50 protein-coding genes and 2 tRNA genes (1 of these 52 running past the window's edge) are annotated in these 57671 nt (G+C 63.4%); 27 read left to right on the forward strand and 25 right to left on the reverse strand.

Translation table 11 applies throughout. The features are described from left to right. The 3 genes from ACTIEZ_RS06175 to ACTIEZ_RS06185 all read left to right on the forward strand — a co-directional run. Window positions 1-449 (forward strand): IS66 family transposase (locus ACTIEZ_RS06175; protein ID WP_439545789.1); only part of this gene is annotated, 449 nt, incomplete at its 5' end. Window positions 450-522: 73 nt separating this feature from the next. After that, on the forward strand, window positions 523-2157 hold the full coding sequence (locus ACTIEZ_RS06180; protein WP_439545790.1) for a hypothetical protein: 1635 nt from the start codon (window positions 523-525) through the stop codon (window positions 2155-2157). Between the two features lie 212 nt (window positions 2158-2369). Continuing rightward, entirely contained in the window at window positions 2370-3788 is a 1419-nt protein-coding gene (locus ACTIEZ_RS06185) for a hypothetical protein (RefSeq protein ID WP_439545791.1), read from the forward strand. Between the two features lie 244 nt (window positions 3789-4032). On the opposite strand, the gene ACTIEZ_RS06190 is transcribed toward ACTIEZ_RS06185, so the two are convergent. The 12 genes from ACTIEZ_RS06190 to nth all read right to left on the reverse strand — a co-directional run bounded on the left by ACTIEZ_RS06190 (window position 4033) and on the right by nth (window position 14688). Further along, window positions 4033-4824, reverse strand: a complete 792-nt coding sequence (locus ACTIEZ_RS06190; protein ID WP_439545792.1) for a PP2C family protein-serine/threonine phosphatase — start codon at window positions 4822-4824, stop codon at window positions 4033-4035. A 70-nt stretch (window positions 4825-4894) separates the two neighbouring features. Continuing rightward, the gene (locus ACTIEZ_RS06195) at window positions 4895-5248 is read right to left on the reverse strand and encodes a DUF2958 domain-containing protein (protein ID WP_439545793.1); all 354 of its coding nucleotides are present in this window, start codon (window positions 5246-5248) and stop codon (window positions 4895-4897) included. Window position 5249: 1 nt separating this feature from the next. Next, entirely contained in the window at window positions 5250-6317 is a 1068-nt protein-coding gene (locus tag ACTIEZ_RS06200; RefSeq protein WP_439545794.1) for a PGN_0703 family putative restriction endonuclease, read from the reverse strand. 267 nt (window positions 6318-6584) lie between these two features. Then, window positions 6585-8525: an efflux RND transporter periplasmic adaptor subunit gene (locus ACTIEZ_RS06205; RefSeq protein WP_439545795.1), complete on the reverse strand. Its 1941-nt coding sequence runs from the start codon at window positions 8523-8525 to the stop codon at window positions 6585-6587. Beyond that, entirely contained in the window at window positions 8522-9697 is a 1176-nt protein-coding gene (locus ACTIEZ_RS06210; protein WP_439545796.1) for an ATP-dependent DNA helicase, read from the reverse strand. Before ACTIEZ_RS06210 ends, ACTIEZ_RS06205 begins: the two co-directional genes overlap by 4 nt. Then, window positions 9694-10740 carry a replication initiator protein A gene (locus tag ACTIEZ_RS06215; protein WP_439545797.1) on the reverse strand — a complete coding sequence of 349 codons (1047 nt, stop codon included), beginning with the start codon at window positions 10738-10740 and terminating at the stop codon, window positions 9694-9696. Before ACTIEZ_RS06215 ends, ACTIEZ_RS06210 begins: the two co-directional genes overlap by 4 nt. Before the next feature lie 85 nt (window positions 10741-10825). Beyond that, a complete protein-coding gene (locus ACTIEZ_RS06220; protein WP_439545798.1) occupies window positions 10826-12043 on the reverse strand; it encodes a bifunctional DNA primase/polymerase in 1218 nt (405 codons plus the stop codon). After that, entirely contained in the window at window positions 12043-12288 is a 246-nt protein-coding gene (locus ACTIEZ_RS06225) for a helix-turn-helix domain-containing protein (RefSeq protein ID WP_439545799.1), read from the reverse strand. Before ACTIEZ_RS06225 ends, ACTIEZ_RS06220 begins: the two co-directional genes overlap by 1 nt. Before the next feature lie 147 nt (window positions 12289-12435). Next, complete coding sequence (locus ACTIEZ_RS06230; RefSeq protein WP_439545800.1) at window positions 12436-13227, reverse strand: hypothetical protein; 792 nt, start codon at window positions 13225-13227, stop codon at window positions 12436-12438. Between the two features lie 288 nt (window positions 13228-13515). Next, a tRNA-Arg gene (locus ACTIEZ_RS06235) sits at window positions 13516-13592 on the reverse strand. 46 nt (window positions 13593-13638) lie between these two features. Further along, window positions 13639-14004: a hypothetical protein gene (locus ACTIEZ_RS06240; RefSeq protein ID WP_439545801.1), complete on the reverse strand. Its 366-nt coding sequence runs from the start codon at window positions 14002-14004 to the stop codon at window positions 13639-13641. A 36-nt stretch (window positions 14005-14040) separates the two neighbouring features. Next, the gene (gene nth, locus ACTIEZ_RS06245; RefSeq protein ID WP_439545961.1) at window positions 14041-14688 is read right to left on the reverse strand and encodes an endonuclease III; all 648 of its coding nucleotides are present in this window, start codon (window positions 14686-14688) and stop codon (window positions 14041-14043) included. 85 nt (window positions 14689-14773) lie between these two features. Here nth and ACTIEZ_RS06250 point away from each other — a divergent pair, with 85 nt between their 5' ends. Further along, a complete protein-coding gene (locus ACTIEZ_RS06250) occupies window positions 14774-15256 on the forward strand; it encodes a DUF2244 domain-containing protein (protein ID WP_439545802.1) in 483 nt (160 codons plus the stop codon). On the opposite strand, the gene dapB is transcribed toward ACTIEZ_RS06250, so the two are convergent. Then, complete coding sequence (gene dapB, locus ACTIEZ_RS06255) at window positions 15214-16047, reverse strand: 4-hydroxy-tetrahydrodipicolinate reductase (protein WP_439545803.1); 834 nt, start codon at window positions 16045-16047, stop codon at window positions 15214-15216. The genes ACTIEZ_RS06250 and dapB overlap by 43 nt on opposite strands. Before the next feature lie 93 nt (window positions 16048-16140). Here dapB and ACTIEZ_RS06260 point away from each other — a divergent pair, with 93 nt between their 5' ends. Continuing rightward, window positions 16141-16863 (forward strand): NAD-dependent deacylase, encoded by a 723-nt coding sequence (locus tag ACTIEZ_RS06260; protein WP_439545804.1) that lies wholly within the window; start codon window positions 16141-16143, stop codon window positions 16861-16863. A gap of 330 nt (window positions 16864-17193) precedes the next feature. Here the strand turns inward: ACTIEZ_RS06260 and ACTIEZ_RS06265 are convergent, their stop codons facing one another. From ACTIEZ_RS06265 to ACTIEZ_RS06275, 3 genes are all read right to left on the reverse strand, one after another. After that, window positions 17194-18894: a DNA methyltransferase gene (locus ACTIEZ_RS06265; RefSeq protein ID WP_439545805.1), complete on the reverse strand. Its 1701-nt coding sequence runs from the start codon at window positions 18892-18894 to the stop codon at window positions 17194-17196. Between the two features lie 165 nt (window positions 18895-19059). Next, window positions 19060-20292 carry an MFS transporter gene (locus ACTIEZ_RS06270; protein ID WP_439545806.1) on the reverse strand — a complete coding sequence of 411 codons (1233 nt, stop codon included), beginning with the start codon at window positions 20290-20292 and terminating at the stop codon, window positions 19060-19062. 2 nt (window positions 20293-20294) lie between these two features. After that, on the reverse strand, window positions 20295-20960 hold the full coding sequence (locus tag ACTIEZ_RS06275; RefSeq protein ID WP_439545807.1) for a glutathione S-transferase family protein: 666 nt from the start codon (window positions 20958-20960) through the stop codon (window positions 20295-20297). 97 nt (window positions 20961-21057) lie between these two features. Here ACTIEZ_RS06275 and ACTIEZ_RS06280 point away from each other — a divergent pair, with 97 nt between their 5' ends. Further along, the gene (locus tag ACTIEZ_RS06280; RefSeq protein ID WP_439545808.1) at window positions 21058-21645 is read left to right on the forward strand and encodes a hypothetical protein; all 588 of its coding nucleotides are present in this window, start codon (window positions 21058-21060) and stop codon (window positions 21643-21645) included. Further along, window positions 21645-21938, forward strand: coding sequence for a PepSY domain-containing protein (locus ACTIEZ_RS06285; protein ID WP_439545809.1), 294 nt, complete (start codon window positions 21645-21647; stop codon window positions 21936-21938). The genes ACTIEZ_RS06280 and ACTIEZ_RS06285 overlap by 1 nt, the downstream gene beginning before the upstream one ends. Here ACTIEZ_RS06285 and ACTIEZ_RS06290 read toward each other — a convergent pair whose 3' ends face one another. From ACTIEZ_RS06290 to ACTIEZ_RS06315, 6 genes are all read right to left on the reverse strand, one after another. Further along, complete coding sequence (locus ACTIEZ_RS06290) at window positions 21939-22247, reverse strand: hypothetical protein (protein WP_439545810.1); 309 nt, start codon at window positions 22245-22247, stop codon at window positions 21939-21941. 64 nt (window positions 22248-22311) lie between these two features. Next, entirely contained in the window at window positions 22312-26868 is a 4557-nt protein-coding gene (gene gltB / locus ACTIEZ_RS06295; RefSeq protein WP_439545811.1) for a glutamate synthase large subunit, read from the reverse strand. 19 nt (window positions 26869-26887) lie between these two features. Further along, entirely contained in the window at window positions 26888-27493 is a 606-nt protein-coding gene (locus ACTIEZ_RS06300; RefSeq protein ID WP_439545812.1) for a DUF2059 domain-containing protein, read from the reverse strand. 49 nt (window positions 27494-27542) lie between these two features. Then, the gene (locus tag ACTIEZ_RS06305) at window positions 27543-28982 is read right to left on the reverse strand and encodes an NAD(P)-dependent oxidoreductase (RefSeq protein ID WP_439545813.1); all 1440 of its coding nucleotides are present in this window, start codon (window positions 28980-28982) and stop codon (window positions 27543-27545) included. A gap of 150 nt (window positions 28983-29132) precedes the next feature. Continuing rightward, window positions 29133-29924 carry an undecaprenyl-diphosphate phosphatase gene (locus tag ACTIEZ_RS06310; protein ID WP_439545814.1) on the reverse strand — a complete coding sequence of 264 codons (792 nt, stop codon included), beginning with the start codon at window positions 29922-29924 and terminating at the stop codon, window positions 29133-29135. A gap of 11 nt (window positions 29925-29935) precedes the next feature. Continuing rightward, complete coding sequence (locus ACTIEZ_RS06315) at window positions 29936-30919, reverse strand: complex I NDUFA9 subunit family protein (RefSeq protein ID WP_439545815.1); 984 nt, start codon at window positions 30917-30919, stop codon at window positions 29936-29938. A 143-nt stretch (window positions 30920-31062) separates the two neighbouring features. On the opposite strand from ACTIEZ_RS06315, the gene ACTIEZ_RS06320 reads away from it, so the two are divergent. The 4 genes from ACTIEZ_RS06320 to ACTIEZ_RS06335 all read left to right on the forward strand — a co-directional run bounded on the left by ACTIEZ_RS06320 (window position 31063) and on the right by ACTIEZ_RS06335 (window position 34324). After that, window positions 31063-31149: transfer RNA gene (locus tag ACTIEZ_RS06320), tRNA-Leu, on the forward strand. Window positions 31150-31450: 301 nt separating this feature from the next. Next, entirely contained in the window at window positions 31451-32674 is a 1224-nt protein-coding gene (locus tag ACTIEZ_RS06325; protein ID WP_439545816.1) for an acyl-CoA dehydrogenase, read from the forward strand. A 13-nt stretch (window positions 32675-32687) separates the two neighbouring features. Further along, window positions 32688-33776, forward strand: coding sequence for a 4-hydroxyphenylpyruvate dioxygenase (gene hppD, locus ACTIEZ_RS06330; RefSeq protein ID WP_439545817.1), 1089 nt, complete (start codon window positions 32688-32690; stop codon window positions 33774-33776). Further along, window positions 33773-34324 carry a VOC family protein gene (locus ACTIEZ_RS06335; RefSeq protein WP_439545818.1) on the forward strand — a complete coding sequence of 184 codons (552 nt, stop codon included), beginning with the start codon at window positions 33773-33775 and terminating at the stop codon, window positions 34322-34324. The genes hppD and ACTIEZ_RS06335 overlap by 4 nt, the downstream gene beginning before the upstream one ends. A gap of 80 nt (window positions 34325-34404) precedes the next feature. On the opposite strand, the gene ACTIEZ_RS06340 is transcribed toward ACTIEZ_RS06335, so the two are convergent. Both ACTIEZ_RS06340 and ACTIEZ_RS06345 read right to left on the reverse strand, forming a co-directional pair. Continuing rightward, window positions 34405-37383: a TonB-dependent receptor gene (locus ACTIEZ_RS06340; RefSeq protein WP_439545819.1), complete on the reverse strand. Its 2979-nt coding sequence runs from the start codon at window positions 37381-37383 to the stop codon at window positions 34405-34407. A 109-nt stretch (window positions 37384-37492) separates the two neighbouring features. Then, complete coding sequence (locus tag ACTIEZ_RS06345) at window positions 37493-38923, reverse strand: metallophosphoesterase (RefSeq protein WP_439545820.1); 1431 nt, start codon at window positions 38921-38923, stop codon at window positions 37493-37495. A 101-nt stretch (window positions 38924-39024) separates the two neighbouring features. Here ACTIEZ_RS06345 and ACTIEZ_RS06350 point away from each other — a divergent pair, with 101 nt between their 5' ends. Continuing rightward, on the forward strand, window positions 39025-39402 hold the full coding sequence (locus ACTIEZ_RS06350) for a hypothetical protein (RefSeq protein ID WP_439545821.1): 378 nt from the start codon (window positions 39025-39027) through the stop codon (window positions 39400-39402). Window positions 39403-39475: 73 nt separating this feature from the next. Further along, window positions 39476-40102 (forward strand): response regulator, encoded by a 627-nt coding sequence (locus tag ACTIEZ_RS06355; protein WP_439545822.1) that lies wholly within the window; start codon window positions 39476-39478, stop codon window positions 40100-40102. 23 nt (window positions 40103-40125) lie between these two features. Here the strand turns inward: ACTIEZ_RS06355 and ACTIEZ_RS06360 are convergent, their stop codons facing one another. Continuing rightward, window positions 40126-41679, reverse strand: coding sequence for an amidase (locus tag ACTIEZ_RS06360; RefSeq protein ID WP_439545823.1), 1554 nt, complete (start codon window positions 41677-41679; stop codon window positions 40126-40128). Between the two features lie 106 nt (window positions 41680-41785). Here ACTIEZ_RS06360 and ACTIEZ_RS06365 point away from each other — a divergent pair, with 106 nt between their 5' ends. The 14 genes from ACTIEZ_RS06365 to ACTIEZ_RS06430 all read left to right on the forward strand — a co-directional run. Beyond that, window positions 41786-43309 carry an ATP-binding response regulator gene (locus ACTIEZ_RS06365; protein ID WP_439545824.1) on the forward strand — a complete coding sequence of 508 codons (1524 nt, stop codon included), beginning with the start codon at window positions 41786-41788 and terminating at the stop codon, window positions 43307-43309. Next, complete coding sequence (locus ACTIEZ_RS06370; RefSeq protein WP_439545825.1) at window positions 43306-44199, forward strand: response regulator; 894 nt, start codon at window positions 43306-43308, stop codon at window positions 44197-44199. The genes ACTIEZ_RS06365 and ACTIEZ_RS06370 overlap by 4 nt, the downstream gene beginning before the upstream one ends. A gap of 664 nt (window positions 44200-44863) precedes the next feature. Then, window positions 44864-45214 (forward strand): Flp family type IVb pilin, encoded by a 351-nt coding sequence (locus ACTIEZ_RS06375; RefSeq protein WP_439545826.1) that lies wholly within the window; start codon window positions 44864-44866, stop codon window positions 45212-45214. A gap of 304 nt (window positions 45215-45518) precedes the next feature. Next, window positions 45519-46385 carry a Flp pilus assembly protein CpaB gene (gene cpaB / locus ACTIEZ_RS06380; protein WP_439545827.1) on the forward strand — a complete coding sequence of 289 codons (867 nt, stop codon included), beginning with the start codon at window positions 45519-45521 and terminating at the stop codon, window positions 46383-46385. After that, window positions 46382-47791 (forward strand): type II and III secretion system protein family protein, encoded by a 1410-nt coding sequence (locus ACTIEZ_RS06385; protein ID WP_439545828.1) that lies wholly within the window; start codon window positions 46382-46384, stop codon window positions 47789-47791. The genes cpaB and ACTIEZ_RS06385 overlap by 4 nt, the downstream gene beginning before the upstream one ends. Further along, window positions 47791-48135: a hypothetical protein gene (locus tag ACTIEZ_RS06390; protein WP_439545829.1), complete on the forward strand. Its 345-nt coding sequence runs from the start codon at window positions 47791-47793 to the stop codon at window positions 48133-48135. The genes ACTIEZ_RS06385 and ACTIEZ_RS06390 overlap by 1 nt, the downstream gene beginning before the upstream one ends. Next, a complete protein-coding gene (locus tag ACTIEZ_RS06395; protein ID WP_439545830.1) occupies window positions 48135-49364 on the forward strand; it encodes an AAA family ATPase in 1230 nt (409 codons plus the stop codon). Before ACTIEZ_RS06390 ends, ACTIEZ_RS06395 begins: the two co-directional genes overlap by 1 nt. After that, complete coding sequence (locus ACTIEZ_RS06400) at window positions 49361-50764, forward strand: CpaF family protein (RefSeq protein ID WP_439545831.1); 1404 nt, start codon at window positions 49361-49363, stop codon at window positions 50762-50764. The genes ACTIEZ_RS06395 and ACTIEZ_RS06400 overlap by 4 nt, the downstream gene beginning before the upstream one ends. A gap of 4 nt (window positions 50765-50768) precedes the next feature. Then, a complete protein-coding gene (locus ACTIEZ_RS06405) occupies window positions 50769-51767 on the forward strand; it encodes a type II secretion system F family protein (protein WP_439545832.1) in 999 nt (332 codons plus the stop codon). A 5-nt stretch (window positions 51768-51772) separates the two neighbouring features. Beyond that, window positions 51773-52750: a type II secretion system F family protein gene (locus ACTIEZ_RS06410; protein WP_439545833.1), complete on the forward strand. Its 978-nt coding sequence runs from the start codon at window positions 51773-51775 to the stop codon at window positions 52748-52750. Beyond that, window positions 52747-53955: a tetratricopeptide repeat protein gene (locus tag ACTIEZ_RS06415; protein ID WP_439545834.1), complete on the forward strand. Its 1209-nt coding sequence runs from the start codon at window positions 52747-52749 to the stop codon at window positions 53953-53955. Before ACTIEZ_RS06410 ends, ACTIEZ_RS06415 begins: the two co-directional genes overlap by 4 nt. Continuing rightward, window positions 53948-54937 (forward strand): tetratricopeptide repeat protein, encoded by a 990-nt coding sequence (locus ACTIEZ_RS06420; RefSeq protein WP_439545835.1) that lies wholly within the window; start codon window positions 53948-53950, stop codon window positions 54935-54937. The genes ACTIEZ_RS06415 and ACTIEZ_RS06420 overlap by 8 nt, the downstream gene beginning before the upstream one ends. Further along, complete coding sequence (locus tag ACTIEZ_RS06425; RefSeq protein WP_439545836.1) at window positions 54934-55419, forward strand: prepilin peptidase; 486 nt, start codon at window positions 54934-54936, stop codon at window positions 55417-55419. The genes ACTIEZ_RS06420 and ACTIEZ_RS06425 overlap by 4 nt, the downstream gene beginning before the upstream one ends. Before the next feature lie 142 nt (window positions 55420-55561). Further along, window positions 55562-57671 carry the 5' portion of a TonB-dependent receptor gene (locus tag ACTIEZ_RS06430; protein ID WP_439545837.1) on the forward strand. It continues 692 nt past the right edge of the window, so the window shows 2110 of its 2802 coding nt (coding positions 1-2110); it begins with the start codon at window positions 55562-55564; its stop codon lies off the right edge, out of view.

The raw sequence follows: 57671 nt of genomic DNA on the forward strand, positions 1-57671 counted from the left end.
CCATCGAGGACGGGATCCGCGGGCAGGACGCTGACCTCCGTCGCACTGTACGACAGGAGAAGAGCAAGCCGATCGTCGATGCGCTGTTCCGGCTGCTCAGTGCCCGGCTCCCGCTGCTCAGTACCAAGAGCAAGCTGGCCGAGGCCATCCGCTACGCCACCTCGCGTTGGACCGGCCTGACGCTGTTCCTCGAAGACGGCCGCGCCGAGCTTGACAGCAATACAGTGGAGCGGAGCATCAGGCCCATTGCCCTCAATCGCAAAAATGCGCTGTTCGCCGGATCCGACGACGGCGGCGACAACTGGGCCATCATCGCCAGCCTCATCGAAACCGCCAAGCTGAACCAGGTCGACCCGCTCGCCTGGATGACCAACACCCTCGAGCGCCTCGCAAGCGGACACTCCAGCCAGGAGCTCGCTCAACTCATGCCGTGGAACTTCAAGCCCTGAAGGGCCCCGGCACACCGCTTACGAAGAAGGCGCACTTGCAGCAGAGGTTGCGACTGACCGGCTAGGCCTACTGATGCGGATTGCTATCAACGAGCTCGACCTCGATTTTGAGGGAGTTCATCTTCAAGCTGCGCCTAACGAGGCGGATCGCGAACGAGCCTATATTATGCGCATCGGGGTAATGCGCATCATCAAGTTAGCCATGGAGGCACACCCCCAGTTTGACGTGCCTGCAATCACAATCCGGCGGGATCTCAGATATTCGAGTCCCGTCCTGTCCTTAATCGCCAGAGCGGGGACCATCGAGCATGGTCGGCGCGTAGCGCAGAGGCTCTCAGCCATTGGCGGTTGCATCGAAAGGTTGGAGAACAGGTTTCGAATCTGTCTTCCCTCAACGCTGCCCGATCTCGAGATACACGAGCGTCATCTAGAGCGTTTCTATGTGGAAAATTATCTCGCTTTCATATCGGATAGATATGAGGTCATAGTCCAAGAGAATGTTGGAGATAATATTGGAAGACTTCTTAATGATCTCGTCTACCCGTTCGCAACACACTTCATCGGCTATGATGCCGACCCCACGCTCGATGAGTACTTTTTCGGTCACGCACTTACCGAAATTATGCTCGCAAAGGGCTACGACACGTTCCACTTCTCGACGACCTTTGGCGGAGTGACGTTTTCGACCTTCAAACTTGCAGCGGCCTTCATTGTATCGATTGGGATGAAGCATCGGGCCTTCGTGCGTGCGCTGATGCAAAAGGTGCCTTCGATCCGGATTGAGGATGTACTCACTGTATCGGTCGAGACCTCTAGATTTCTGGAGGGGCTGCGCGACTTCCTCAATGAGTACGGTCAACAGTTCGAAGGCCACGTACCGGTCACGGACGCAAATGTCCGAAGCATATTCGACGTACTTTCGGTCAGCCGACGCAATTTGGCCCTGCTCGACCGACCAGGCGCTCCAATACCTCCGCTGATCCAGTGTTCTGATAGCCATGTCATCCGACCGCTGGTCGGCTCAACAAGCGACGGGGTGATGCTCTTCTTGTTGACCTCACTGCAGCAACGCTTCTCGAAGGAATATGACCGAGCGCAGCGGGCGCGGGAAGGCGTCATGCAGCGAGCCGTGGAAAAGGCGATTTGTGAAGCGCTGCCCTCACTGGAGTTCCGCGGAAACATAAAGCTACGGCAGGGTCGCAAAATGTTGACGGACCTCGATCTAGTGATTGTTGAGCCGTTGTCAGAGCGTGTCGTGTTAGTGCAGCTCAAGCATCAGGACCCCTACGGCGCTGACCTCGCCACAATGCTTTCGCGAACTGGTCGGCTCAATCAACAGGTCGCCGAATGGCTTCGCAAGGTGCGATCGTGGCTCGCCACTTCGAGCCCCTCCGAGGTTCGAGCGACCCTCCGCCTCCCTTCCGGAACAGCGAGGCCCAAGGTCAGTCTGCTAGTTTTGGCCCGACATTACGCGCACTCGCTGCGCAACGTGGTTGACCAAAATGATGCAACGTTCGCGAACTGGAACCAGCTTGTAACTGCAACCGCACGACTGCAGGAGCGCGGAACTAGCGCACAGGGATTGGATGATCTCCTAAATGAGCTGAAGGAGCTGAGTGTTCCGGAGCAGATTGAGTATCTGCCGGAGCCGGCCAGTGACTGGGGAGTTGGAAACCTTAGCTTCACCATCGAGCAGGAGGGGAATTGAATCCAAGATCGGTTAGATGATTGCGCGGGATAGCTCGCGTCGATCAGGCATGGGACCCGGTGGACGTTATGAAGGTTGCATAGTTATGCTTCCGTTAAGCGCCTCGGCTACAAGATGCAGATTTCAAGAGCAGCATAACCTTGCGTTTGAAAAGGAGAAGGGTTTTGGGGGAGGCAAAGGCGAAGCAGAAAGCTAGGCGCGAACGTGAAGAATTGAGCAAGCCGATCTCGCAGGCGCGTTTCAACCTTTTGGCCATCGGGACTCGCATGTCGCCGGCCCCTTATCTTTATGAGGAGATTGCATACTGGGCCGATCTCGATGAACGAGTAATTGGTGTCATCGCTCGTGACAACACTGATGGCGACTACTACTGGTCTCTTCTGGCGCGCGACCGGAATGGACGTTTTCGATCGGTTGACGTAGAGGCAAGTCTTCGCTCCATTCCTTATGCGACGGTCGGCCTTCGAGAGCGCATTGCCAAAGCGGTGACCGATGACGACCTTGCACTGTTGGGCACGCACGGAGACGAAACTAACCATGCGACCGACCTGCTCGCGGTCCTTCCCGGCGTCAAGGACGAGGACCTGCACCCAAACTTCAAGTTCCTGTTAGAAACACCTGGTCGCGCGCCGGCTCGCGTGGTGTTCAAGGAACTTGGTCCCTGGCTTGCGCCGAGTGACCCGCACTTCGTGAAGGAATTCCAAACCAAGCACTTCGATCAGAGGCTGTGGGAAATCTACCTTTGGGCTACATTACGTGAATTGGGTTATGATGTGACCCAGCCGGAGGCACCAGATTTCCATGTTTCCTCGCCGCGGGGCGAGTTTACTGTCGAGGCGACCACCTGCGCACCCTCTGAAGGCGGCGTTCTAGCAGACCATCCCGATCCGCGGACGCCTGACGAGATGAGGGCCTTTCTGGCCGATTACATGCCGATGAAGTTTGGCGGCGCGTTGACAGGCAAACTGAAAAAGAAGAACGCGCAAGGCGAGAGTTACTGGGAGCGCCGGCCTGGCGCCGGTAAGCCGTTCGTGATCGCAATCGCGGATTTCCACAAGCCTGGCGGAGACGGCAACATAGGCTCAATGACATACACTCAAGAAGCCCTATGGCACTACCTCTACGGACACCGGATCGAATGGGAGTTCGTTGACGGCAAGCTCTCTATCCGGACTACAAAGCTCGACAAGCACATTTACAAGGAGAAGGCTATCGAGACCGGCTTCTTCGATCTCGAGGGCGCCGAGAACATCTCAGCCGTCGTCTTCTCAAACGCAGGCACGCTAGCGAAGTTCGACCGCATGGGGGTCGACGCCGGGTTCGCACCTGCTGATCATCGCTATTACCGCGTCGGCTTCCGGCTGGACCCAGATCCCAACGCAGTGATCGGGCAAATATTCAGTGAGGAGGTGACCGCCGAAAATGGGGAGCGCTGGTCGGACGAACTTCAGATCTTCCACAACCCACGGGCTAGGTTTCCGCTCGCGCTCGACGCCTTCGCTGGAGCTACCCAGCACCGGTTCGAGGACAAGCAGCACGTATCCTATTCCTCAGGACAGCCCGTTCTCAGCTCATACACAATGATTTTCAGACTAGTTGGCGGTGAGGAGTTGGATCGGGCTATAGTCTGACAGTGCTCCGGTACAATTGCGAGCTTTCCGCTACTTTTACCGAACTAGGTAATTACCCAGCCGAGGCTTGCACGGCGCAGGCCTTGAGTGTCGATAAGAAAATGGGTGAAGCCTTGCATCGTACAAGAGGGCGTCGGCTCCGAAGCCATAGCAACGCCGCATCAGTTGGTCTGAGCAGTGAAGCGACCCTTCACGAGCCGAATATCTTGCGCTCATCGTCACAGCAGGACCTTTTCTGCAGCTATCACCGGCCAGTAACTTCTAACAGCGCGAGGGTGACATCATCGAGGCCGCCTCCATCGAGTGCTGCCTGCAACAACAATGAGGCGCGGTCTGGTTCATCCGAACCAATAATCGCAGCAATCTCCTCGTCCGCGACCATATCAGTGAGGCCGTCGCTGCACAGCAACAACTTTGCACCGTCTGGCAGCCGCACCGTTCGAACATGGGGATTGATCTGCCTTGCCCCATAAAGGCCTCCCAAACACTGGGTCAGCGTATGGCCATCAACCGCTTGGTCTTCGCTGAGCTGCTCAAGCCGTCCATCCTCGAACAGGTAAACACGGCAATCTCCGACATTAAACACCAAAGCCCGGTCGCGCTGCAGGACGGCGCCGGCGATGGTGGTCCCCATACCCCTCAGCTCTGAGTAGCGATCCATTGTGTCGAAGAGGCCGTTGCTGGCCGCCGTGAGCGCCTGCGCAACTGCGTCCCGGTCAGTCAGCATCGACATGACTGGTCTCAGGAGTTCAACCACAAGCCGGCTGGCAACCTCGCCACCCGCATGCCCGCCGATGCCATCGGCCACGAGCGCCCAGCCGCCGCTTAAAAGCAGAGAGCCGGTCCAGCCGGTCGGAGGAATGTCGGTGACGGCAGAAACCGCAATGGCATCCTCGTTGTTCTCCCGCACCAATCCGCGATGCGTGATGGTGGAGCAGCGCGCATATCCTGGCTGCATGGGGCTTCTCCAATGAAGGCTATCGCAACTGCTCAGTTCGCCCATGCCCATGCTGTCCGAGCAGACAAACGGTGGCATTCACCTAGACATGAACAGGTGGCACGGCCTGATGCATCACGACAGCAGGGCATCCGCCCCACCGTTCAGACTAGGCAATCACCCGCCCCTGCGCCCGTGCCGCTGCGGCATAGGCTGACAGAGGCTGATTGGCCGTGAAATAAAGGTCCCGCTCGACCGGCAACCCGAACGGGCCGCGCAGCTGGCCCAGTTCGCTCAGCCGAACGGAACCCAACTCGGGCATGCCGAGGCCCAGGTCGCACAGGCCGAACGCGAGGTCTTCGTCGTCCGGGTCGATCTCGGTCAGGAGCCAGGTGGCGTTGGCGTCGGGGGTGAACAACTTGACGACCGGCGGCGGGTCGATGGTGTCCCCGCCAGCGGTGCTGTGACCGTTGGCGAGGAGCTGGTCGAAGGCGGCGGCGTCGATGAAGTGAGGCCGGTCCATGTCAGGCAGCCTTCGGCTTGGCGGCGTTATCATTGGCGGCTTTGGGCGTCGGCTTGGGCCAGGTCGGCCCCTTGGCCCGGATCGCCGCCTGCACAACCTCGTGCACCTTGCCCCAGTCCAAGTAGCGCTCATGAAGGGCGGCAGCGTGGTCGTGGGCACCGGCCCAGCCGTAGGCCTCCACCAACTGCTCGAGGTGGACGTTGACGAACGGCACCTGGCCCTTGATCAGCGGGTTGAGGAAGCTGGCATAAAGCGTGGCGCTGTTCTGAACGAGATGGTTGAGGCGCGGCGCCAGCAAGACGAAGTAGGCCTCGGTATAGTCGCCGCGGATGACGGCGGCTTGCGCCAGCAGGTGCTCGCGGAACAGCTGCTGCATCGGGTTAACCCTCAGGGCGGCGTGGTCGGGTTCCCGGTACAGGCCCGAGGCGTGGGCGAGGTCGGTGTAACGGGGGTTGAGTTCGGGCGGCGCGGGCTCGGTGCCGGTCTCCGAATACTTGACCTCGAAGCCCACGAAGCCGGTCTGGCCATTGCTGGTCTCATAGACGAAGGCGACGTCGAAGGCGCTGCGGTCCCCGGTCAGGGTCGGGTCCTGGCGCCCGGGGGAATGTTCGAACAGCACCTCACGAACGGCCTTCAGATCGATGCCCGGAATGATGGCCCGCAGCACCTGGGCGGCGAGGTCGAGGTCCTGCCGCAGTGGCCCGAAGGCATTGAACGCGAGCGGCATGGAAGACAGCAGATTGCAGAACAGCCGGTTCTGGTCGATCAGCGCGTTGCGTTCCTGGTAGGCGATTTCGAAGCGTGCCAGCTCGGCGATGGCCGGGGTAAGGAAGTTGCGGCCTTCCGCACCGGCGGCGGTCGAGAGCAGCGAACCGATGGTGCGCTTGCGCCCCGACCTCGGGATGTAGGAACCGATGGGCAGGTTCTGGCGCTGGCGCCACAGGCTCTGCAGCAGGCGGGCGCAGGAACGGAAGCGGTTGTCGAACTGCTCGGCGGCGCGGTGCTTGGCCAGAACGGCGGCCGGGATGATCGGCAGGGTGGTGATGGGATGGTCGTCGAACGGGATCATCGATATTCCTCTTTGGCCGCCCGCGAATGGGCGGGGCACAGAGGAATTCATTCAGGCGCAGCAATTGCTTACATGAATTTCAAAGAATGCAGCGGGGTGTTCGTTTGCTCTCTTGGTGCTGCAAGGGAGAGAGTGGAGGAAGGGGTAAGGGCAGTGGGGGGATTGAGAGTGAAGGGATAGGGTAGAGAAGAAAGGGTTGATCTATATGGCGCCACAGCACAGCGGTTCACCGGCGCGATAAGCGCCAACTCCTCCAGCGATGGGCTGTCATTCATCCAGCCCGGACTCCCAGTACAGCGGCTCAGGCCGCCAGAGGCCAAGCAGGATCGCGCTCAACCGCTTGGACTGCAGTGCCAGCACATTGAGGTTGCGAACCACCCGGTGACCCTCAGACAAGCCACGGAGGATCTCAATCCGCCCATCATGATGCCTTCCGACCTGCACCGTCTGTGGTGTGACTTTGAAGCCTTCATCGATGAGCACTTCACGCGTGCGACAGAGGGTTGTGACGCAATCTTCAGGCACGGTGATGACAGATCGACGCTTCGCTGGAGCGGTCATGAAAATCCGGACCGTCTTGCTCCCCAGCAGGCCGGGAGGCGTGACGGGGAACTCGATGCGGCACTGAACGCGGCCTTGCTTGCGGGAAACGTCGATCAGCGAAAGCTCGCGGATCGCCGACATGCTCGAGTGACCGGTGTCGGAATCGGGCAGATAGACGTCCACCACATTGCCAAACTCGGCGCGCGTGTCCTCGTCTAGTTCGAGGCACAGTGCCGTCCAGTGAAGCGGGCGCGCTTGCGCCAATGCCGCGTCCTTGGCCACCACTTGACCCGTCGCGACGTCCATCTCCGCAATCCTGCAGGGAGCAAGGGCCCGCAGAGAGAGCACACCCCTTGGACAGTCGCCCTTTTCAAGGTGGGAGATGTCTTCGCTTGTCATGCCCAGCCGCACCAGCGCCCTGCGTGCACGCTGGGCCTCTGCTGTGCGCTGGCTGGCGATCGCGCGGAGGAAACGATCGTGAACCGCCCGCACCTGTTCGCCCTCAATCCTGCAATAGGGCTCACCGGTGGCAAGCGCTCGATCGGTGACATTGGATAGCCAAGTGACCTTGCCGCCGATCGGGGCCGCCAACGTGATGGGGGCGGCATTCGAGCCAAGCACCTTCACATGCGCTGTAAAATAGGCTTGCGGCGTAAACTGCGTTTGCGAGACATGGTGGTGCTGAATTCCGAACCGCTGCCTGGTGTATTCGGAGATGGCGATGGAGGCCCGGCGAATGCCATCATGCGCCTCGGCAGCCAGCGGAGGCGGCGGGGGCAGCGGCCGTCGTACCGGAGTGGTCGGGGCAACCTTGGCGGCCGGCATTTCAGCGCGTGGTGGCGGTGGACCGAACTTCGCCGCATCCTCATGGCGATCGTGCTTTCGCAACAGCTGGCGAAGTGCCTCGCCTCGCGGCACGGAGGCATGCCGCCAATCCGACAGATCCAGTTGAGGCATGCCGACCATGACCAAATGCCGGCTGGGCGGCTGGCGCACGAGAAACTTAATCCGCACAGGAACCCCCATGGGGACATCCTCGCTCCAATCCATCACTCCTATCTCGACATCGGCAGTCTCGTCGTGCTTTTTCACCGCGTCCACAACGGCATCGAATACTTTGCCATTGCCCCTAAACTTGACTGGCGCGCCAATCGCTGGCGCGTCTGCCAGAGGCACTGTGACCCGGATCACCTTGCGCCAAGCAATCGAAAAAACAGCTTCATCCTGTTCGATCTCGTCCCCAGGTTGAGGCAGATCGATGATGATCCCGGACCACGGAGTACGGACGTCCAAAGTTTCAAGTGGCCGGCGGGTTCTTCGGATCCGCCTGAAATCTCGTTCAGTGAGGCCAAAGTCTTGCAACCTGAGACCGACGTGCTTCTCTTCGGAGGTGAAAATTAGTCCACTGCCCATCTCTTTACCTAGCAGCCGATAAAGGTAAATTGTCTGCAATTGCATGGCTAAAGGGCACGTCAGGGTAGCGATCACAGAACCCTTCTGGACGAGTGTCTCCTGATCCACATGAACCTGCATCACAGTGCTGTAGCCACGCGCAATCATGGATTGGACATTGACGCGATCGATTTCGACTATCCCGCTGGCTTCGACAATCCGGGATGGGTGCGTCTCCTCGACGATCCGCAAAGGGCCGATGGAAGAGGTCATCGCGCGATGGTCACACAATTGGAGGCCCGGCTGACGGCCGTGTAGAACCAGCGTTGCGCGTCCTCGCCCATGCACTCGGCTTCATCGATCAGCAGAATGTGGGGCCATTGCGAGCCCTGGGCCATGTGAACGGTGATGGCATAGGCGTATTCGAACTTGTCTCGCGGTCGCTTCTGGTTCGTCGCTGGCTCACCGCTTGGTTCGATGAAGTCGGCGACATCGAGCGTCACCTGTGTTGGTTCGGCTGCCGGCTCGCCAGCCTCTGCGTCCTCGTCCACAATTGAGAAGCTGACCTTGTCGTCCTTGACCCTGGATGGAGAGACGACGCGCCAGGTGGTGCCGTTCCAGAAACCGCGACCGGCATTGTTGCGGCGGCATACCAGCTTGTCACCCAACACCGGCCATGGCTCGTCGTGTCCCAGGAGCTGCCGAATGCGCGAATTGAAATGGCGGCGTGTCGCGTTGCGTCCAACCAGGATCTGATCGGCGCCCTGGATGTCATCGAGGGTAATCTGGGACGGCCGAATGATGCGCGAGGTCCCGTACGACCCATAGTCTCCTCGCCACCCCGTACGAGCGTTGCGCGTCAGTTCGAAGAGCAGAGTGTTGGCGTCCTGGCGGTGGACTGATTTCAGGGTGAAATCAGGTAGCCCCGTGGTGAAATAGCCCGCTCCGGTTGGCGGCGGCAGCTGCATGGGATCCCCGACAACGAGCACTGGCGTGTCATAGCCAAGGATGGTCCGACCCAGCTTGTGGTCGACCATCGAGCATTCATCGATGACCAGCAGGCCTGCGTCCTTGATGATGGAATCAGGGTTGGGCTCGAAGCCAACCAGCACCTTGCCTGCGCCTCTATCTTCAATGATGGGCTTCATCACGAGGGAGTGCAGGGTCTTGGCGCCGTCGCAGCCCTTCTGACGCAAGACGCTGGCGGCCTTGCCGGTGAAGGCGCCAAACAACACCAAGCGTTGACGCTGGCGCGTACGCAGTTCCCTCATGATCGTGGTCTTGCCGGTCCCTGCTGGGCCATTCAGCCGAAAGACCTGCTGGCGCGGCTTGGATCCCGGCGGGCCCAGCCAGGCCAGAATGGCGTTGATGGCAGCATGCTGCTCGGGAATCAGCGGCAGAGCTGGGGTGCGGGCAGCCATCGCATCGAGAATGAAGTTGCTCATGCACCGTGGCCTTGCGGAGCATGGGAGGGCCACAGCGAAGTCTCGCCAGACAGATCGACCTCCAAGATCGGGCTCTCCTTGGGCGGTTCCGGGTCAATTTCGAGGCCAATGTCTAGGACGATGACGCCGGCGCCAGGGCTGGATTCGCTGCGGCCATTGCCAAACCAAGATGCGCCATTCGTGAAGCCGATCTCCATGCGCGGTCCTCTGCCGATACAGCACATGGTGAAGTCAGGCAGTCGCTGGGAGCGCTCCAGCTTGGAGAGCGCCGCTCGGAACTTCCGCGGCTCATCTGAGGACCCGGAACGGTCGTAAGCCTCCCAGTAGGACATCCTGCGCTCGGAGCCGTTCAGGCGACCAAGCATGGCCTTCGCATAGGAATAGAGACGCCGCTGGAGCGGTGGTAACGCAAAGGCGTCGGGTGAGATATGCACGATCCGCTGTCGGATCACCTCGTCGGCAAGCCACGGGTCCAGGTGGACCCTGACCTCGCCAGGTCCGAGAGGCTCGATGCTCCGGAGAAGCTGGAAGCGCTTTGGCGGCGCGTCCGTGCCCGGCTGCGCGATCTCTACAGTGGTGTTGGAGCACGCCTGGAGCGCGGTACGAAGCCAGCGGTATTGGGTGCCGCCTTCCTGTCGGCGGATGAACTGCAAGATATCTCCCAACCGGGCGTCGAGGTAGGCTGGCAGCTCCATGTCCAGATTCTTGCGGCGCGTGAGTTCCGACGTCGCCCAAACGATCGTGTCTGTCTGTGAGCGGGTGGCTACTGGGGCGGCTGGGTCAACGGCATCCACACAGACCTGAACGCGACTGCGCTGGTCTCGCCCATTGAAAACCGGTAAGGTGGAACCACTGGAGAGCGGCACGATCGGGAGCCGCAAGGAAAGCACGGGTTCCCGCGCATCATGCCAGGGATCCAATGGCCGGCTGAGAGACCGCTGGCGAAACCGTTCCACTCGTGCATCGCGGCATTCCAGCGTCTCAATGTCTGCCATTTGGCCCGTTGTGGCGGCATTCCGGCGACGGCTGTTGTCAAACCGCATGACTATTCTCCGTTTTACTTTTTTGAAAAAGGAAGGGGTCCACACCCCCCTAACCTGTTCTGGGTGGTCATTTTGACCACCCGGTTCACGAGCCGAGGCGGATCGATGCCTTGGTGGCATTGGGGACATACAGCGTGAGACCATCGCGGCCCGGGCACGGACCAGCGGTCCAGAAGCCTGCTTTGACCAACAGCTCGCGCGCAGCTTGGACGGTCCGCTCATGCACATCACAGTCCAAGGCCAGGCGGCGCGTAGTGGTGAAGCATCCGCCGGCGCTACCAATGTAGCCAAGCATGCAGTGAGACACCTTGACGGCTGACCTGGGCAGGGTGCCTTCCGCGCAGGCCGCGTTAATGACGTCGGCAAACAATTGCTTGCGGGCCGGCGTCCATTCGAAGGCCGCGCCGATGGCAGTCTGCGTTGGGATCAAGCGCGATTCCCCGCGACTGATCACCCTCTTGGCCTTCTCAAGGGCGTGTTTGAGATCCCAAAGCTCACCATCGCGCGTCCGGGGGCGCTTCAGCTCTGCTCGGAGACTGAACTCCGCAAAGGCTTGCTCGGCCAGTTGGTCAGGATCGCGCTCGCCGCGACGAAAGCGCTCTTCGACGATTGAGAACAGCAGGCGATCCCGGAGGTCGCGGACAAGCTCTTGCGGGCCAAGCGCGTCGCCAGGGGAATGGCCGAGTTCGTTACCCGGAAGTGCAAGCGCAAGACCGGGAAGAGGTGCGGGGCCGTTGGGGCGAAGCACGCGGGCGACTTTCGCGAGAAGCTTGTCCACCTGGACCTGCGTCACCAACGGCAAATCGCAGCGGCGCGTGTTCAGTGGCGAACGGTCAGGCCAATCATAGGGCTGCCCGGTCTGGGGATGGGTGTTGAACGCAACGGAGAAGCGGCCCTCGCCGAGAGCATCGAACCCAGGAAGACTCCGCGATTTGATCGGCGTATTGCGGCAGTACCATAGCTGGCGCTTGGGCCGGCAGCCAAACCGCTTGAGCGGGGTGTGTCCCAACTCAGATTTTACGAGGGCTTCAATTGCGTCGGCCTGTGCAGGATCAAGCTCATCGATATCGGCGATGAACAGGCCAAAGGCTGCAATCCCCAGCCCGTGGCCGCCATACTGATGAAGCCAGCGTTCGATGTCATTGTGGCTGGGGATCTCAGTGCACGCCCGCTGCCATTTGTAGAGTATCGGGCGCTTTTCGCCAGCCTTCACCGGCACCGGGGAATAGCCATTCTCCACCACCGGCCAGATCGTCTGGGCAAGCGTGACGGGCGTGTCATGGGTCAAGGACGTCCTCGACATCACGGGCGCTCCTGGACCGGCGTGCCAGAGGCTGAGGTGCTCTCGCGCATGCAGCGCTCAACCCATGCCTCAATGTCGACTCGGCGGTAGAGGACACGCCCTCCGATCTTGGAGAATGCGCATCCAGTCCCGAGCATACGGTGCCGTTCAAGGGTGCGGGGCGAAATGTGGAGGCGGCGAGCGACCTCCTTTGATGTCAGGTACTCGGATAGCGCAAACGAAACTGGCGGCGGCTGGACGGTCATTCTCGACTCCTTCGCGATGCTGAGTGCATCTGGCGAAGGGGCTAGATTCGACTGTCAGTGGCCGAAACGGGCAAAGGTCGATTACCAGCTCCTGGAAGGTAATCGACCTTACAAATTAAGTTTTAAAATCAGCATGTTACCTGTAGTTCAGTCTGCTTTAGGTGGGTGTCTGAGTTTGGAGGTTCCTTGATCATCCTTGTTGGATCGGACGCCACCTTTCAAGAGCTCCTCGTCCATAAGAAGTGAAGCCATCTGGCCAATACGGGTTTTTTTGATTTTCAAACCGGTTTCCATATTTTTTAAAAACCACTCTTCAATCAGGCCCTTTGTAATAGAACGGTCGTTCTTCCTAATAGGTATTTCAGAAACTGCTCGTACCATAAGTGCAAGCTCGGCGGTCCAATCAAGTGTCCGTTCTTCATTGCGAACTTTCATCTTGGTCAGAACAACTGCTGCCGCGTGGGCTTCGACAATCAATATACCTGGGATATGACTTCCCGGCTCAACGGCTAACCTCGGATGATTGCAGATAGCACTTTCCCAAAAAGCGGCGCTCCGCCAGCGAGAACGACAGACGGTTAGGGTTTCTCCCTCAAGCGTAATCAGAGATGCAGCGACCTGGCCATCAGCCAAACGTTTTCTGCAGACCTCCTCAGCGCGCTGCACTGGATCCGATGGGCCTTCAGACACCTCATTGGCATCCTCAGAGTCCGACTGAGCTTCAGAGCCATCTGCCAAAGCCCCTGCAATCGCCCGGGAGTGCGCGACATCCTTCGCGGCTTGAATTGCGCTCTCAATCCAGCCCCTGAACGTGACATATGTATCGGGAATCAGCGGGCCAGGCATAGAAATTCCAAGTGAGCCGGTGGTCGCGACATTTACAGCGATGCTATCTGGTCCATCCTCGCTGCCACCATCGTTCAGTTCAATTCCGGACACGCAAATTCTCCACCTTTAGCCGACCCGATCGTGGACCAGGTTCGCCAATAAGCCTTAGTAGACCCACACCTATAAATGTTGCTGTCGTGGAAGTCCAAAGCGAGCTGTCCAACTCGCGGGCGCCTGGCGATCCCCGTGGTCCGATTCGGACGGGATACCCGCGGATTTCGCCGAGCGGTCGCACTGCCGCTATGAAATCTGGCTACAGTTCGCATAGGAGCAAGCTGTAGCCCGGCTGTAGCTTAAGGAAAGTGGACCCTATAGGGTAAGGACTAAGTCATTGAAAAATGGCGCACCCGACAGGATTCGAACCTGTGACCTCTGCCTTCGGAGGGCAGCGCTCTATCCAGCTGAGCTACGGGTGCTGATTTGCGCGTGTTAGCAGTGGTTGCTGCCAGAGGCCAGTGAGATTCACTTGGGTTTTGGCGGGGGTGTGGGTTGGCGTTGGAATTCGCCCAGGCCGCAACGGGCGCCGAGGGGTTGGCCGCCGGTTTGGAGGACCACGCTGATCAGATCCTGCCTGCACAATTGGCTGATCGAGGTCTGGTAGGAAAAGGCGCGTTCGATCCCCAGTTGCGCGCAGCGGAAGGGCAGGTTGTTGCGCCACACGCTGCCATCGCGCAGCACGAAATCGATGGTGCTGTCGTTGCGCACGATTGTCTGGCGCAGGTTGCCAAGTTGCAGGCAGTTTCGGGTCTCCGGTTCTGTTGCAGGCTCGGCGGCCATGGCCGGCGCGGCCAGCAGAAACATCACGGCAGCAAGAGCGGATCTGGCCATGTCGTACATCATTCTCTAAGCGGGGTGAACGGCTGCTTAACCTGTTTCTGGCGCCGTCGCCTTGTCGCGGAAATGGCAAAGCTGCGCCACGCTGCAGGCGGGGCATTTCGGGCTGCGGGCCGTGCAGGTATAGCGGCCGTGCAGGATCAGCCAGTGGTGGGCATGGCGGCGCCAGGGCGGCTTCACCCGTTTCATGATGCCGTTTTCCACCAAAAGTGGCGTCTTGCCCGGCGCCAGACCGGTGCGGTTGGCGACGCGGAATACATGGGTATCGACCGCGCAGGTTTCCTGCCCGAACAATACGCTCACCACCACGTTGGCGGTCTTGCGGCCAACACCGGGCAGAGTTTCCAGCACGTCGCGACTGTCGGGCACTTCGCCGCCAAACTCCGCGACCAGGCGCTGCGACAGGGCAATCACGTTCTTCGCCTTGGCATTGAACAGGCCGATGGTGCGGATATGGCTTTTGAGGCCGTCTTCGCCCAGATCGATCATCTGCTGCGGGGTGTGCACGGTCTCGAACAGGCGCCTGGTGGCCTTGTTCACGCCCACGTCGGTCGCCTGTGCCGACAGCACGACCGCCACCAGCAATTGATAGCCATTGCTGTAGGCCAGTTCGGTCACTGGTTCGGGATTGGCGGCAGCCAGCGTTTCGAAGAACTGGGTGATTTCCACTGCGGTCATTTGCCGGCGTGCGAGCTTGGTCATGCGACGTTGGATGCCGGCAAAAGCCATGGCGCGTAAAGGGGCTGCGGCGTAAAGCCGATGCGTGTTGCTCGATCTTACCCTCCGGCCGAATCGATCTTTGTCACGTGACCATGCCCGCTGGCTGGTGCTGGCGGTGGGTGGCTTGTTCCTGCTGGGCAGCATCCGCTTTCTGGTGCTGGGCATGTGGCCGGTGATCCCGTTCATGATTGCCGATGTCGCGCTGCTGGCCTGGGCGCTGCGCAGCAATTTCCGATCGGGTGGCAATCATGAGCGGCTGGTGCTGGCGCAGGATCAGCTCACCCTGACGCGTGTTTCGCCATGGGGCGAAACGCGTGTGGTGACCTTCGAGCCCTGGTATACCCAGGTGCAGATCGAGGAGACGCCACTGGGCGATGCGCTGCTGTTTCTGGCCACCCATGGCCGCCGCGTGGTGGTGGGCGGTTTTCTGTCTCCCCCCGAACGCCGCGAAGTCGGCGCGGTGATCCGCGAAGCGCTGGCGCGTTACCGCAACGGGGACAGGCCGAGCACGTCGGCCATGGCGTAACGCCCGGCAGGCTTGCCCGCCAGCCACTGCGCGGCCTTGAGGGCGCCGCGGGCAAAGATCGCCCGGTTTTCGGCGCGGTGCCACAATTCGATGCGTTCGCCCTCCGTGGCCAGCAGCACCATGTGATCACCCGCCGCACTGCCGCCGCGCAGCGAGGCAAAGCCGATCCGGCCTTCTGCCCGTTCGCCGGTGATGCCATCGCGGCCGCGGTCGCTGTGGCTGGCCAGATCGATCCCACGCCCGGCCGCCGCTGCTTCACCAAGCGCCAGCGCGGTGCCGGATGGCGCATCGACCTTCAGGCGGTGGTGCAGTTCGGTGATTTCGATATCCCAATCCGACCCCAGCGCCCGCGCCGCCTGTTCCACCAACCGTGCCAGCAGTGTGACGCCCAGGCTGGTGTTGGCGGCCTGCAGCACCGGGATATTGCGGGATGCCGCATCGATGGCGGCGTGATGGCCTGGCTCCAGCCCGGTGGTGCCGATCAGCAGCGCACAGCGGCTGTCCTGCGCGGCCTCCAACGACACCGCCAGCGCGGCCGGTGCCGAAAAATCGATCAACACATCGCAGCCGCGCGCCACCGGGCCGATGTTGGAACAGATGGTCAGGGTTTGATCATGGCCGGGGCCGGCGGGGCTGCCACAGCTTGGGTGGCCGGCACGTTCGATGGCGCCGGCCAGCACCAGCGGTGGCTGCCCGGCGGGGGCGGACCAGTCGGCCAATTGGGCGATGATCGCCTGGCCCATGCGGCCGCCGGCGCCCAAAATGCCGATCTTGATTGCTCTACTGCCCATGGCGGCACCTTGGCGCGGCGGCCGGATTGGCGCAACCGCTGGCTTTGCCGGCGGCGGCTGGCAAGGCGCACGGGCCGCGCTATGGTGCGCGGCATGAACAGGCCCCGCAACATCGTCATCCTCACCGGCGCCGGGGTTTCGGCCGAATCGGGCGTGCCGACCTTTCGCGCCGCCGATGGCCTGTGGGAAGGGCATCGCGTGGAGGATGTCGCCACCCCGGAAGCCTTCCGCCGCAATCCGACGCTGGTGCAGCAATTCTATGACGATCGCCGCGCCTTTCTCGGGCAGGTGGTGCCCAACGCGGCGCATCTCGCGCTGGCGCGGCTGGATGCGCACTGGCCCAAGGGCGATGGGGGCGGTCTGCTGCTGGTCACCCAGAATGTCGATGATCTGCACGATCGGGCCGGGTCCAGGCGGTTGGTTCACATGCATGGCGAACTACTGAGCGCGCTGTGCGTGGCCTGCGGGGTGGCCAATCGCTTCACGGGCCGGCTGCTGGATTACCCGCCCTGCCCGGCCTGCGGACGCCCCGGCGGCAGCCTGCGGCCCGATATCGTGTGGTTCGGCGAGATGCCCTATCACATGGATCGGATCACGACGGCGATTGCGCGCTGCGATCTGTTCGTGTCCATCGGCACATCGGGTGCGGTCTATCCGGCGGCGGGTTTCGTGCAATGGGCACGCGAAGCGGGCGCGGCCACGCTGGAGCTGAACCTGGAGCCATCGGCCGGCACGCCGATGTTCGACGAAGCCCGCCACGGCCCCGCCGGGGTGCTGGTGCCTTTGTGGGTGGAGGACATTTTGGCTGGGCGGTGAAGTAAGGAAGGCCTCCGGCGGGCAGGGCCTGAGGCCCTGCACCCACTTTCGTTTTCGGGCGGCCCTTGCGGGGCGCTTTGTGCTGATCTGAGAAAGAGCGAATTCCGGCCGAAGTGGCAGGCGATGTGGCAGACGCGAACCGGTCCGCGCCAGTTTGGACAGCTTGGACGAATGCGGCGGGATTGCGCGTTGAATTCATTTGCTCTTTCAAAATTTACGCATTTTTTCTCTGCGCCAGATCAGCGAACAGCAGCATGATGACAGGCTTTGCCCGTGTAGGACAGGGCAGCCACTCCCACACGTCGCCCCGGACGTGATCCGGCGTTTGGCTTATAACGCCAGCGCGCCCTGCTTGCCATCATCCTTCAATCCCGGTGCGGATTTCACCGCGTCGCCGCGCGCCATCGGCAGATCGAGCCGGCGGGCGGGGCGGCCGGGGTGATCGAACAGTTCGGCGACGGTGATGACCTGCAAACGATCATCCTCGCGGTTGAGCAGCGGGTGCTTGTATTTGCCGGCGGCGGCGATTTCCTCGCGCATGGCCTTGGTCGGCACATCCGGCGGCCCGGTGCAGATCAGAAATCCGAACTCCGCCTTTTCGCGCAGCCGGTCGCTGTTCAGCGTGGCCATGTCGGCACGGGTGCCATTGCGGGATTTCACCTGAAAGATCGCCTTGCCGTTGCTATCCTTGTCGATCAGGAAATAGGCGATGCCATCGATGCCGCCATCGGCACCTTTCTTTTCATTGATGCGCGCCTGATTGTCGCTGAACGACAGGATCGCCCATTTTTCGAATTCCTTGCGGGTCTTGTCGCCGGCCTTGTTGGCGAGGGCCATGGCGCTTTCGAGGTCGCGCGGGACGCCATCCAATATGATATTGGCTTCCACCGCTGGCCAGTCGCCGGATTTTTCATAGGTGTCGCGGAAGCGTTTCAGGATCAGCGCGATGGATTGATAGGTGATATCGATGCCGATCCAGCGCCGCCCCAGCCGCTGCGCTACCGCCACGGTGGTGCCGCAGCCGCAATAGGCATCGAGGATGGTATCGCCTTCATTGGACGAGGCCTTGATGATGCGTTCGAGCAGGGCTTCGGGTTTCTGGGTGGGGTAGCCGAGGCGTTCTTGGGCGCGCGGATTGATTGGAGAAATATCGTTCCAGACATCACCAAGCGGCATTCCCGGCATTTCGTCTAGATACCGAATGTATTCAGGAGTTCCATTGCGGGTATACCTCAAGCGACCATTGTCATGGTGCTCCTGCATTTTTTCGATGGGATATCGCCACAGTTTGGTGATGCCCCGCCATTCATAGGTGTAGCCGCCGCCTGATAGCCCGTAAGCGGTTGTATCGCTCAGCCGATAGTGCCGTCCGTGCTCGTCCTTCCGTCGATAATGTGATTGTATGTAGGTCTCGTCATAAGGCTGGAACTGCTGATTCCATGTAGGTTTTGCATTTTTGCAATAAAGCAAAATAACATCGTGGACAGCTCCCATACCGATTGCATCATTGTGAGCTGTGGTTCGTTTCCAGACAACTTCGCTTAAGAAATCCCCACCCTGTCCGCAAAACACCGCATCCAGCACAAGCTTCAGATAGTGCGAGGCGGTGGGGTCGCAGTGCAGATAGAAGCTGCCCGTGGGTTTCAGCACGCGGTGGATTTCGACAATCCGTAGCGTCATGTGGACCAGATAGGCGAGCAGGCTGCCGCGCCCGAGCACCTTTTCCAGCCCGCGCAGCAGTTCCACCGTCTGTTCTGTCCAGCGCGTGTCCCCGGCGCGGGGGTTCAGGCGATCGATGCTGAGGATATAGTCCAGGCCTTCGATGGCTTCATCGCCCCAGTTCCAGGTATCGACAAAGGCCTGCGCCTGCGCGCGATCTTCGCTGCCCTGATTGTTGTAGATCTGGAAATAGTTGCGTTTGGAATTGAACGGCGGATCGATGTAGCAGAGATCAACGCTTTCCGATGCGATCTTGCGGCGCAGAACATCAAGATTGTCGCCGTAATAAAGATGGTTCTTGGTGTCGCTCATGGGCGCAAGTGATGCAGATTTGCGCACGGGAAGGCAAGGGCAAGGCGGCGGCGCAACCAGGTCAGCCAAGCCCCGTGTCAAGCACGGGGTGACGGGAGTGAGGGCTGCGTTAAAACTGATGGGTGCAGGGGCCTCGCCCCTGCCCGCCGGAGGCCCCTTTTTAGTTCACCCTTCGTCCGCCGCCCTGATTTCCGGCTGCATCAGGTGCACGAACAGCAGGGCGGTGAGATAGGCGCCCGCGGCGATGGCGAACATCGGCCAGTAGCCGATGCCGTTGGTCAGGCTCCAGCCGGTGAATTCGATGATGCCGGTGCCGGTGAGGTTGCCGGCGATGCCGCCCAGCGCCATCACGCCGGCGACGCGCGTGGCCGGCACCGTGTCGGCGGCCAGGCCGAAGATGTTGGTGGAAAAGCCCTGGTGGGCAAACAGCGCCATGCCGATGATCAGGGCGGCAGCAATCGGGCCGGGTGCCTGCAGCGCCAGCGGCACTGGCAGGATCAGGATGGCGTAGAGGAACATGCTGGTCTTGCGGGCGCGGTTGACGCTCATGCCGCGGCGCAGCAGCACCGGGAACAGCAAGCCGCTGCTGAGCGCCCCCAGCGCCGCCAGCGAGAAGATGATCGCGGTTGGTCCGCCGACTTCGCCCTGGGTGAGGCCGAAGGTTTTCACCAGGAAATCCGTGGACCAGAACAACACGAACCACCACACGCAATCGGTGAGCGCCTTGGCGCCAACCACCGTCCAGGTGCGGCGATCCCGCAGCAGATCGGACCATTTGCCGTCCAGCACGCTGGCCTTGGCCGCAGGCATCGGCACCAGCCGGCGCGTGCCGGCCAGCCAGAATGCCAGCCAGACGAAGCCCAGCGCGCCGGTGACCAGGAACGCCGATTTCCAGCCGAACGCCAGCGCGAGCGGCGGGATCAGCAAGGGCGTGAGGATCGCGCCGATGTTGGGCGCGGTGTTGACCAGCCCCAGCCCCAGGCTGCGCTCCGTGATGGGCAGATAGGTGGCCGCGGCCTTGACCGCGGCCGGTGTGTTGACCGATTCGGCCACGGCCAGCACGCTGCGCGCCACCACGAACTGCCCCACCGTGGCGGCGGCCGCGTGGGCCATGCCGGCCGCGCTCCACACCGCGACCGCCAGCCCATAGGCGACGCGCACGCCGAAACGATCGACGAACCAGCCGACCGCCAGCAAGGCGAACGCCGCCGACAATTGGAACACGCTGCCGAGGTGGGCGAATTCCTGATCGGTCCAGCCGAATTCCACTTCCAGCGTGGGTTTCAGCAGCGCCAGCACCTGGCGATCGACATAGTTCAGCGCGGTGCCGATAAACAGCAGGACGATCAACATGCGCCGGGTGCGGGCGAGATGGTCGTGCACGGCGGCGTCACCCATGGTCAGAAATCCAGCTTGTCGTAATGTTGCGGCGGCGGCAGGCCTTCCAGCCGTTCGGCCAGCAGCGGGCGGAAGGTGGGCCGCGATTTGATCGCGCTGTACCAGGTGCGCGATGGATCATGGCCGTCCCAATCCAGCCCGCCCAGATAATCGGCAACCGACAGATGCGAGGCCGCGGCAATATCGGCCAGCCCGAACTGGTTGCCGCCCAGCCAGGCGCGCTGTTCCAGCAGGAAATCGATATAATCCAGATGCATGTCGGCCTGGCGGCTGGCGGCGCGGATGATGCCGCCATCGGGGGCGCCTTTCACCACCGCGCGCTTGTACATGCGTTCACCGAGCAGCAGCGCACCGACTTCGCCATAGAATTTCTGATCGAACCACGCCACCAGCCGGCGGGTTTCGGCGCGGGCTTCGGGGGTGGCGCCCAGCAGCGGCGTGCGATCGAGGGTTTCCTCGAAATAATCGAGGATGGCGACACTGTCGGCCAGCACCACGGCGCCCTGTTGCAGCACCGGCGTCTGCCCGGCGGGGTTGAGCGCGGTGAATTCGGGACGCTTTTCCCACGGCCGTTCCAGCAGCAGTTCGTGGGTGACGCCTTTCACCGCCAGCGCAAAGCGGACCTTGCGGCTGAACGGGCACAATGTGAAATGGTGGAGGCGCCACATAGTCGCCTTCTCATAACCATGTTTGCCGCCTTGGAAAGGCCGGTCGCATCACGTCTCACTTGTTGCAAGCCGCTCGCAACAAGACTAGCAGGGTGGGGTGAAGCGGCGTGCAGTCCTGATGGCCTTGTGGGCGGTGCTGATGGCGCCATTCCTGGTGCTGTTGGTGCAGATATTGTCGCCCGAAGCCGATCCCGATGCCGTGGTGGCTGCCAGCGGCAATTGGGCGATGGCGTGGCTGGCGCTGGCCGTGGTGATGACTCCGTTGGCGCGCGTCTGGCCGGCGCTCAGATCGCGGCTGTGGCTGCGGCGCGCGGTCGGGCTGGCGGCGTTTGGCGGCAGCGCGGCGCATCTGGTGTTCTACGGTCTGGCGATGCGCAGCTTTGCCGAGCCTGGCGGCCTGTGGGCGTTGATCGCCGATGAGACGTTGACCCCCGGCATCTTGACCGGCTGGCTGGCGCTGGCGCTGTTGCTGCCACCGGCGCTGGCCAGCAATGATGCCGCGATGCGAATGCTGCGCGCTGCATGGAAACCGGTGCAGCGGCTGGCCTGGCCGGCGGCGGTGCTGGCGCTGGTCCACATGGCCGTGGTGCATGATGCATTCACGCTGGCGCTGGCAGTGGGCGGCATCATCGCCGGCCTGCAACTGGCGCGTGTTCCTGTTCGTTCAACCAGAAAGGCAATTTGATGCGCATGATCCTGATTGCGGCCACCGTGGCTGCCACCCTCGCCGGCCCGGCGCTTGCCACCGGCAAGATGAAGTGCACGGCCACGCCGGAACAGCGCCAGCCGATCGAGACGCTGAAGGCCGAGCTCGTCAAGCAGGGCTGGACGGTGGCCAAGGCCAAGGTCGATGGCGGCTGCTATGAAGTCTATGGCGTGATGCCCGAAACCGGTCGGGTCGAAGCCTATTTCGATCCGATCACCTTTGAAAAGCTCTATGTCGAACAGCGCGGCAAGGTGATTTTCAAGAAGGGCTGATCAGGATTTGGCTGCCTTCAGGGCGGCCAGCTCCGCTTCCAGTTCGTTGATGCGCAGTGCCTGGCGGACCACGATGTCCTGCAAGGCGGCGGTCATGCCGGCGTCAGCGCGTGCTGGCGCCGGTTCGGGCGGTGTTGGCGGGGCGGGCGGCGGTTCGGCTGGCTTGGCCTCCGGCGTCACGATTTCGGCGTCCACCATCGACTCGCGGTCGCGGAAAAGGCCGGATTCGCGGGCCTTGCGGATCAGCGGCGCGGCGGTGACCGCCAATTGCATCAGGCTTTCGATGAACGGATCATTGGTCTTGGCCATGGCCGGGTCCTTGTACTGTCTTATGCGGATATAGCAGCGACGGACCCGGTTTCAAGGCTTGTGGTCATTCCGCCGCGATGCTGCCGGGGGTGTCGTCCAGCGGATGGGCCAGCCGGCTCAACATCTCCTTGGGGCAGACCTGCCAGATTGCCATGCGCGTGCGGTCCCATTCCGCCAGCAGCCCGGTGGCCCATTTCGATCCGGTTTCGCGGGCATGTTCCTCGATCAGGTCGTGGACATGGGCTTCCCAGTGGGCCGAGGCGAGCCGCTGCACCACCACCGTCTCGCGGTTGACCCGGCGTTCGAAGCCGCCGTGCTGATCATAGACAAAGGCCATGCCGCCCGACATGCCCGCCGCGAAATTGTCGCCGGTCGGCCCCAGGATCACGGCGGTGCCGCCGGTCATATATTCGCAGCCATTGGCGCCGCAGCCTTCAACCACAACCGTGGCACCGCTGTTGCGCACCGCAAAGCGTTCGCCGGCGCGTCCGGCAGCAAACAGCCGGCCAGCGGTGGCGCCATAGAGCACGGTGTTGCCGATGATCGCATTGTCCTGGCTGACCAGCATCGACGACGGGAACGGCCGCACCACGATGGTGGCGCCGGAAAGCCCCTTGCCGACATAGTCATTGGCCTCGCCGAACACTTCCAGCTTCACGCCCTGCACGGCAAAGGCGCCGAGCGACTGGCCGGCCGACCCGCGCAGGCGGATATGGACATGGCCGGGTTGCAGCCCCTTCATGCCGAAACGGCGGGTGATCTCGCCCGACAGGCGGGTGCCGACGGCGCGGTGGGTGTTGCGCACCGTGTAGGCAAGCTGCATCTTCTCGCCACGTTCGAACAGATGCGCGGCATCGCGGATCATGTCGGCATCCAGGCTGTCCGGCACCGGATTGCGGCCATTGCCCAGGCCCCAGCGCCGCTGATCATCGGGCGCATCCACCTTGGCGAGGATCGGATTGAGATCGAGATCGTCGAGATGCTCGGCGCCGCGGCTGACCTGGCGCAGCAATTCGGTGCGGCCGATCACTTCATCGAGGCTGCGCACGCCCAGCCGGGCGAGAATTTCGCGCACTTCCTCGGCGATGAAGCTCATCAGGTTGATGACCTTTTCCGGCGTGCCGACGAATTTCTGGCGCAGGGCATCGTCCTGGGTGCAGACGCCCACCGGGCAGGTGTTGGAATGGCATTGGCGCACCATGATGCAGCCCATGGCAACGAGGCTCATCGTGCCGATGCCATATTCCTCCGCACCCAGGATGGCGGCGATCACCACGTCGCGCCCCGTTTTCAGGCCACCATCGGCGCGCAGCTTCACCCGGTGCCGCAGGCCGTTCAGGGTGAGCACCTGGTTGACTTCCGACAGGCCCATTTCCCACGGCGTGCCGGCATATTTGATGCTGGTTTGCGGGGAGGCGCCGGTGCCGCCGACATTGCCGGAAATCAGGATCACGTCAGCATGGGCCTTGGCGACGCCAGCCGCCACGGTGCCGATGCCGGCGCTGCTGACCAGCTTCACGCAGACGCGGGCGCGGGTGTTGATCTGCTTGAGGTCATAGATGAGCTGCGCCAGATCCTCGATCGAATAGATATCATGGTGCGGCGGCGGGCTGATCAGCGTCACGCCCGGCGTCGAATGGCGCAGCTTGGCGATCAGCTCGGTCACCTTGAAGCCCGGCAACTGCCCGCCTTCGCCCGGCTTGGCGCCTTGGGCGACCTTGATCTCGATCTCCTCGCAAGCGTTCAGATAATCCGCGGTGACGCCGAACCGCCCGGACGCGACCTGCTTGATCACGCTGTTGGCGTTGTCGCCATTGGCATAGGGCTTGTAGCGGATCGGGTCTTCGCCGCCTTCACCCGAAACCGCCTTGGCGCCGATGCGGTTCATGGCGATGGCCAGCACTTCATGGGCTTCGGGGGACAGCGCGCCCAGGCTCATCCCTGGCGTCACGAAGCGTTTGCGGATTTCGGTCACCGATTCCACCGTTTCGATGGGGATCGAACTGGTGCCCGGCACGAAATCCAGCAGATCGCGCAAGGAAATCGGCGGCAGCGCCTGCACGCCGCGGCTGAATTTCATGTAATCGCCATAGGCATCGCGGCTGACGGCCGTCTGCAGCAGATGGATCAGATGCGCGTTCCAGGCATGCGCTTCGCCGCCCGCGCGCCAGCGGTAGAGACCGCCGACGGACAGGGCGACGGCGCCTTCATCCCAGGCCTTGTCGTGGCGGATCTGGGCGTTGATGAACAAGGATTCAAAGCCTTCACCGCTGATCTTGGCCGGCATGCCGGGGAAGAAATCATTGACCAGTGCGCGGGACAATCCGACCGCTTCGAAATTATAGCCGCCACGATAGGACGAGATGACGGCAATGCCCATCTTGGCCATGATCTTCAGCAGGCCGTCATCGATGGCCTTTTTATAGCGCGCGACACATTCGCCAAAGCTCAAGCCGCCGAACAGGCCGCGCTTGTGGCGATCGGCAATGGCTTCCTGCGCCAGATAGGCGTTCACCGTGGTGGCGCCGACGCCGATCAGCACGGCGAAATAATGCGTGTCCAGCGCTTCGGCGGCGCGCACGTTGATGCTGGCATAGGCACGCAGGCCCTTGCGGATCAGATGCGTCTGCACGCCGGCGGTGGCCAGGATCATGGCAATGCCGGCGCGGGTGGCGGATTGATGTTCGTCGGTCAGGAACAATTGCGTCTTGCCCTGGCGCACCGCGGTTTCCGCCTCCATGCGCACCCGCGCGATGGCTTCGCGCAGCGCCGCCGGGCCGCCGCCGATGTCGAACGTGCAATCGATTTCCACCGCCTGCTTGGCGAAATGATCCTTCAACCGGAACCAGTCGCGGTTGGACAGCACCGGGCTTTCCATCACCATCACGCCGGCCTGGGTGGCTTCGTCGTCCAGGATGTTGGTCAGGTTCGAAAAGCGCGTCTTCAGGCTCATCACCCGCGTTTCGCGCAGGGCGTCGATCGGCGGGTTGGTGACCTGGCTGAAATTCTGCCGGAAGAAATGCGACAGATTGCGGGCGTTGTCGGAAATCACTGCCAGCGGCGCGTCATCGCCCATGCTGCCGATGGCTTCCTTGGCATCATCGACCATCGGCGCCAGCAGCAGTTCCATGTCTTCCATGGTCTGGCCGGCTGCGACCTGGCGGCGGCGCAGCTCGTCGCGGGTGAAGGCCGGTTCCGGCTCCGGGGCATCGCCACCGGGCAGGGCCTCGAAATTGGTGAAGCCGGCGACCAGCGCCTGATAATCATGCGCCGCGGTCACCTTGGCCTTGATTTCGGCATCGGTATAGAATCGCGTCAGCGCGGCGTCGAGATCGACGGCGATCATCTCGCCCGGCCCCAGCGCGCCCTTCGTCACCACATCGGCTTCGGGCACCACCACCATGCCGGCTTCGCTGCCGGTGATCAGCAGGCCGTCGCGGGTCAGGCAATAGCGCATCGGCCGCAAGGCGTTGCGATCGAGCCCGGCCACCACCCAGCGGCCATCGGTCATCGCCAGCGCCGCGGGCCCGTCCCACGGCTCCATCACGGAGGCGAAAAACGCGTACATGGCGCGGGTGGCGGGATCGAGCGTGTCGTCCTTCTGCCATGCCTGCGGGATCAGCATCAGCTTGGCGGTGGGCGCGTCGCGGCCGGAGCGGACAAAGGCTTCGAACACCGCATCGAGCGCTGCCGTATCCGACGCGCCGGCCGGGATCAGCGGCTTGATGTCTTCGCTGTGCTCGCCGAACGCGGCGGCCGCCATCTTGATCTCGTGGCTTTTCATCCAGTTGGTGTTGCCGCGGATGGTGTTGATCTCGCCGTTGTGCGCCAGCGTGCGGAACGGCTGCGCCAACCACCATTGCGGGAAGGTGTTGGTGGAATAGCGCTGATGATAGATGGCGAAGCGCGACACGAAGCGTTCATCGTTAAGATCGGGGTAGAACTGGCTCAGCGTCTCGGCGAGGAACAACCCCTTGTAGATGAGCGTGCGCGACGACAGCGAGCAGATGTAAAAGCTCTGGATCTGGGCTTCGATCACCTTCTTTTCGATGCGGCGGCGGATCAGGAACAGGTCCTTCTCGAACTGTTCCCGCGCGCCGTCGCCGGCCGCATCCGGCCCGGCGATCATGATCTGCTCGATCTCCGGCCGGCTTTGCATGGCCTTGTCGCCGATCACGCTGATGTCCACCGGCACCTGGCGCCAGCCATAGACTTTATATCCAAAGCCGATGATTTCCGATTCGACGATGGTGCGGCAGGCTTCCTGCGCATTGAGGTCGGTGCGCGGCAGGAACACCATGCCCACCGCCAATTGGCCCGCCACCGGCTTCTGGCCGTGGCGCTCGACATGTTCGTGGAAGAAATCGGTGGGGATCTCGACCAATATGCCGGCGCCATCGCCGGTCTTGCCATCGGCATCGACGGCGCCGCGATGCCACACCGCCTTCAACGCATCGATCGCCGCCGTCACCACCCGGCGCTGCGGCTTGCCATCGGTGGCAGCAACCAGGCCGACACCACAGGCGTCGGATTCCAGGTCCGGCCGGTACATGCCGACATCGGCGATGCGGGCGCGTTCGGCAGCCGAAGCGGTGAAGGGGGTAGTGGGCAGGATGGTCATGGGTCAGATTCCTGTCGGCTTATTTCGGCGCGGGCGGTGGCGGGCTGTTCAGTGCGGACAGTGCATCACGCAGCTTTGGGGCATTGGCCTGCATCGCCGCATCGATCTTGGCGCCGATCAGCCGGGCGGTCTGCTGGCCGATCTCGTTCTGCACGGCGCCCTGTTTTTTCTGCAGCGCCTGGCCAGCCGGGCTGCGATAAAAGGCGATCAGGGCATTCAGTTCGGCCGCGGTATATTGGCGGGCATAGGCATCACGCGCCGCCGTGACGACGCTGTTCAGATTCTGGTTGATCACGCCTTGCGCAATCGTGGCCTGAATGCCGCCGGCCTTTTGCAAGGCCACGTCGAACTTGGCCTTGTTGGCCTGGTAAGCCGGCACGAAGCCCGGCTGCTGGGCAAGCATGGCGCGCACCACCACGCCGGACCGCATTTGCTTGACGGTGTTGTCCATCTGGTTCTGCAACTGGGTTTTCAGGCCCAATTGCGCCACCAACGCCGTGGCCGCCTGCATGGTGGCGGCATCGGCCCGCACCGGCGGCGGCGCTGGCGGCAGGCCCGGCTTCGCTTTCTGGGCCTGCTGGGCAGTAGCGGCGACGGTGGCGACGGCGAAGATCAGGAATGACATGGAAATTCCCCGGAATGATTTCAGGTGCGCGCAGGGATGTTGAGCCGAATCAGGCTGCAGCCTTACTGGCGCCCTGCGCCGCCGCGCCGGCGTGGGCGCGCAGATACTGATGCATCTGGGCCGCCACGTCACGCCCGTCGCGCACCGCCCAGACCACCAGACTGGCACCGCGCACGATATCGCCAGCGGCAAACACGCCATCCAGCCCGGTCATCATCGTGCGATGATCGACCCGCACCGTGCCCCAGCGCGTCACCGCCAGATCGGCCGCACCGAACAGCGCCGGCAGATCCTCGGCATCAAAGCCCAGCGCCTTGATCACCAGATCGGCGCGGGCCGTGAAGCGGGTGTCGGCATCCGGTTCCGGGCTGCGGCGGCCATCGGCGCCCGGCTGGCCGAGCCGCATCGCCTGCGCCACCACGCCGGTGCCGGTGATTTCGGCCGGCGCGGCCAGCCAGACGAATTCCACGCCCTCTTCTTCGGCGTGGGCAACCTCCCGCACGCTGCCCGGCATGTTGGCACGGTCGCGGCGATACAGGCATTTCACGCTGGCCGCGCCCTGGCGAACCGCCGTGCGCACACAATCCATTGCCGTATCACCGCCGCCGATGACCACGACATTCTTGCCGGCCGCATCGAACCGCTGCGCGTCGGGCACATCGTCCCCGAAACCAGCGCGGTTGGAGGCGATCAGATAATCCATGGCTTCCAATGTGGTGGGGCCATCAGCGCCCGGCACATCGACTTGCCGCGCCTTGTACACACCGGTGGCAATCAGCACGGCATCGTGGCGCGCACGCAAATCGGCCAGGCTGGCGTCGCGCCCCACGGCGAAACTCAGGTGAAACTGCACGCCGCCGTCGATCAGCCGGTCGATCCGGCGCTGCACCACCGGCTTTTCCAGCTTGAAGCCCGGAATGCCATAGGTCAGCAGCCCGCCGGCACGATCATGCCGATCATAGACATGGACATCATAACCCTTCACCCGCAGCAGTTCGGCGGCCGTCAGCCCGGCCGGTCCGGCGCCGATGATGGCGATGCTCTGGCCAGACCGATCGACCAGCGGCCGGATCGGCTTCACCCAGCCCTGTTCCCAGGCATTGTCGGTGATGAACTTCTCCACGGCGCCGATGGTGACGCTGCCGAAATCCTTCTCGATCACGCAATTGCCTTCGCACAATCGGTCCTGCGGGCAGATGCGGCCACAGATTTCCGGCATGGCGTTGGTCGCCGCGGCAATCTCATAGGCTTCTTCCAGTCGGCCTTCCGCGGTCAGCTTCAGCCAATCGGGGATATTGTTGCCCAGCGGACAATGCACCTGGCAGAACGGCACGCCGCACTGGCTGCAACGCCCGGCCTGCTCCTCGGCCTTGGCTTCGATATAGGGCCGGGCGATTTCCTGAAAATCATGGGCACGCTCAGCGGCGGTGCGCTTGGCCGGATAGGCCTGATCCCGTTCCACGAACTTCAGCAATTTTGTTGCGGCCATGGCCCGTGATCCTTTCGATGTGGGTTGCACAACCACATTACCGCGCTTCTGTCACGCGGATTCACAAATTTAGGACAGAATTGCTGACTATTTTTGGACGACCGTAGCCACAGATGCGGATTGATATGGCATTTTAAGACCGCTTCGGCCCTATCGTGCCAGCAGCCACATCAAGGCCACGCTGCCGACGATGATGCGATACCAGGCGAACGGCGCAAAACCGAAGCGGCCAACGATGGCGACAAAGGCCTTCACCACCGCCAGCGCCACCACGAAGGCCACACCAAAGCCGATCGCGATCGCCGTGATGTCATCGATCGCCAGTGCGTCGCGGCCCTTGTACAGCGCATAGGCTGTCGCGGCGGTCATCGTCGGCACGGCCAGGAAGAAGCTGTATTCGGCGGCCGTCTTGCGCTCGACCCCGGCCAGCAGCCCGCCCATGATCGTCGCGCCAGACCGGGACACCCCGGGGATCATCGCGACACATTGGCCGATGCCAATCAGCAGCGCCGTCAGGCCGGGGATGCTTTCAACCCCCTCATGGCGTGCCTTGTGCGCCATCCGCTCGATGACCAGGATGGCCACGCCGCCAACAATCAACGCGATTGCCACCGTCATCGGCGATTCCAGCATCAGCTTGATGCTTTCATAGGCAAAGACGCCCACGACCATCGCCGGCAGCACGCCCAGAAAGATGTTGCGGGTGAAGGCGATGGCCTTGGCATCCCGCTGCACCAGCCCGCCGATCACCCCTGCAAAGCGCTGCCGATAGGCAACCAGCACTGCCAGGATCGCGCCAAGCTGGATGGCGATCTTGAACGCCAGTTCCGCTTCACCGGTGAAGCCAAGCAACTCGCTGGCCAGGATCAGGTGCCCGGTCGAGGACACCGGCAGAAATTCGGTCAGCCCTTCGATGATGCCAAGCAGGATGACAGTCAGCAAATCCGCTGAGGTCACGCCGCCTGCTCCGCCTTGGCAAAGCGTCCGCCCCGCCGGTAGCGCTGCATCATCTGCGGCAGATAGGCCGACAGCGGCGTCGGCGTGATGCCCAGATCGACCAGCCCCGGCATGCCGGGCGCGCAGATATTGCCCAGCTTCAGCATGGCAAGCTGATCGCTGTTCATCGGCATGAACGGCAGGACATCGCCCAGCCGGGCCAGCATGGATGAAGTGAAATCCGAAAAGCCCACCACCGGTCGATCGAGGCCGGTAAGGTCCGAAATCATCTCCAGGATCGCCTTGAAGCTCAGCACATCCGGCCCGCCGAGCTCGAAGATGCGCCCTGCTGCGTCGCTGCGCGTCAGCCCGGCGACCGCGGCATCGGCGACGTTGCGCACGTAAACCGGTTGGAACAGGCTTTCGCCGCTGATCGCCGGCAGCACGGGTGACAGGCGGGCCATGGCGGCGAAGCGATTGAAAAACTGGTCCTCCGGCCCGGCGACGATGCTGGGCCGCAATACGACGGCGCCGGGCATCGCGGCGTGGACCAGGGCTTCGCCGTCACCCTTGCTGCGCGCATAGGGAATGCGGCTGCCGGCATCGGCGCCGATGGCCGACATCTGCACATAGCCAACCGCGCCGGCCGCTGCGGCGGCGCGCGCCGCACGGCCGGCGCCTTCGGCTTGCAGGGTGGCGAATTTCTGCTGGCCGTTTTCAGCCAGGATGCCGACCAGATTGACGCCAGCCGCGGCGCCGGCGAACGCCGCCGCCATGTCGGTATCGGACCGGATGTCGCCCGACACGACCTGTATTTGCCCAAGATCACCCAATGGTTTCAGAAACAGCGCCGAATCGGCATGGCGCGACACCACCCGCACCCGGCAGCCCGCCTTGGCCAGCGCCTCGACGACATAGCGGCCCAGGAAACCGGCTCCGCCGATCACCGTCACCAGCGCGCCGGCTGCCAGTGGTGAGGCCTGTTGCGTCGAGTATGTCATGGTTGCAACCTCTAACGTTGCCGGGCCGGCTTGTCGCGGGGCAGATTGCCCTGCGGCGCGCGTGGCCCATGAAATCGTGCATTATCCTGCCGTGGCAATTGACAAGCCCCGATTCCACCCATATCAGCCGCCGCCTACCCCGTGCCCAGATGGCGGAATTGGTAGACGCACCAGCTTCAGGTGCTGGCGCTCGCAAGGGCGTGGAGGTTCGAGTCCTCTTCTGGGCACCATCTTTTCGTGATGATCCGCCAAATTTTTCCATGCAGTGGCGTGACGGAAGTACGTTGGCCGGCACTCCGGCCTGTGCAGCGTTGACCTTCTCGATATGGACGCGTGGACTTAACGCGCATTTTGCCACATTGGCGGCACCGTTTGCATTGTTGGCGGCAACCGGTCGGTCCACAGTGATGGTCGCTCTGCGGCGCGGGCCGAAGCTGGATGCGGCGATTGGCGCTGGTGCTCAACCATTATCTGTGGCGTCAACTGCACCATGACGGGGCAAATCTGTCGTTCTGGTGCTATAGGAGGATCATGAGCACGAATCCGAACCCTCTGCCGACCGATATCCAGCATTTCGCGCCGAAGTGGCCGCGGTTTGATTGGGAGGACCCTTTGTTGCTGGCGAGCCAGTTGACGGAGGAGGAGATGATGGTGCGCGACGCGTCGCGGGCCTTTTGCGATGCGGAGCTGGCGCCGGGGGTAAAGCTGGCCAACCGGCACGAGACATTCGATCCGGAATTGATGAAGAAGTTCGGCGCGGCGGGGCTGCTGGGGCCGACGATCAAGGGCTATGGCTGTGCTGGTGCCAGCTATGTGGCGTACGGCCTGATTGCGCGCGAGGTGGAGCGGGTGGATTCGGCTTATCGCTCGGCGATGAGCGTGCAGTCGTCGTTGGTGATGCACCCGATCCATGCCTATGGCTCCGAGGCGCAGCGCGAGCGCTACCTGCCTGGCCTGGCGTCCGGCGAACTGATCGGCTGCTTTGGGTTGACCGAACCGGATGCGGGATCAGACCCGGCGGGCATGAAGACCCGCGCCAAGGCGGTGCAGGGCGGCTGGCTGCTGAACGGTGCCAAGATGTGGATCACCAATTCGCCGCTGGCCGATGTCGCGGTGGTGTGGGCCAAGTGCGATGACGAGAAGATCCGCGGCTTCGTGGTCGAGCGCGGCGATGTGGGCTTCAGCACGCCAAAGATCGAAGGCAAGTTCTCTCTGCGCGCCGGCATCACCGGTGAGATCGTGCTGGCCGATGTGCATCTGCCCGAGGATCGCATCTTGCGCGGTGTCGAAGGCCTGGCCGGTCCGTTCGGCTGCCTGAACAATGCGCGCTATGGCATTGCCTGGGGCGCGATGGGGGCTGCCGAATGGTGCTGGCATGCAGCGCGGCAATATACGCTGGATCGCCAGCAGTTCGGCCGGCCGCTGGCGGCGACACAGCTCATCCAGAAAAAGCTGGCCGACATGCAGACCGAGATCACGCTGGGCCTGTGTGCAGCGCTGGCTGGTGGGCGATTGCTGGACGACAAGCGCCTGGCGCCGGAAGCCATCAGCCTGCTGAAGCGCAACAATTGCGGCAAGGCGCTGGCGATTGCGCGCGAGGCCCGCGACATGCACGGCGGCAACGGCATCAGCGATGAATATGGTGTCATCCGCCACGTGATGAACCTGGAAGCGGTCAACACCTACGAAGGCACCCATGATGTCCACGCCCTGATCCTGGGGCGCGCCCAGACGGGTCTGCAGGCATTTTATTGAAGGAGGCCTCCCGTTGGCCGATCTGTTCGACAACCCGCTGGGCCTCGATGGCTTTGAATTCATCGAGTTTTGTGCGCCGGCCAAGGGTGTGCTGGAGCCGGTGTTTGCGGCGATGGGGTTCACGAAGGTCGCCCGCCACCGCTCCAAGGATGTGCAGCTCTGGCGCCAGGGCGGCATCAACCTGATCGCCAATTATGAGCCGCGGAGTCCGGCGGCCTATTTTGCCGCCGAGCATGGGCCGTCGGCTTGCGGCATGGGCTGGCGGGTGAAGGATGCGGCGGCGGCCTATGCCCTCGCCATTGAGCGCGGCGCCGAGCCGGTCGAGACCCGCACCGGGCCGATGGAGCTGCGGCTGCCGGGGTTCCGCGGCATTGGCGGTTCGATCATCTATCTGGTGGACCGTTACGGTCCCGGTCTGTCGATCTATGACATCGACTTCGTCTATGAACGCGGTGTTGATCCCAACCCGGTGGGTGCCGGCCTGCAGATCATCGATCACCTTACCCACAATGTCTACGGCGGGCGCATGGTGCATTGGGCGGGGTTTTACGAACGCATCGCGGGCTTCCGCGAGATCCGCTGGTTCGACATCAAGGGCGAATATACCGGCCTGACCAGCAAGGCGATGACGGCGCCCGATGGCAAGATCCGCATCCCGCTGAACGAGGAAGGGCGCGGTGGCGGCGGCCAGATCGAGGAGTTCCTGCGCGCCTATAATGGCGAGGGCATCCAGCATATCGCGTTCGCCTGTGATGATCTGCCGGGCGTGTGGGATCGGCTGAAGGCCATTGGCACACCGTTCATGACGCCGCCGCCGGCAACCTATTACGAAATGCTGCCCGAACGCCTGCCCGGCCATGGCGAACCGGTCGAAGAACTGCAACGCCGCGGCATCTTGCTGGATGGCACCACCGGGGACGGCAACAAGCGGCTGCTGCTGCAGATTTTCTCCGAAACGATGATCGGCCCGGTGTTCTTCGAGTTCATTCAGCGCAAGGGCGACGAGGGCTTTGGCGAGGGCAATTTCAAGGCGCTGTTCGAATCGATGGAGCGCGACCAGGTGCGGCGCGGGGTGCTGCATGTCGAGGAGCCGGCCGAATGAGCGCGCCAACCCGGGCCCCCAGCCTGGCGCGCATCCACCACGTCGCCTATCGCTGCAAGGACGCGGCCGAAACCGTGGCCTGGTATGAACGCGTGCTCGGCATGGAGTATACTACCGCCTTTGCCGAGGATCATGTGCCGTCCACCGGCGCCTATGACCCGTATATGCACGTGTTCCTGGATTGCGGCGGCGGCAATGTGCTGGCGTTCTTCGAATTGCCCAACCAGCCCGAGATGGGCCGGGATACCAACACGCCCACCTGGGTGCAGCATATCGCCTTCGAGGTCGCGTCCGAAGCCGAACTGTTGAACGCCAAGACGCATATCGAGGGGCTGGGCATCGAGGTGCTGGGGCCGACCTGGCACGGCATCTTCAAGTCGATCTATTTCTTCGATCCCAACGGCCATCGGCTGGAACTGGCCTGCAACATCGGCACTGCCGAGCAGCTCGCCGAGCTGAAGCGGGTGGCGCCGGCGATGCTGGATGAATGGGCGCAAACCAAACGCGCGCCCAAACATGCCGCGTGGCTGCACGTACCGCCGGAATAAAGCGTGCTTTCAATCCATAAGAATATGGGGCGGCACGACTGCCGCCCCATACTCGGTCGTCAATGAGGCAGTGATCCGTATCAGAAGTTCACACGCACGCCGCCCATGAAGCGCGAACCAAATTGTTCGAATTCATAAACGCGCTCCGGCGCGCCATCGTAACGGATGCCGGGGGTGTCGGTCAGGTTGTTGGCGTCCACGAACAGCTCCATGCGCGGGCTGATGGCGTAGCGGGCCGACAGGTCCAGACGACCAACGCTGCTCCAGAAGCGGTTGCCGACCGCAGCCGTGCTGATCGAGTCAAGCCATTCGCCGCGCTTCTGATAGCTGACGCGCAGCGACAGGCCATATTGTTCATAATAGACCGACGCGTTGTAGAGATAGCGCGAGGTATCCGGCAACTGGATCTTGTTGCCTTGCGGCGTGATGGCGTTGGAACGGTTGATGGTCAGGTTGGCCTGAATACCGAAACCTTGCGCCCAATCCGGCGCGCCGATCCGGTCCAGCAGGTCGGCGAACGGCTGGGTATAGGCGATTTCGATGCCCTTCAGCTCGCCGGAACCACCATTCAAGGTCGTGTTGAATTCATAGGTCGAACGCGCAAAGCCCGGCTCATCCAGTTCCGTGGTGCCGAAAACTTCCGAGGAGTTGAACAGGACGCCGCGGATTTTCTTGTAGTAGACACCGACCGAGAAGAAGCCGCGGTTGGCCATATACCATTCGAAATAGGCATCGACACCGACGGCCTTTTCCGGTTCGGCCAGCGGGTTGCCGCCGCTGATGATCTGCAGATCGTCGTTGATGTTGAGGTTCGGCCGCAGCAGCGAATAATCGGCACGCGCCGCACCGGTGTTCACCGACAGGCGCAGCTTGATTTCGTCGGTGGCGTCATAGTTCACATGCAGGCTGGGGAAGAACAGCGTATTGGAATTGGACACATTCAGCGGTGTCAGCACGTTGTTGATGCGGCCCAGAGCGCTGCCGGTATTTTCAAAGCGCTCGGCACGGACACCGGCGACGATGTTGCCGTTTTCGAAGAACATCGTGCCCATGACATAACCGGCGAGCACCTTTTCGGTGACGCGGTAGTTGTTGTTGTCCGCCGCCGCCTGGTCGATGGTGAAAGCGCCGGCTGCCAGATAGCTGTCCAGCAGCGCTTCGGTCGTATTCTGATCGAGCTGGGTGAAGGTATAGTTGACCGGCAGACCAGTGACGACCGGCTTGCGATCGATGATGTCGGCCTGCTTCGGCAGGGCGATACCGGCCGCGGTCAGCGTGGCCGGCGTAACCAGCCGCACGGTGCGGTTCGACGTCTTGTCGCGATCGTTATACTGCATGCCGAACTGCAGCTTGGTGTCGTTGCCGAACAGATTGATATTCCGGTCGATATCCAGTCGCGCCGTGTAGGCATCGGTGCGGTCGCGCCGCCGCAGCCGCGAGATGTTCACCAGATCAAGCTCGTCGGTCGAGATGAAATCGCGGCGGTTGCCGCGCGAGAAATTGCCTTCAGCGTCGACCAGCGTCTGGAACAGCGACAGCTTGGGATCGAGCGGATCGGTGAAATCATAGGTGACGCTTGGGCGGCGGGTGCGATCCGCCGGGCTGCGCCAGTTCGAGCCGAACCGCGGGAATTGCTCGTCGTCGCCGCGGGTGAAGTTGCCGCGCCAGCTCACCTTCCACTCGCCGAGCACATGGTTGCCGCCCAACGTGTTGGTGAAGATCGTTTGCGGCGAATTGCTGGTGCCCCATTGGCCTTCGAGCTCGACGCCAAAGATGGTGCCCTGCAGCGGCGTGTTGCCGGTGCGGATATCGGCAAAACCGGTGCGGCGCGCGGTGAGCTGGGGCGCGGTGCTGTTGGTGGAGACCGCGCCATCGTCGAAATCGAAGATATAGAGCTGGCGCTGTTCCTGGTCGCGGAACTGAGTCCACACTGAGCTCAGGAAAATCTCGTTGTTGTTGTCGGGGCGCCAGTCGAGCCGGCCGGTGAAGGACTGGTTGGAACGGGTCAGGCGATAATAGCGATTGTCGAAATTATTCACCCAGAAACGATCATCACGACCGGGCAATTGATCGACGTTCGGACGCGTCCAGCGCGGCTCGAAATTGTCGGTGATCATGTCGACTTCGAAGCGCGAGGCGGACAGCAGGATACCGACCGTGTTGTTGAAGAAGCGATCCGAGATATGGCCGTTGACATTGTACTGGCGGCCGCCACCCAGTTCCGAGAAGCCGAGACCAAGGTCAACCGCGACCTTGAAGCCGGGGTAATCGAAGGCGCTGCGAGTCTGCACGTCGACGTTGCCGGCGACGGTTTCACCGGTCAGATCGGCGGTGACCGCCTTGCGCACGATCACTTTCGACGCGATGGCCGACGGGATGGTATCGAAGCGGGTGGTGCGGCCCGAGGGGCTGACGACGTTGATGCCGTCGAACGACACGGTGGTCCAACTGTTGCGGGCGCCGCGCAAGCTGATGAAACGATCCTGGCCCTGGTCGCGCTGAATGCCGACACCGGGGAGGCGACCGAGCGCGGCGGCGAGGTTCTGATCGGGGAAGCGGCCGATGCTGTCGGCGGCGAGCACGTTGACCAGTGCGGTCGACGAACGCTGCAACTGCAGTGCGGCGGCTTCGGATTCGGCGATGGGGCGCGAGGCGATGACGGTGATGGTGCCGGCGTCATCATCGGCAGCGCTGGCGCCCACCGTGATCTTCGCTTCGGCGACGCTGTTGGCGGTGACCGTCACGGTCTGCTCCACCGGGTCGCTGCCGAAATACCGCACGGTGATGCGGGCCAGGCCGGCCGGCGCGCTGCGGATCAGGAACTGGCCGTCCGGGCCGGTGGTTTCAACGATGTTGGACCCTTCGATGCGCACGGTGGCGCCGGCAACCAGGTTGCCGTTGCGATCCGACACGGTGCCGCTGATCTGGCCGGTGGCAGTGGCGGCGGCCGGGGCGGCAGCGGCGGCTGATTGCGCAGCAGAGGTTTGGGCGGCGGCAGGCAGCGCCGCCAGCAGGGTAGCGCTGGCGGTGGCCAGCAGGATGGCACGGTTACGGCTCATGGCAATCTCCTTGGGACGCAGAAATCTGTCCGGTGCGCGGGTGCGCATCGGTGGGTGGTTGTTGGGGAGGGACGTCGTGCCGCCGGCCGCAAAGCCGGCGGCAGAAAGGTTAGAAATCCGGGCTCTTGTAGGGCAGCGTGTTGTCGAACCGCCGGGTGGGCGGGGCTGTGTTTTCCTGTTTCACCAAACGCTTGGCGTTGCCGCGTTTTTCGATAACCGCAGCGTCATACTGCACGCCATCGGCGGTGTAGGCGGTGTAGCTGAGGCGATTGCCGTCGATGCCGATCACCTGGAAAAACTGGCCATTCTCGCCCTGGCGCTCCAGTTTCACCCCGGTTGGCGCATAATCATCCCAGCCCTGCTTGCGGAACTGATATTGCTTGGGCCCCGAAACGCTGTTGACGAACATGGTGGTCAGCGTGTCGCCCACCTTGAAACCCGTCCGGCGCGGCGCCTGGGCAGCGGCATCGAGCAGGCCGCGGGCATAGGTATGATCATGGCCCTGCAGCACCAGATCGACACTATGCTTGTTCAAGATCGGCAGCAGCAGGTCGCGACCCGCCTTGTTGTCGCGATCGCCGCCGGAGCTGAACACTGGGTGGTGCATCGTCACGATCCGCCAGCGCGCTTTTGATGCCTGCAACTGCGCATCCAGCCATTGCGCTTGCGGCGTCAGGTCGGGCTGGTTGGTGTCGAGCACGAACACATCGAGGTCGGCCGAATAATGCACGACATAGGCCGTTTCCTGCACGGACGCCGGCAGCGCGGCATCCACCGGCAGACGGAACTGCGGGCGCCACAAATGGCTGAGCATGCGGCGACGCATGGCATCGGCCGGGTCGGACATGTCATATTCATGATTGCCGGCCACCGGGATCGCCGGGATCATGGCATGCAGAAAGCCGCCGGCCTTGAACCAATCGGCCCATTCGACGTCGCGGCTGCCGCGGTTCACCAGATCGCCGGCGTGCAGCATGAAACGCGCATCGGGTGCGGCCATGAAGGCGGCGCGGATCGTGCGCGACCACAGCGACAGCACGCCATTTTGCGCATCGCCCATGTAGATGAAGCGGATCGGCCCGGCGGTGGGTGCGGTGCGCGTCTGGAACCATTCGCTCCAGTGGCCATCGCTGCCCTGGACGCGATAGGCGTAGAGCGTGTCGGGCTTCAGGCCATCGAAGCGGACGCTGTGATAGGCCACCGCCGGCAGCGTATCGTTGGCCTTGATCGGGATGACCCGGCCATTGTTGACCAGCGTGCCCAGATCGACGCGCTCGGTAACGGCGGGCACGCTGCGGCCAACCAGATCGATGCGCGCATCGGGTGTGGCCAGCGCGATCTCGGCACGCGTGACGGCAACATTGGCAGCCGTGCGCCACGACACTGCAAACGATGTCGCGGGATCGCCTTCGAACGTCGCGACGATTCGATCGGGCCAGGCGCTGGCGCCCTGCCACGGCGGTTGGCCGTGATCATCATCGTGCGCCGCAACCGGCATGGCCAAGGCCATGGCGACTGCCGCCATCATCAAAATTCGCATTGTTGACCCCGTGTACCCTGTCTTTGTTGACGCGCCCTTAGGCTGGTTTCATGACGCGATAGCGACGGGACCTTTGCAAATTTGTGACTGGTTGCGGACGAATGTCGCACCCCTTTTCCGCTGCCTGGGCCCAGGATTTTTCCTTGCTGCTTCATCATGGGATCGAGGGTCAGTCCGGGTTCGGTTCCAGCAGCGCCGGCTTGGGCGGCGCGGGCGTTTGCCAAATGATTCGAGTGCCTGCCATCGTGGGTGACGCGCAATCACCTGCCCATCCGCTGCAGCCTTGCGGCGAATTCGCGTTCGCGGCCGCGATTTGCCGTTTGTTTCAGGCAGTTCATCCTGCGTTGGAACCGGTGCGTGCACAATTTATGGTAACTACGGTCTATCGTTGCGCTGATCTGTTGGAAAGCCCCGCGCTGGCGCCAAACGAGATGTCAATTGCAATGTTGGCATACCGCTGGCACAAGCGCGGTTGCTAGGCTCGGCGGCGCGATGGAACCGTCGTATGGCCGGGCCGTTCTGTATCAGAATCGAAAGGACACAGGCAATTTCATGGCCAACGTGATCATCGCAGACGACCATCCATTGATCCTGGCCGGCCTGGAGGCCGTGCTGAGCGCAGCCGGGCACAAGATCGCCGCGCAGACCAGCAGCGGCGAAGCAGCGCTGGCTGTCGATGGCGGCGACCTGTTTCTGGTGGATATGAAAATGCCGGGCGGAACCGGCCTGGATGTGTTGCGAGCGCTGCGCGACCGCCAGGATCCGCGCCCGCTGGTCTTGTTGACCGAAGCCATCGACACCGCCAGCCTGCGCGAAGCGCTGGCGCTGAACATCAACGGGGTGGTGATGAAGGCGAGCGCGCCTGCCCAATTGCTGATGTGTCTCGAACAAGTGATGTCGGGGCAGCGGTGGCTGGACCCCAGCCTGATGGATCAGGCCATGGCCGCCAGAACACCGGCCGAGGAAAATATACTGACGCAATTGTCGGCGCGCGATCAGTCCATCGTGCGGCTGGTGGTGTCGGGCCTGCGCAACCGTGACATCGGCGAACGGCTGGGCATGACCGAAGGCAATGTGAAGGTCACGCTGCACCGCATCTATGAACGGCTGAACGTCGCCAACCGGGTGGAGCTGGCGATGCTGGCCCGCGATGCGATGGACGCGATAGCGGCGGCGTGACGCTGGCATGACGGGGGCCGCCCTTATCGGGCGGCTGGCGCGAACAGGCGCTTCACCTCGGGCTGCTCCTCGACGCTTTGCACCAATGCCGGCACCAGCTTCATGTCGGGCGCTGCCTGTTCGAAGGCATAGCCCAACGCCAGCAGCCGCGCTTCGCTCCAGGCCGGGCCGATGAACGACAAGCCGACCGGCAAACCGCGCACGCCGCCCATCGGCACGGTGAGGTGCGGGTAGCCGGATACTGCCGCGAGCCCGCCGGCACCGCCGCCGGGTGATTGATCGGCATTGACCGGATCGATGAACCAGGCCGGCGCTGCGGTGGGCGCCACCAGCACCTCGACCCTGGCATCGGCCAGCAATTTGTCGATCCCTTCTTTGCCGGCCAGCCGCAGCGAGGTTTCGCGCGCCTTCAGATAGTCCGGATCGGTCAGGCCCTTGGTTGCTTCGGCCTTTTCAAAAATATCCTGCCCGAACAGGCCCATTTCGCTGGCGGCGTTCGCCTTGTTGAACGCGATCAGGTCGGCAAGCGTGCGGGTCTTCACGGTGGCCGGCGTGGTGGCCAGATAGGCACCCAGATCGGCCTTCAGTTCGGTGAGCAGCACCTGAAATTCGTTGCTGCCGATCGCGCGGCGGTCCGGGCCCGTCGTGATGTCGACCAGCACCGCGCCCCCTGCCTTCAGCACGTCCAGCGCGGCGGCAAAGCGGGCGTCAACGCCGGCGTGCCATCCCGTTGCAAAGCGCAGCACACCGATACGGGCGCCTTTCAGGGCGTCGGGGCGCAGGGCTGCAACATAATTGGTCCGCCGCGCGTCGGCTTCGCGCGTGGCGGGGTCGGCGGGATCGCTGCCGGCCAGCACGGTGAGCAGGCGCGCAGCCGTGCGCACATCGCGGGTCATCGGCCCGGCCGTATCCTGGCTGTGGCTGATCGGCACGACATGCGTGCGGCTGACCAGGCCCACGGTCGGCTTCAGCCCGACAATACCATTGACGGCGGCCGGGCAGGTGATGCTGCCATCGGTTTCGGTGCCGATCGCGGCATCGACCATCTGCGCCGCAACCGCTGCGCCGCTGCCCGACGACGACCCGCAGGTGTTGCGGGTCAGCGCATGCGGATTGCGGGTTTGCCCGCCGACTGCGCTCCAGCCCGAAATCGAGGCGTCGGCGCGGATATTCGCCCATTCCGACAGGTTGGTCTTGCCCAGCATTACCGCCCCCGCCGCACGCAGCCGGGCGGCCAGCGGCGCATCGCGCCCAGTCACATTGTCCTTCAGGGCCAGGCTGCCGGCGGTGGTGGGCAGCGCGCCGGCCATGTCGATATTGTCTTTCAGCAGGATCGGCATGCCGTGCAGCAGCCCCCGCGGGGCGCGGCTCTGATCAAGCGCGCGGGCCTGCGCCATGGCATCCGGATCGATGGCGATGACCGCGTTCAAACGGGGATTATAGGCCTGGATGCGGGTGATGGCAGCAGCAGTGTTGGCTTCGGCCACGCCGACGGCATCGCCAGCCCGGGGTGCCTGCTGCGCGACTGCCGGCATCGCCAAGGTTGCCGCCACTCCAACCCAGATCATCCGTATCATATTGCCCCCAACATCACGCCCAAGATCAAGCATGCCAAAAAACCGCGCATTCTCTTGCCACCTCGGGCATGATTTGCAACTGCAACACCAGAAGGGGGACAGGGGCGTGGCCGCGGCAGGGACTGGCAAGGGCGAAACAGCAGGCGGCGACCTGCCCGCCACGCTGCCCAGGCCGGGGCAGCGCGCCGCGCCCGACATGGCCGCGAAGCTGGCGGCGCTCGAACAGGCGCGGGACGCGGCCGAAGCTGCCAACCAGGCCAAGACGCGCTTTTTGATGGGGCTAAGCCACGAAATCCGCACGCCGCTGAACGCCATTCATGGTTATGCCCAATTGCTGGAACGCGGCGCGGCGATTGCGCCAGACGAGGCCGGGCGGATCATTCGCCGGTCGTCCGAACATCTGGCGGATCTGGTCGAAGGCCTGCTCGATATCAGCCGCATTGAATCCGGCGTGCTCAAGCTGAACCGGGAAACCGTGGCGCTGCGCGCGCTGCTGGAGCAGGTGGCGGCGATGTTCAGCATCGAGGCCGGCAACAAGGGGCTGCAGTTCATCTACAACGCGGCGCCCAATCTGCCGCCCTGGGTGCTGGCCGATGAACGCCGCTTGCGCCAGGTGCTGATCAATCTGTTGTCCAACGCGATCAAATATACGCCGGCGGGGCGAGTCACTTTGTCGGTGAAATATCGATCGATGGTAGCGGAATTCGAAGTTGCCGATACCGGCATCGGCATCGCGCCCGAGGATGCGGAGCGCATCTTCCAACCCTTTGATCGCGGCGGTGGGCGGGCGGCCGGCGTGGCGCCGGGCATCGGCCTGGGGCTGGCGCTGTCACGGATGCTGTCGCACGTGATGGGCGGCGATATCGCCGTCAAGAGCGCGCCGGGTGGCGGCAGCCGCTTCGTGCTGAAACTGCTGCTGCCGCAGCCCAATGCCCAGCCCGAAGCCGAAGCGCAGGGCCTGCCAATCGGTTATGAAGGCCGGGCGCGCACCATTTTGGCCATCGATGACGATCCCGGCCAGTTGGCGCTGTGGCAGGAATTGCTGCGCCCGATCGGTTTCAATCTGTTCGTGGCCGGATCGGGCGGCGCTGGCCTGTCGCTGGCGGAACTGGGCAAGCCCGATGTCGTGTTGCTCGATGTATCGATGCCCGGCCTCAATGGCTGGGATGTGGCGCGGCGGCTGCGGGAGCGTTTTGGCCGCCAGATCGTGATCCTGATGGTGTCCGGCAATGCCAATGAACTGGTCGGCGCGGTGGGCGACGGTTTGCACGACGGCTTCGTGCTGAAGCCGGTGGACCAGCATCACCTGTTTGCGACGCTGCGCCGCCATCTTGGCCTGGTGTGGCGCCACGAAGCCGACGAGAAGACACCGGCGGCGCAGGCCGACTTGCCGGTTGCGGCCATGGTGCATCTGGACGAACTGGCGCGGCTGGCACGCACCGGGCGGATGCGGAGCCTGACTGCCAAATTGGCCGAGCTGGCCGCCGCGGTGCCGCAGGCGGCTGCGCTGGTGGCGCGCTTGACGACGGCGCTGGATGATTATGATCTTGTCACCTTTCGCAAGTTGTTGGCCGAACAGGAGGCCGTCGTGCAATTGAGCGATCTGCCGACCGAGGAACCGACCCGATGACCGAAGCCACAAGCGCCTCCATCCTGGTGGTTGACGATGCCCCTGATTCGCTGCGTTTCCTGACCGATACGCTGGAAGGCGAAGGCTATGGCGTGCGCATTGCCCGCGATGGCGAGGCGGCGCTGGATTCGCTGCGCGCCGAATTGCCCGATCTGGTGCTGATGGACGCAGTGATGCCGGGCATCGACGGCTTTGAAACCACGCGGCGCATGAAGGCGGATCCGGCGCTGGCCCGCGTGCCGGTGATTTTTATGACCGGTCTGTCGGAAACCGAACATGTGGTGGAGGGCCTGGCGGCCGGCGGCGTCGATTATGTGAAGAAGCCGATCGTGCTGGCCGAGTTGCTGGCCCGGTTGAAGGTGCATCTGGGCAATGCCCGCATCGCCGCTGGCGCCCAGGGCGCGCTGGATGCCAGCAACCGGCCGCTGGTGGCGCTGAACAGCGCGGGACGCATCCTGTGGACCACGCCGCGCAGTGCCGACATCTTGGCGCAGCGCTTCGGAGCGGCGGCGGGTGATCAATTGGCACCGGCGCTGGTCGGGCAATTGTGGCGGCTGGCCGATGGCGAAGGCCGGGTGAAGCACGAGTTCGCCGGTGGCCGGGTGGAGTTCGCCGCGGTGGCGACACAAGCGGAGGAGCGACATTTCCGGGTGACCGAGACGCTGGAAGGGGCCGAAGAACGCCTGTTGGCGCTGCGCCATGGCCTGACCGAACGCGAGGCGGAAGTGCTGCTGTGGATCAGCCGCGGCAAGGCCAATCGCGAGATTTCCGAGATTTTGGGGATCAGCCCGCGCACTGTGAACAAGCATCTGGAGCAGATCTTCGAGAAGATGGGCATCGAGAACCGTGCATCTGCAGCGGCGGCGGCGGTGAAGACGCTCTCGCAATAGGCCCGCTGGCGTCAGCCGGGCGGCAAGATTGTAATGCACAAGGTGATCAAAGTTATCCTTTTGCAGGTTTTTTGGCACAATCCCTGCCAATAGAATGCGCCCAGATGCAGGGCGCAAAGACGATCGGCAGACGCCGAATGTGACATGGAACTGCGCTGTAGGACAGGCGCGTCGGCTGCGGGCGGGGCCCGTCGAGCAGGTGGAAACCGATACTGGCAAATAGGCTGTGCCGTCGATTCGCGGGCGCATTGCAACCCCGAAACAACCGATTCGGCTTCCACTCGCGGGGAAAAACCCCCGGTTCGCGGCGTTTGCCCGGCTTTGGCGGCCTGCGGATGCGACGAGCCGAGCGAAACTCGTGCGACATGCTGTCCTGGTAATTTACCAATATCGTGCCAATTCCCGAGGGCGGGACGCCCTGCGGTGCCCATTCGGCACGCCCTGCCAGCGCGGGGTAAAATTCGGATCAAATCTATGTTTTTGCGATATTATTTCATGATTACCGAAATGATAGCGCATATTGCGCAGTGGTAAACGCCATGACTCAAGTCCCTGTGCGATAAAGCCCCGGTAATAGTTAATAAACGGCCGTAAACATCTGCTAATTTGCGGTAATAATCATCACCATAGCAGAAATAGCGATACTATTTGTCAACCATTTTGGATGTTGTTCATTCCGAAATCGCGGTTTATCGACGTTATTGGGATACCGGCCGGAGGGAGCAGTGGTTTTCATCCGATCGGCATCAACGGTGATCCCTCCCGACCCGACTATTCGGTGCGGGATCTTGCAACAGGCTGCGGCCGCGACAGTGGGAACTTGACGATGATGAAGATCCTGAACAACCTGAAGAAGAACAAGTCCGGTGCTTCGGCTGCCGAATACGCCCTGATCGTTGCCGTGCTCGGCGGCTTCGTGGTCGGCGGCGCCACCCTGTTCGGTGGCAGCATGGAAACGGCCATGACCAGCGCCGGCACTGCTCTGGAAGCTGAATCGACCGGTTCGTTCCAGTAATGGAAAAATATCCGGGGCGGCATGCGTGCTGCCCCGGATCATCCTGAAACCATGACTCCCGGGCAAAGCGGCTCTGGAGAATTTCACGAAGAGCCTGAACCACACCGCAAGAGCCCGTCCTTTGTATGGACCGACCCAGGGTGCGTTTCTTGAAGGCGGCACATCCGCCGCAGGCAGAGGTTTCGGACAGCGGCATGCTGACCCGGCAGTTCCGGGGGGTCAATGTCGTTGCGGCCGCCAAGGGTAAACCCGAACGCGCCGGCTTCGATCATCACGGCACAGCCCGTGTGGAGCTAGCAGGCAGATGCGTCGGTCTTCCATCATCATGCTGATTGCCGCCCTGTTGCTTGGCATGGTTGCTGTGCTGTTCGCGCGCACCTTCCTGGGCAGCAGCGACAAATCCGGCAGTGGCGGCCGCGTGGCGTTGCGCACCGTGCCCACCGTGGTCGCATCCGCGGATATCAATTTCGGCGAGAAGCTCGCCCCCAACAAATTGAAAGTCGTGCAGTTGCCCGCAGACACGCTGCCGGCCGGCAGCTTTCAGCGCGTCGAGGAACTGACCAGCGGCGAAGGCCGCGCGGCCATGCGCCCGATCGGCGCCAATGAAATCCTCACCCAGACATCGCTTGCAACCGGTGCCAGCCGGCTTTCGACCGCGCCGCTGCTCAACCCGCAGATGCGCGCCATCGCCGTGCCGGTCAGCGAAATCGCCGGTGTCGGCGGCCTTCTCTATCCGGGCGACCGCGTTGACGTGTTCTTCACGCGTCAACCCGAAGAGGCCCTGCCCTATGTCGAGCTGCTGATGCAGGACGTGCGCGTGCTTGCTGTCGGCCTCGACATGAATGTAGGCAAGGACAAGCCGGGTGTGGTGCGCTCCGCCACGCTGGAAGTGTCGCCGCTGCAGGCCCAGAAGATCACGCTGGCCACCTCGGTTGGCCAGCTCAGCCTGGCGCTGCGCCACTTCAGCGACGAAGCACGAGTCCGCTTGCAGACCGGCCAGTTGATGGACCTGAACGACGGCACCGTGACCCGGCTGGTCCGCAAACCCGGCACCGGCGCTGCCGCCCCGGCGGCAGGCGGCGCCCCGGGACCAGGCGCGCCGCCGCCGCCAAAAGGCGTTACCGTGATCCGCGGCGCCACCACCACCTTCCAGCCGGTGATCGGGCCATGATGAACCTTGCTTTTCGCGTCCCAGTGCAGGGGGCGGCGCTGGCCGCAGCCCTGCTGTCCACCGCGGCATTGGCGCAGCCGGCAGCGAACCAGCCGATCGCCAGCTTTGAAGCCCGGACCGGCCTGGCGCTGACCCTGCCGATCAACAAGTCGCAATCGCTGCGCGTGCCGCGGCCGTTTGCGCGCATCGCCATCGGCAACCCCAAGATCGCCGATGTGACGCCGGTGACTGACAATGTCGCCTATCTGATCGGCGTCGCCGTGGGCACCACAAACCTGACGCTGTATGACAAGGCCGGCACGGTGATTGCCGTGGTCGATGTGGCGGTTGTGCCCGACGCGCAAGGGCTGAAGCAGAAGCTGGCCGACATCATGCCCACCGAAGCGCTGGGCGTGCAATCCGCCAATGATGCGCTGGTGCTGCAGGGCACCGCAAGCAGCGCCACCGCCGTGCAGCGCGCCGTCACGCTGGCCGAGGCCTATGCGCCCGGCAAGGTGATCAATATGATGAGCGTCGGCACCGCCCAGCAGATATTGCTGGAAGTGCGCTTTGCCGAGATGCAGCGTGGCACCGCCAAGGCGTTGGGCGTCAACATGGTCAATTATGGCGCTGGGGCTGGCAGTCTGACGGCGAACAACGGCGGCACCATTGTTGCCCCGCCAAACCAGATCAGTGGCGCCTTCGCCGGTGCGTTCGGCTTTGCCGGCCTCAATTTCACGCTGCAGGCGCTGGAACGTGACGGTTTGGTGCGCACGCTGGCGCAGCCCAACATCATCGCGCTTTCAGGCGAAACCGCCAATTTCCTGGCAGGCGGCGAGTTTCCGGTACCGACCGGCGTGGCGGTGAACGGCCAGGTGTCGATCGAGTTCAAGCAGTTTGGGGTGGCGCTGGCCTTCACGCCGACACTGCTGGAAGATGGCCTGATCAATCTGCTGGTGGCGCCGGAAGTCTCCAGCCTCGATCCGGCCGCCGGCATCGATCTGAATGGCTTTCGCATTCCCGGCCTGCGCGTGCGACGGGCGCGCACCACGCTGGAACTGCGCGATGGCCAGACCTTTGCCCTGGCCGGCCTGATCCAGAGCGATTTTCGCGACACGATGAACCGGGTGCCGATCCTGGGCCGGATTCCGATCCTGGGCGCGCTGTTCCGGTCGGGCGGTTTCGAACGGGAGGAAACCGAACTGGTCATCCTGGTGACGCCGCGCATTGTGCGGCCGGTGGCGGCCGGCACCGCGCTGCAACTGCCCACGGACCGCGCCATGGAGCCCAGCGATGGCGATTTCTTCCTGATGGGCCAAACCGAGCGGCTGCGCACGCCGGGCACGATCCTGCCGCTGCCCGGCCCGGCCAGCGCCATCAACAAGCCCGGCGGCATCGCGGCCGACCATGGCCATATCGTGAGGTGATGCAGATGATCAGGGTCAAGACAATCTGTTGCCCGCGTGAACCATTGCTGGGGCTGTTGCTGGCCGGCGCGGCCCTGCTGGCGACGCCGGTGCTGGCGCAGGATCGCGGGCTGGGGCTGGTTGTGCAGAATAATGTGCATGCTCAACTCGTTGATCCCAACCCGGCCTATGCCGGCGTGCCGATCGAAGGCAGCGACGGCCTGAAGGCCGACACCGCCATCACCCGTTATCGCGGGGGCCGTGTGCAGCCGCTGCAGCCCTTCACGGGGGCGGCGAATGTTGGCGCGGCCGGCGCCGGCGCGGCAGCCAGCAGCGCGCAACCTGCAACTGCCGGTCCGCGCTGATGGCACTGCTGGCACGCCTGGGTGCATTGGTTGGCGACGGCAGCGCGCCGAGCGGGCCGGAACTGGTGGAAGGCCCGGCCCTGCGAGTCACGCTGGTGCTGGAACCGGCGACGGCCGGCAAGCTCGACATGGCGCGGTTGAATGTCCTGAACGCTGAAATTCGTCCCTTCGATGGCGGGTTGGACGCGTTTGCCGCCAATGCGCCGCTGATCCGCCGCACCGACATGGTGGTGGTGGAGATCGATCCCGAGAATGCCAAGGCACTGGCCGCGCTGGAGCAATTTGCCAGCGGCGTCGGCGGCCGCATCCCGGTGGTCGCCGCCGTGCATGATCTGACGATCTCGGCCACCCGCCGCCTGATGCGATCCGCCATTGCCGATGTGCTGCCAATCCCGTTCAGCCTGGAAGAATTGGGCCAGGCCATTGAATCGGGCCGGGAACGCATCACCCAGGCCCGTACCGGCGATGGCCCGGTGCGCATGGCGCATATCGTGGCCTTTCAGGGCGCGTTGGGCGGCATCGGCACCAGCATGATTGCCACGCAGGCGGCGCAATTATGGGCCAAGGATCGTTCGGTGCTGCTGATCGACATGGATCTGCAGCGCGGCAATGCGGCGCTTTATCTGAACCTGAAGCCGCGGCTGACCATTTCCGATCTGATCGAAGCGGATGACCGGCTGGACGGCGAATTTCTGAAGATGGTGTCCGAACGGCACCAATCCGGCCTGTCGGTGGTGGCCGCACCCGCCGACATGAACCCGCTGGATTCCCTGACGCCGGATTTCATCGACCGGTTGATGGACCAGGCCGCCCAGCAGTTCGACATGGTGGTGCTCGATATGCCGGGCATCTGGATGGACTGGACGGCGGCGGCACTGCAGAAGGCCGACATCATCGCGCTGGTGACGCAAATCACCGTGTCGGGCGTGCAGCAGGCGCGCCGGCAACTGGATGTGTTTGATGCCAATAATCTGGGCGAACGCGTGCGGGTGGTGATGAACCGCATGACCCCCGGCCTGTTCGGCAAATATGACCTTTCGGATGCCGAATCCGCGCTGCGCCACCGCGTGCATTTCGCGCTGGCCAATGATTATCCCACCGTATCGGCGGCGCTGGATGAAGGCCGTTCGCTGAGCCAGATCAAGATGAAGGCGCGGATCGAGAAGGAAATCCGCGCCATGGCCGCCGCGCTGACCGAAGAAATGACGGCGATGGGGGCAACCGCATGATTTTCCCGACCCGCCGCAAACCGCCGGCCACAGCCGAAATGCCGGTGACCACCGAGAACGGCACGGCACCCGCAACGCCGGCGCCCGTGCTCGCGCCGGTGGTGAGCATCCGCGATCGCCGGCGCGATGATTATACCGAACTGAAGGTGATGCTGCACCAGCAGTTGATCGACCGCATCAACCTGGCCGCCCTGGAAACCATGACGCGCGAGCAGATGCAGCGCGACATCGGCGATATCGTCCAGGAAATGCTGAAGGAAAACAACCAGGCGCTGAACGCGGCCGAGCGGCGCCAGTTGGTGGAAGATATTCTGGATGAATTGCTTGGGCTGGGGCCGCTGGAGCCGCTGCTGAAGGACCCGACGATTTCGGACATCATGGTCAACAGTGCCACCAAGGTGTTCGTGGAACGCCGCGGCCGCATCGAAGAAGTCGGCACGCGCTTTGCCAGCGACCAGCATCTGCTGCGGATCATCGGCAAGATCGTGTCGGCGGTGGGCCGGCGCATCGATGAAAGCTCCCCGATGGTCGATGCGCGTCTGCCCGACGGCAGCCGCATCAACGCCATCATCCCGCCGCTGGCCATCGATGGGCCCTGCCTGTCCGTGCGCAAATTTCCGCCCAGCCGCACCAGCCTTGATATGCTGGTGAATTATGGATCGTTGACCGTTGATTGTGCGACGATGATGAAGGCAGTGGTGGCCAGCCGCCGCAACGTGATCGTTTCGGGCGGCACCGGTTCGGGCAAGACCACCATGCTCAACGCCTTGTCCGGGTCGATCGGCAGCCACGAACGCGTGGTGACCATCGAGGATTCGGCTGAGTTGCAGTTGCAGCAGAGCCATGTCGTGCGGCTGGAAACGCGCCCGCCCAATATCGAAGGCCGCGGGGAAGTGACTCAGCGCGATCTGGTGAAGAATGCGCTGCGCATGCGGCCCGATCGGGTGATCCTGGGCGAAATCCGTTCCGGTGAGGCGTTCGACATGCTGCAGGCGATGAACACCGGCCACGATGGATCGATGACGACGCTGCACGCCAACACGCCGCGTGATGCCATGTCCCGCCTGGAACAGATGATCGGCATGTCGGGCATCGACATCAGCCCGAAATCGGCGCGCGCCCAGATCGCATCGGCAATCAACGTCGTGCTGCAGCTCGAACGTCTGCAGGATGGCACCCGCCGCGTCACCTCCGTGGCGGAAATCACCGGCATGGAAGGCGACATCATCCTGATGCAGGAAATCTTCAAGTTCGTGCGGGAAGGCGTCGATGCCGAAGGCAAGGTGATCGGCGAAATGCGGCCGATGGGCGTCAGGCCCAAGTTCATGGAAGTGCTGAAATCGCGCGGCTATGATCTGCCGTCGACGATGTTCGATCCCTTCCGGCGGCGGGAGGGCTGATCCGATGCTGCCCGACTTCATCGACCCCGAATATGTGCTGTACGGCATCGTGTTCCTGGCCGTCGTGCTGCTGGCCGAAGGTGGATTCCTGTGGTGGCGCGACACCTATGGCCCCAAGAAGCGCGTGTCGAAGCGCATGGCCATGCTGGAGCGCGGCGCCACATCCGAAGAAATCATCACGGCACTGCGGCGCCAATCGACCGACGTGTCGAAGTCCCTGTTGCCCTCGGTCATCCGCTATCTCGATGCGCGCATGAACCAGGCCGGAATCCGGATGAGCGCGCAGCGCATGCTGACGATCATGGCAAGTGTAACCATGTTGATTGGCTTTTTGTTTCCGTTGCTTGGCGGCATCACCGGGCAGGTTCGCTCGGCGGGTGCCGTGTTGCTTATCGTGTTGTTCGCCGGCGGCATCGGCATTGCGCTGCCCGTGTTGGCGATCAACTATCTGGCGGCCCGCCGCCTGAAACTGCTCGAGAAGCAGTTCCCGACCGCGCTCGATGTGCTGGTGCGCGGTTTGCGCGCTGGCTACCCGATCACCGGCGCGCTGGAACTGGTGGTGTCGGAAATGCCCGACCCGCTGTCGTCGGAACTGGGCCTGGTGCTGGCCGAGATGAACTATGGCTATCCGCTGCGCGACGCGTTGGTCAATCTGTCAGAACGGGTGCAGACGCAGGATATCAACATGTTCGTCGTGTCGGTATCGATCCAGACCGAAACCGGCGGCAGTCTCAGCGAAATTCTCGATGGCCTGGCCAAGGTGATCCGCGACCGGGCGGCGATGGTGCTGAAGGTGCGCGCGCTGGCATCCGAAGGCAAGATGACCGGCGCACTGCTGACCGCGATGCCGATCATCACCTTCATCGGGGTGTTCTGGTCCACGCCGGAATTCTATCTCGATGTGGTGGATGATCCCTGGTTCATGCCGGGCGTCATCGGCATCGTCTTCCTGTTCACGCTGGGCGTCGTCGTCATGAACCGCCTCATTGCGATCAAGGTGTAACACCGATGTTCAGCGATGATCTCGTCAACTGGATCGTGCTGGGGCTGGTGTTTGTCGCCGTCGTGCTGGTGGTGATGGCGCTGGCGCCGCTGGTGCTGGGGCGCACCGACATCAAGGCGCGGCTGGCGGCCCAAGGCGGCAGCGCGGTAGCCGATAGCGGTCCCGGCAGCATCCGCAACGATCAATCCACCACCGTATGGGCGCGCCTGGTGCAGGAGGTGGAGCGGCGCGGCATGAGCCTGACCGATTCCACGTCGGATCGATTGTCTGAAAAGCTGGCCCTGGCCGGGTTTGACCAGAGCTATGCCCCGCGTGCCTTCACACTGGCGCGTGCGGTCGGTACGCTGGGGCTGTCGTCGCTGCTGGTGCTGGTGTTTGCCGCCACCGGCAATTGGCCGAGCGCCGGCAAGCTTTACATGATGGTGATCGGTGCAGCGCTGTTCGGCCTCTATCTGCCCGGCATCATCGTGTCGTCACGCGCCGAAAATCGCGCCAAGGAAATCCTGAACGGCTTTCCGGACACGCTCGATCTGGTGCTGGTCTGTCTGGAGGCCGGTCTCGGCATCGATGCCGCGTTCAACCGGGTTGGTTCCGAAATCACCACGTCACACCCGCTGCTGGCCCGGCTGTTTGCCCAGGTCAGCCTGGAACTGCGTGCCGGACGCAGCCGTGAAGTCGCGCTGCGCATGCTGGCCCGCAAGAGCGGTGTGCCGGAAATCACCGCCTTCACCACCCTGATCATCCAGTCCGACCGGCTGGGCGCGTCGGTGGCGACGGCGCTGCGCATCTACGCGTCTGAAATGCGCGAGCAGCGGCGGATGCGCGCCGAGGAAAAGGCCCACCGCATCCCGGTGCTGCTGTCGGTCCCGCTGGTCTGCTTCATGCTGCCCACCATGGTCGCGGTGCTGATGCTGCCGGCCGCCATCGGCATGAAGCAGCAGATGGCCAAGGCCGACGAGCAGAAGGCGGCCAAGGCGCAATGAACCCGGCATCCCGCCCCGCCGCCGGCATCGCACTGGCGCTGGCCATGGCCTCGCCCGCGGCGGCGGCGCGCAGCCTGCCCGATGACATGAAGGCGCGTGCGACCGGCATGCCGGCCAGCGCCCTTGCCGCCGGCCAGGACAGCGAAGGCGCGCTGGACCAGGGCCGCGCGCTGCTTGCAGCCAGCAATCCCGCCCAGGCCATTTCGGCGTTTCGCATCGCCCTGGCCCAGGCGCCGCAATCGGTGGCTGCGTTGAACGGCATTGCCGTTGCCTATGATCGGTTGGGCCGTGCCGATCTGGCGCGACAGCATTTCGAAATGGCGCTGGCGCTGGAGCCTGACGCGGCCGACATTGCCTATAATCTGGGGCTGGCGCTGGTGCGTGGTGGCCAGGATCGCGCGGCGATCCCGCATCTGCAGCGCGCCGCTGCCGGCAACGATCCCCGGGCGGCGGCCGCCGCGCGCCGCATGCTGGCGCTGATTGCCGCGCGGTTGACCGCCCCAGAGGCACCGGCCGCCATGGCCGCCGCGCCAGCGCCGGCGCCGTCCACAGCCGGCCCGCGCATCGACATTGCCAGCAGCGGAGAGGCCGTGCTGGTGCTGGCGCCATCGCCGGCAAAATCACAGGATGCAGCACAGGATGCGGGCCCGGTGCGGATGGCGGCCGCGGCCGTGGCGCCGCCGCCGGATCAGCCCGGTGCGGCTGCGCCGGCGGCGGCGATGGCCCTTGCCCTTGTCGAGCGGCTGGGCGATGCCGCCGCCTTGACCATTCCGCAGACGGTTTCGATGAACAGCGTTCCCAGCCGCGAAGAAGCGCCGATGCCCGCCCCGGCCTTGATTCACATTGGCCCGCAGCAGCCGCAACAGCAACCTCTGCCTGCGGCGCCGCGGCGCACGGCGCTGGCAGTGCCGGCGCTGCCACCCAAGCCGACCCTTCCAGAACCGGCGCAACCGGCCAATCGGCCCGTGCCAGCCATGGCCGCTGCGCCGCGCCCGTCCGCGCCCGCCGCACTGCTGGTGCGCTGGCGGCGGGCCGATGTCGAACAGGGCATCCTTGCCAGCAATCAGACGGTCAGCAATCGGGCGGTCAGCAGTCGCGAGACACCACTTCCGCCGCCCGCACCAGACGATGACAAGGCCGCGATCCGGCTGGCCATCGCCCGACTGGAAGCCCTGGTGTCCAGGATCGAGGTGCAGCGTGGCTGAGGTCGACGATTTCGTACCGGAGTGTGCCCCGGAGTTTGCCGAAGCCATCGCCGAACCGCCGGCCGAGCCGGTGCGGACCGTTTCGCTGCGGCGTTATCATCGCGCTGCCTTCGTCGTGCTGCTGGCCGCCCTGGTCGTGGCGCTGGTGACGCCGGCCTGGGCCGGGCGCCGCCCGCCAAAGCCCGATCCGGCCACGGCAGCCAGCACGGTGGTGGCGCCGCCCGGACCGGAAGCGCTGGCGATGCTGGATGCGGCCATCGCCGAAGGCCGCATGGACGCAGCCCGCGCGCTGATCGCGCCGATGTGGGCCAGCGGCGCGCCCGCAGTGGCCCTGCGCGCGGCCGAGCTGGCGCTGGCATCCGGATCGTTGCCGGAAGCCGCCGAAGGCTTTGGCGCCTTGACAGACGGGCCGCTGGCCGGGCCGGCGCTGCAGGGGTTGGGCATCACCCGCCTGAAACAAGGTCGCATCGCCGATGCGGCGGCCGCGCTCGATGCGGCGGTGGCGGCCGATCCCGGCCTGGCCCGGGCCTGGAATGCCCGCGCAGTGATTGCCGATCGCCAGCGCGACTGGGCTGCTGCTGATGCTGCCTATGCCAAGGCGATTGCGGCGCAGCCCGGCGAAGCGGCCTGGCTGGCCAATCGCGGCTGGTCCCACCTGCTGCGCGGGCATCATGTGGCGGCCGAACAGGATCTGGCGGCAGCGCTGGCGCTGAAGGCCGATCTGGTGCCGGCCCGCACCAATCTGGCCCTGGCCCGCGCGATGCAGGGCCGATACCAGGATGCCTTCCGCCAATCCGACAAGAAAACACTTGCTGCCGATCTCAACACCGTCGGCTATGCCGCCATGGCCCGCGGCGACCTGAGCGTGGCGGAGGCCTATTTCAACCGCGCACTCAGCCTCAATCCGCAATTCGATCGGGCCGCCTGGGCCAATCTCCAATATCTGGTGGCGCTTAAGGGCGACGCCGGGCGGGCACAGTGACGATTGCCGAGGCCGGCCTGCTGCTGATGGCGCTGGCGGTGCTGGCAGCGGCGGGCTTTGATCTGTGGCGGTTCGAGATTCCGGACACGCTGACCATCCTGATCATCGCTGGCGCCGTGCTGTTCGGGTTTGGCACGCCGGGCTTTGATTGGGCGCAGCATGCTGCAGCCGGCGGCGCCATGTTTGCCTTTGGCTTGCTGGCCTTCACGCGCGGCTGGCTGGGCGGCGGCGATGTGAAGATCATGACCGGCTGCGCCTGTTGGGCCACCCTGCCCAGCCTGCCCGAACAGATGGCGCTGATCGCACTGGCCGGCGGTGTGCTGGCGCTGGTGCTGATGCTGCTGCGCCGATCCCTGGCCTTGGCGGGCGTGACCGGCGAAAATGCCCCCCGCCTGGTCCGGGTGGGCGCGGAACTGCCCTATGCGGTGGGCATCGCCGGCGGCATGGCGGTGTGGGCGATGCGGCACCTGGTGCAGGGATAGGGATCGCCAACCTCCCGTTGCCGATCGCTGTTGCACAATGGCCACGCTGGCCGGCTGTCAAAATATTATCACGCGTTTGAAATCGAAATGTCATTTTGGCGTTGCACTCGGAACCCGAAGTTTAACTTTGGGGGAAACGGCAATGTACGGACGTGGTTTTGGCCTGGCGACGCCGGCCTGGGTCGTGGCAGTCGCCCTGCTGGCGACGCCAGTCGTTGCACAGACTGCGGCGCAAGGCAGCGGCGTTATCACTGGCCAGGTTTCGGCCGCCGACGGCTCGGCGTTGCCGGGTGCCGAAATCATCGTTCGCGAAACCGGACAGCGCACCAGCACGGACCGGCTGGGCCGGTTCCGCTTGTCCGGCGTGCCAACCGGTCAAGTCACTGTCGATATCGATTATCTCGGCTACGCCAATGGATCGCGGGAGGTGCAGGTCACGGCTGGTGCACCGGTTGCGGTGTCCATCACCCTCGATTCCCTTGAAGAAGCCGGGATGATCGTCGTGACCGGCGGCCTCATGGACCAGACCGCGCGCGCCTTGAACCAGCAACGCACGGCCGACAACACCACCAACGTGCTTTCCGCCGATGCCATCGGCCGCTTCCCTGACATCAACATCGCCGAAGCGCTGCAGCGCGTGCCCGGCATCGGTGTGGAGCGCGACCAGGGTGAAGGCAATTTCATCTCGATCCGCGGTGCGCCGTCTGAATTCTCGGCGGTGTCGATCGATGGTGTGATCGTGCCATCGTCCAGCCCCGATACCCGCGCGCTCGATCTCGGCACCTTCCTGTCCGATGTCGTCAAGCAGGTGGAAGTCAACAAGACGTTGCTGCCCTCTCAGGATGCCGATTCGATCGCCGGCTCTGTCAACCTTGTCACCCGTTCCCCATTCGACAATCCGCGCCTGCGCATTACCGGATCGGGCGGCGGCAGCTACAACGAACTGGGCGGCACCAGCGACTGGCGCACGCAGGGCGTTGTCTCGAACGTGTTCGGCAAGCTGGGCGTGCTGCTTTCGGGCAGCATATCGCAGACCGATCGCCGGCTCGACAATGTCGAAACGGTCTGGGACGTGGTGCAGCTTGCTGGTCAGGACCGCGTTGTTCCGGTGGAAAACGAATTCAAGGACTATGACACCCGCCGCCGCCGCGTGGCGCTGACCGGCGCATTCGAATATCAGCCCGACGATGCCAACAAGCTGTTCTTGCGCGGCACCTGGACGCGCCGCACCGACGATGAGTTCCGCAACCTGCTGGCGCTGGTGCTGACAGACGGTACGCTGAATGCCGGTTCCAGTGATCTGGTCGGGAGCTGGCGCAACACGCGCTATGCCAAGGAATTCCGTCACCGCATCGTGCGCGACACGGTGTTCACCACCTCCGCTGGCGGCGAACACCAGTTGGGCGACCGCACACGGCTCGATTACACGGTTGGTTACACGCGCAGCGAGCAGGACTATCCGATCCGCGCCCAGCTGCTGTTCCGATCGAATCTGCGGCCCACCATAGCTTATGACTATGCACAGAACCCGAATGAACCGGCCTTCTCGATCTTCGAGACGCGGGAACATCTCAACCTTGGCAGCTATAGCTTCCGGCAGAACACGTTCCGGGAACAGGATACCATCCTGAATGAATATGCCATCGGCGGAAATCTGCTACTGACCGAACGCAGCCTGTTCGGCGCGCGCGCCGAATTCCAGTTCGGCGCCAAGGCGCGGATCCGCGACGTGTTTGCCGACAACGAACAGTGGCGCGACCGGCGCGGCGCGGCTGCGCCCACCCTCAGCCTGCAGCAGTTGCTTTCCAACGATCCGTCCACCAATTTCGGCTATAATCTGGGCAACAAGTTCGACCGGACGCTGGGCACCCAGTATTTTGCCACCATTCGCAATACCTCGCAGGTGGATGGCACCTTGCGTGCGGAAAACTCCATCGTGTCCGATTATTCGGCCAATGAAGACATCATTGCCGGTTATGGGATGACCAAGCTGCTGTTCGACAAGGGCAGCCTGATCCTGGGTTTCCGCGTGGAGAACACGCGGTTCAGCGGTGAAGCCTTCCGGTTCGATCTGGTCGACGAAGTCGCCGTGCCGACCAGCGCTCGGCGGAGCTACACCAATTTCTTCCCCAACGTCACCGCCCGGTTCGAACTGGCGGAAGGCCTTGTTGCACGCGGTGCCATCACCGGCGGCGTTGCCCGGCCCAATTTCCGCGATGTCGTGCCGCGCGTCGAGGAAAACGACGAGACCG

It is taken from the genome of Sandarakinorhabdus sp. (assembly GCF_051860625.1).
Taxonomy (GTDB): domain Bacteria; phylum Pseudomonadota; class Alphaproteobacteria; order Sphingomonadales; family Sphingomonadaceae; genus Sandarakinorhabdus.

Coding starts and splice junctions, on each gene's coding strand:
- ACTIEZ_RS06220 (WP_439545798.1), bottom strand. CDS start 12,043: ATGTCGAGGACGTCCTTGACCCATGACACGCCCGTCACGCTTGCCCAG.
- ACTIEZ_RS06350 (WP_439545821.1), top strand. CDS start 39,025: ATGTCGCACCCCTTTTCCGCTGCCTGGGCCCAGGATTTTTCCTTGCTG.
- ACTIEZ_RS06390 (WP_439545829.1), top strand. CDS start 47,791: ATGCAGATGATCAGGGTCAAGACAATCTGTTGCCCGCGTGAACCATTG.
- ACTIEZ_RS06355 (WP_439545822.1), top strand. CDS start 39,476: ATGGCCAACGTGATCATCGCAGACGACCATCCATTGATCCTGGCCGGC.
- cpaB (WP_439545827.1), top strand. CDS start 45,519: ATGCGTCGGTCTTCCATCATCATGCTGATTGCCGCCCTGTTGCTTGGC.
- ACTIEZ_RS06340 (WP_439545819.1), bottom strand. CDS start 37,383: ATGAGCCGTAACCGTGCCATCCTGCTGGCCACCGCCAGCGCTACCCTG.
- ACTIEZ_RS06210 (WP_439545796.1), bottom strand. CDS start 9,697: ATGAGCAACTTCATTCTCGATGCGATGGCTGCCCGCACCCCAGCTCTG.
- gltB (WP_439545811.1), bottom strand. CDS start 26,868: ATGACCATCCTGCCCACTACCCCCTTCACCGCTTCGGCTGCCGAACGC.
- ACTIEZ_RS06415 (WP_439545834.1), top strand. CDS start 52,747: ATGAACCCGGCATCCCGCCCCGCCGCCGGCATCGCACTGGCGCTGGCC.
- ACTIEZ_RS06240 (WP_439545801.1), bottom strand. CDS start 14,004: ATGGCCAGATCCGCTCTTGCTGCCGTGATGTTTCTGCTGGCCGCGCCG.
- ACTIEZ_RS06360 (WP_439545823.1), bottom strand. CDS start 41,679: ATGATACGGATGATCTGGGTTGGAGTGGCGGCAACCTTGGCGATGCCG.
- ACTIEZ_RS06405 (WP_439545832.1), top strand. CDS start 50,769: ATGCTGCCCGACTTCATCGACCCCGAATATGTGCTGTACGGCATCGTG.
- ACTIEZ_RS06260 (WP_439545804.1), top strand. CDS start 16,141: ATGAACAGGCCCCGCAACATCGTCATCCTCACCGGCGCCGGGGTTTCG.
- ACTIEZ_RS06200 (WP_439545794.1), bottom strand. CDS start 6,317: ATGATCCCGTTCGACGACCATCCCATCACCACCCTGCCGATCATCCCG.
- ACTIEZ_RS06180 (WP_439545790.1), top strand. CDS start 523: ATGCGGATTGCTATCAACGAGCTCGACCTCGATTTTGAGGGAGTTCAT.
- ACTIEZ_RS06195 (WP_439545793.1), bottom strand. CDS start 5,248: ATGGACCGGCCTCACTTCATCGACGCCGCCGCCTTCGACCAGCTCCTC.
- ACTIEZ_RS06375 (WP_439545826.1), top strand. CDS start 44,864: ATGTTGTTCATTCCGAAATCGCGGTTTATCGACGTTATTGGGATACCG.
- ACTIEZ_RS06385 (WP_439545828.1), top strand. CDS start 46,382: ATGATGAACCTTGCTTTTCGCGTCCCAGTGCAGGGGGCGGCGCTGGCC.
- ACTIEZ_RS06205 (WP_439545795.1), bottom strand. CDS start 8,525: ATGACCTCTTCCATCGGCCCTTTGCGGATCGTCGAGGAGACGCACCCA.
- ACTIEZ_RS06370 (WP_439545825.1), top strand. CDS start 43,306: ATGACCGAAGCCACAAGCGCCTCCATCCTGGTGGTTGACGATGCCCCT.
- ACTIEZ_RS06395 (WP_439545830.1), top strand. CDS start 48,135: ATGGCACTGCTGGCACGCCTGGGTGCATTGGTTGGCGACGGCAGCGCG.
- ACTIEZ_RS06315 (WP_439545815.1), bottom strand. CDS start 30,919: ATGACATACTCGACGCAACAGGCCTCACCACTGGCAGCCGGCGCGCTG.
- nth (WP_439545961.1), bottom strand. CDS start 14,688: ATGACCGCAGTGGAAATCACCCAGTTCTTCGAAACGCTGGCTGCCGCC.
- ACTIEZ_RS06335 (WP_439545818.1), top strand. CDS start 33,773: ATGAGCGCGCCAACCCGGGCCCCCAGCCTGGCGCGCATCCACCACGTC.
- ACTIEZ_RS06345 (WP_439545820.1), bottom strand. CDS start 38,923: ATGCGAATTTTGATGATGGCGGCAGTCGCCATGGCCTTGGCCATGCCG.
- ACTIEZ_RS06270 (WP_439545806.1), bottom strand. CDS start 20,292: ATGGGTGACGCCGCCGTGCACGACCATCTCGCCCGCACCCGGCGCATG.
- dapB (WP_439545803.1), bottom strand. CDS start 16,047: ATGGGCAGTAGAGCAATCAAGATCGGCATTTTGGGCGCCGGCGGCCGC.
- ACTIEZ_RS06190 (WP_439545792.1), bottom strand. CDS start 4,824: ATGCCACCGTTTGTCTGCTCGGACAGCATGGGCATGGGCGAACTGAGC.
- ACTIEZ_RS06285 (WP_439545809.1), top strand. CDS start 21,645: ATGCGCATGATCCTGATTGCGGCCACCGTGGCTGCCACCCTCGCCGGC.
- ACTIEZ_RS06225 (WP_439545799.1), bottom strand. CDS start 12,288: ATGACCGTCCAGCCGCCGCCAGTTTCGTTTGCGCTATCCGAGTACCTG.
- ACTIEZ_RS06300 (WP_439545812.1), bottom strand. CDS start 27,493: ATGTCATTCCTGATCTTCGCCGTCGCCACCGTCGCCGCTACTGCCCAG.
- ACTIEZ_RS06215 (WP_439545797.1), bottom strand. CDS start 10,740: ATGCGGTTTGACAACAGCCGTCGCCGGAATGCCGCCACAACGGGCCAA.
- ACTIEZ_RS06400 (WP_439545831.1), top strand. CDS start 49,361: ATGATTTTCCCGACCCGCCGCAAACCGCCGGCCACAGCCGAAATGCCG.
- ACTIEZ_RS06305 (WP_439545813.1), bottom strand. CDS start 28,982: ATGGCCGCAACAAAATTGCTGAAGTTCGTGGAACGGGATCAGGCCTAT.
- ACTIEZ_RS06265 (WP_439545805.1), bottom strand. CDS start 18,894: ATGAGCGACACCAAGAACCATCTTTATTACGGCGACAATCTTGATGTT.
- ACTIEZ_RS06290 (WP_439545810.1), bottom strand. CDS start 22,247: ATGGCCAAGACCAATGATCCGTTCATCGAAAGCCTGATGCAATTGGCG.
- ACTIEZ_RS06275 (WP_439545807.1), bottom strand. CDS start 20,960: ATGTGGCGCCTCCACCATTTCACATTGTGCCCGTTCAGCCGCAAGGTC.
- ACTIEZ_RS06325 (WP_439545816.1), top strand. CDS start 31,451: ATGAGCACGAATCCGAACCCTCTGCCGACCGATATCCAGCATTTCGCG.
- ACTIEZ_RS06410 (WP_439545833.1), top strand. CDS start 51,773: ATGTTCAGCGATGATCTCGTCAACTGGATCGTGCTGGGGCTGGTGTTT.